Below are 55,320 nucleotides of genomic sequence, written 5' to 3' on the forward strand. Positions count from 1 at the left end.
CGGGTGCTGACCACGACCCCGGTCCTGCCCCTGCCACCAGCGCCACCACCACCGCCACCGGCACCCGAACCGGTCCCGGACCCCTGGGCCGGACCCATCCCCTTCTGACCACGCGGCCGCCCGCCGCGACGGGTGGTCGGCGTGCGCGACGGTCGGCCACGGGTGCAGTCGACGACCGTCGGCCGGGGGTGGCTGCACCACGTCACCGCCGGAGGGGGCTGTGGTGCTGGAACGCCGTCAGACCTGTGGTTCCGGGCCGTCCGCGGCGACCGCGGGCTCGACCGGCACCTCCTCGACGAGGTCCGGACCGTTGTTCGCGACGGCGTTGACCCGCGTCGAGACCGGGGTCGCGACGAGTGCCGGCGGTTCGACCTCGAGCAGCTCGCGGGCCTCGTCGGCGCCGACGGCGGGGTCGAGCCACGCGGCCCAGCGGTCGGGGGCGAGAGCCAGCGGCTGCCGGTCGTGCACGGCGGCGAGGGCCTCCGTCGCCGGGCGCGTGATGACGGTGGCGCTGACCAGCCAGCGGTCGGGGTCGTCGTCCGCCCGCGACGGGTCGCGCCAGAACTCGTACAACCCCGCCAGCGCGAGGACCGCCCCGTCCTCCGGGTGGATGTACCAGGGCTGCTTGCGGGCCCCGCGCGGCGCCCCCTGCGGCGGCTTCTGCCACTCGTAGTAGCCGTCCGCGGGCAGGAGCGCCCGCCGGACGGCGAAGGGCTTGGCGAAGGCGGGCTTGGTGAGCAGCGTCTCGACCCGGGCGTTGATCATGCGGCTCCCGACGGACGGGTCCTTGGCCCACGAGGGCACGAGACCCCACCGTGCCGGCCGCAGCTGCCGCGTCACCTCGCCCGTCCCGCGGTCCGCGCGCTCCACCACCATGCGGACGCCGTCCGTCGGCGCGACGTCCCACGACGGCGGCAGGAGCCGGACGTCGTCGGCCACCACGGCGACGGCGAACTCGTCGGCGAGCTGCTGGTCCTCCCGGAACGAGGCGTAGCGACCGCACATGCTCCGAGCGTGCCACGAGCGTGCCACGAGCGAGGCTGCACGCCCGTTCGGCACCACCAGTCGAATCGATTCGTCGGGCGCGCCCTCCGGTGCGACCATGGATCACGATGAGTCCCGAGCCCGCCCCCGCAGTCCCCGTCCGGGTCGATGCCGCCGAGCGCGTCCCCGACTCCTCGGCCGGTCCGGCCGACACCACCGAGCACACCGCCCGACGCACCGCTCAGCACACCGTGGAGACTGCCGTCGAGCACGTCCCGGACTCGCCGGCCGCCCTCGCGGCCGACGTCCCCTCCGACGTCGTCCGCGACCCGTCGGACGACGGCACCGCGGTCACGGGGACGCCACCGGCCCCGCCGGTGTCCGCCCGGTCCGGCAAGGCGTCTGTCGGCGACGTCGTCCTCCTCGGGTCGATGTGCGCCCTGCCGGCGATGGCGACCGACCTCTACCTGCCGTCGCTGCCCGACGTCGCCCGCGAGCTCGGCACGTCCGTGGCCGGCGCCCAGCTGACCATGACGGGCATGCTCATCGGCGGCGCCATGGGTCAGCTGGTCATGGGGCCGCTGTCCGACCGCTTCGGCCGGCGCCGGCCGGTGCTCGTCGGCATCGCCGGGCACGTGCTGACCTCGCTGCTCTGCACGGTCGTGCCCAGCATCGGCGTGCTCGTCGCGCTGCGCGTGTCCCAGGGCTTCCTGGCCGCCGCCGCGACGGTCGGCGCCATCGCGGTCATCCGGGACCGCTGGGTCGGGGCCGAGGCCTCGCGCATGATGTCCCGGCTCATGCTCGTCATCGGCGCCGCGCCGCTCCTGGCGCCCTCGCTCGGCGGGGGCATCGCCTCCCAGGTGGGGTGGCGGGGCGTGTTCGGCGCCCTGGCCGTCATGGGGGTGGCGCTCGCGATCTTCGTGCACCTGCGGCTCGAGGAGACGTTGCCGCCCGAGCGCCGACGGCAGGGCGGTGTGGGGACGGCCCTGCACGGGTACGGCCAGCTCCTGCACGACCGCGGCTTCGTCGCCCTCGCCGTGCTGCCCGGCCTCGGGATGGCGGTGCTCATGAGCTACGTCATCTCCTCGCCGTTCGTGCTGCAGGAGCAGTACGGCCTGTCGTCGCAGGCGTTCGCGCTGGTGTTCGCGCTCAACGGGATAGGGCTCGTGCTGGGTGCCCAGGCCAACGCGGCGATCGTCACGCGGGTCGGACCCCTGGGGGTGCTGCGCGTGGCGCCGGTCGTGACCCTCGTGCTGTCGGGCGCGCTGCTGGCGTTGGCGCTCACCGGAGCGGGCGGGCTCGTGCCGCTGCTGGTCGTGCTGTTCTGCATCCTCACGGCGGCGAACTTCACGCCTCCGAACGCCTCCGCGCTGGCGCTGTCCCGCCACGGCGAGGTCGCGGGGAGCGGCGCCGCTGTCGTCGGGTGCTTCCAGGCGGGCGTCGCGGGGGTCGTCTCGCCCCTCACGGGTGTGCTCGGCGGCGACGCCGTGGCCATGGCCGCCGTGATGCTCGGTGCGGCGGCGCTCTGCCTCACCGTCCTGGTCGTCGCCACGCCCGCGTACCGCAGGCGGTCCGCGGACCCGGCGGTCGCGGACGCGGTCGCGGGGGTCGGCGGGCACTGACCGGGGCCGGCCTGCGCCTCGCCGGGTCGGAGCGGCCCGCGCGTCGCCGGGTCGCTGTGGCCCATGTCGCGTCGGGCTCGCGCGGCGCGCGTCGCGTCGGGTCCGCGTGGCCCGCGTCGCGCTGGATCGGTGGGGCGAGTCGCACCCGGTGGGCGGTGCCCTGCCGGGTCAGCGGGGCATCGCGCGCAGCCGGGCCACCGCCTCGTGCAGGACGTCCTCGCGCTTCGTGAAGGTGAACCGCACCCACGAGCGCAGCTCGCGGTCGGTCGCGGACCCCTCGTGCGTGAAGGCCGTGACCGGCACCCCCGCGACCCCGGCCCGGCCCGGCAGCTCCCGGCAGAACGCGGCGCCGTCCTCGACGCCGAGCGGCGCGGCGTCGGCCAGGACGAAGTAGGTGCCCTGCGGCACGACCGCCGCGAACCCCGCGTCCCGCAGCCCGTCGACGAGCAGGTCCCGGCGCACGGTGAGCGAGGCGACGAGGTCGTCCACCCACCGCGCCACCCCGGGGTCGCCGAGCGCGAAGGCGATCGCCGGCTGCAGCGGCGCCCCGGACACGTAGGTGAGGTACTGCTTGACCGTCCGCACCGCGTCCACCAGCGCGGCGGGCCCGGTGACCCAGCCGATCTTCCAGCCCGTGAGGCTCAGGGTCTTGCCCGACGACGAGACCGTCAGCGTCCGCTCGGCCATCCCCGGCAGGGACGCGATCGGCACGTGCCGGGCCGCAGGGTCCAGGACGAGGTGCTCGTAGACCTCGTCGGTGAGCACGACGAGGTCGTGCCGCCCCGCGAGGTCCGCGACGACCGCGAGCTCGTCGGGCGTGAGCACCGTGCCCGTCGGGTTGTGGGGCGTGTTGAGCAGCAGCACGCGCGTGCGGGAGGTGACCGCCTCGACGAGGGCGTCGAGGTCCGGGCGCAGGCCGTCCGGCCCCGGTCGCAGCGGCGCGGTGGTGTGCCGGGCGCCGCTCATGGCGACGACCGCGGCGTAGGCGTCGTAGAAGGGCTCGAGGGTGAGCACCTCGTCGCCGGGCCCGGCGAGGGCCAGGACCGCCGCCGCCAGCGCCTCGGTGGCCCCGGCGGTCACGAGCACCTCGCGGTCCGGGTCGACGCGCAGCCCGTAGTGCCGCTCCTGGTGCGCGGCCACCGCCTGCCGCAGCGCGGGGATGCCGGGGCCCGGCGGGTACTGGTTGTGGCCCTCGACGAGCGCCCGGGCCGCCGCGGCGACGACCTCGGCCGGCCCGTCCGTGTCCGGGAAGCCCTGACCGAGGTTGACGGCGCCCGTGGCCGTGGCGAGCGCCGACATCTCCGCGAAGACCGTCGCCCGCAGCGTGCCGCCGCGCATGAGGCCCGCGGCCCGCGCGACCTCCTGCCAGCGGGCGGGTGCGGCGGCGGTGCCCGACGGGCGCGTGGTCGGCGTGGTGCTGGTCACCCCGCGAGGATAGGCGTGGGCTCGTCCGCCGGCGCCGGAGGGTCAGGCGGGACCGAGGCCTGCGGCCGCCGCGAGGCCCGCGCCCAGCACGAGCACGAGCGAGCCCCACGCCGAGACGACCCACCACTCCGGGTGGGTGCGGCGCAGGCTGCGCTGCGGGGTGCGGGCGGACATGCCTCCACCATCGGCCCCGGCGCCGCCCGTCGTGAGGGTGCCGCGCCCGGGACGGACGGATTCATCCGGGTGCTGTCACGGACGGCCGGGCGGGCGACCCGGTCGGGTCAGCCCTGGGTGGCCGCGAGCTCCTCCGACAGGCCCTGCAGGCGCTGCGCCAGGTCCGCGAGCGCCGTCGCGGCGTCCCCGCCGGCCGAGCCCGCGAGGGCCTCGAGCTCGGCGCGAGCCTCCTCGAGGCGCGTGCGGGCCTGCTCGACGGCCTCCGCCGGGGCGGTGCTGCCCGCGGCGGTCGCGTCGTCGAGCACGCGCTGGGCGTCGTCGACGGCGGTCTGCGCGTCGGCCAGCGCGTCCTGGCCGCCCTGCGCGGCGTCGGCCCCGAGCCCCTCGACCTGGGCGCGGGCGGCGTCGATCGCGTCCTGCGCGCCGGTCACCTGCGCCCGGGCCTCCTCGACCGCGGTGCGCGCGCGGTCGACGGCGTCCCCGGCCTGGGCCGAGATGCTGGCGGCCGCGCCCTGCGCCTGGTCGATGGCCTCCTGCGCCTCGGCGCACCCGGCGAGGGCGGGCAGCAGCGCGCCGGCGACGAGCAGCGCGGTGGCGGCCGGCCGCAGGGGGTGGCGCCGTCGTCGGGGGAGGGCCGTGGTGCTCGACATGACCACAGTCTGCACCGGGGGGCGGGGCCGCACGGTCCCGGCGGGCGGCTGCCGAGGGCGTAGGACCGACCCTCGTCGTGCGCGTGCGCCCCGGACGCGACGGTGCCCCGCCCGGCGCAGGCCGGACGGGGCACCTCGTGGCGGCGGTCCGGGGTGGCGGCGGCGGCACGACCCACCGCCCCCCGGACCGGGCCGGCTCAGGCGACGCCCGCGCCGACCCCCTCCGCCGTGCGACCCCGGACGTCCTCCAGCGACGTGCCGTAGTAGGCCGCGGTCATGATCGCCTTCATGTCCTCGATCATCGGCATGCGCGGGTTCGCCGGGGCGCACTGGTCCTCGTAGGCGCCCATGGCGACCTCGTCGAGCCGGCCGAGGAAGTCGGCCTCGACGACGCCCTGCGCCTGGAAGGAGCCGGGGATGCCGACCTTGGCGCGCAGGGACTCGACGGCCAGCGCGTAGGACTCGACGCCCTCCGCGGGGGTCGCCGCCGGCAGGCCGAGCATCGCCGCGACCTGCTGGAAGCGCTCGGGGGCCACGTAGTGCTCGTACTTGGGCCACGAGGTGAGCTTCGTCGGGACGGTGCCGTTGTAGCGGATCACGTGCGGCAGCAGCGTGGCGTTCGTCCGGCCGTGGACCAGGTGGAAGGTCGAGCCGACGACGTGCGCCATCGCGTGCACGATGCCCAGGAACGCGTTCCCGAACGCCATGCCGGCGATCGTGCCCGCGTTGTGCATCTTCTCGCGGGCGTCCTTCGTCGCCGGGTCGGCCGGGTCGCCGTTCACCGACAGCGCGAGGTTGTCGAAGATGAGGCGGATCGCCTGCAGCGCCATGCCGTCCGTGAAGTCGTTGGCGTAGACGGACACGAACGCCTCCGTGGCGTGCGTGAGGGCGTCGAAGCCGGAGTCGGCGGCGAGCGACCGCGGCATCTTGGAGGTCAGGACCGGGTCGATGATCGCCACGGTGGGCGTGAGCGCGTAGTCGGCCAGCGGGTACTTCTTGCCCGCGTCGGGGTCGGAGATGACCGCGAACGGCGTGACCTCCGCGCCGGTGCCCGAGGTGGTCGGGATGCAGACGAGCTTGGCCAGGTCGCCCAGCGTCGGGAACTTGAAGGCGCGCTTGCGCACGTCGAAGAACTTCTGCTTGAGGTCGGAGAACACGATCTCCGGGTGCTCGTACAGCAGCCACATGACCTTGGCGGCGTCCATGGGGGAGCCGCCGCCCAGCGCGATGATCGTGTCGGGGCGGAAGTGGCGCATCTGCGCGGCGCCGGCCTGGACCGTGCGCACCGAGGGCTCCGGCTCGACCTGGTCGATGATCTGCAGCGCGACCTTCGTGTGGCGCCGGTTGAGCACGTCGATGACCTTGTCGACGAACCCGAGGGTGGTCATCGTGGCGTCGGTGACGATGGTGACGCGCTCGACGTCGGGCATGTCCGCGAGGTAGCGGATGGCGTTCGGCTCGAAGTACGTCTTGGCCGGCACCTTGAACCACTGCAGGTTGTTGTTGCGGCGGCCCACGCGCTTGATGTTCACCAGGTTCACCGCCGAGACGTTGTTCGACACCGAGTTGTGGCCGTAGGACCCGCAGCCGAGGGTGAGCGAGGGGATGAAGGCGTTGTAGATGTCGCCGATGCCGCCGAGCGAGGAGGGCGCATTGGTGATGATGCGGACGGCCTTGACCCGGCTGCCGAACTCCTCCATGAGCGCCTCGTCCTGCGTGTGGATGGCGCCCGAGTGGCCGAGGCCGTCGAACTCCACCATCTGCTCGGCCAGGGTGATGCCCTGCTCGGTGGTGCTCGCGCGCAGGACGGCGAGGACCGGGCACAGCTTCTCGCGCGTCAGCGGCTCCGACGGCCCGACCTGCGACACCTCGGCGAGGATGATCGACGTGTCGGCCGGGACGCGGAAGCCCGCCTGCTCGGCGATCCACGCCGGGGACTTCCCGACGACCGCCGGGTTCAGCTTCGCGCCGGCGCAGTTCTCGCCGCCGGCCTCGACGCCGAAGATGAACCGCTCGAGCATCGCCTTCTCGGCGGGCGTCGTGCGGTAGGCGTGCAGGACCGCGAACTCCGCGAGGGCCTCGTCGTAGATCGCCTCGTCGAGGATGACGGCCTGCTCGGAGGCGCAGATCATGCCGTTGTCGAAGGCCTTGGACAGGACGACGTCGTTGACGGCCCGCTTGAGCTTCGCCGTCTTCTCGATGTAGGCGGGCACGTTGCCGGCGCCGACGCCGAGCGCGGGCTTGCCGCAGGAGTAGGCGGCGCGGACCATCGCGTTGCCGCCGGTGGCCAGGATGAGGGCCACGCCCGGGTGGTTCATGAGCAGGCCGGTGGCCGCCATCGACGGCGTCTCGACCCACTGGATGCAGTGCTCGGGGGCACCGGCCGCGACCGCCGCGTCGCGCACCACGCGGGCCGCGGCGACCGACGACTGCTGGGCGTTGGGGTGGAACGCGAAGACGATGGGGTTGCGGGTCTTGAGGGCGACGAGCGCCTTGAAGATCGCCGTCGAGGTCGGGTTGGTCACCGGCGTCATCGCGCAGACGACGCCCACGGGCTCCGCGATCTCGACGATGCCGTTGAGCTCGTCGCGGGCGACGACGCCGACCGTCTTGAGGTCCGCCATCGAGTTCGTCACGTGCTCGCACGCGAAGATGTTCTTCACGGCCTTGTCCTCGAAGACGCCGCGGCCGGTCTCGGCCACCGCGAGCTGGGCCAGGTGGCCGTGCTGGTCGAGCGCGGCGACGGCGGCCTTCTTGACGAGGCGGTCGACGTCCTCCTGCGTGAAGCGCGCGTACTCCGCGAGCGCCTTCGTGGCGTTGGCGACGAGGCCGTCGATCGCGGCGGCGACGGCCGCGTCGTCGGCGGCCGGTGCCGCGACGGTGGGGGTCGCGGCGGTGGGGGTCGCAGGCGTGGGGGTCGCGGGGGCGACGGGCGCCGTCGCTGCGGCACCGGCAGCGGCCCTGGGCGCGCGGGTGCGGGTGGCGGGGGTGCCCGTCTCGGTGGTGGTCACCGTGGTCTCCTGTCCGTGGGAGGGGGCCGGCGCGGGGCTGGAGCCCGTGCCCGCCTCGGTACGTCCACGACGCTAGGGACGGTCCGACGACGATCCCTGGGACCCACGTCCCGAAGTCGTCCCACCACCTCACGGGTGCGCGCGCGGGCGACGGGGGACCGGGACGGAGGTCCCCCTCCGCCGCCCGCCGTGCCGCCTGCCGTGCCGCCTGCCGTGCCGCCTGCCGTGCCGCCTGCCGTGCCGCCTGCCGTGCCCGCGGACGGCCGGTCAGGGACGGACGCGCTCCACCCACGAGGCCGACATCGCCTCGTCCTCCAGGTCGAGCTCCCGCAGCATCCGCCGCATGACCTCCTCGTCCAGCTCGCCGCGGTCGCGCCGCCGCACGAGCACGGCGCGCTGGGCGGCGACCAGCCGACGGCGCAGGTCCTGCACGCGCAGGCTCTGCTCCCGCGTGCTGGGGGAGGCGCCCGACGAGCGGGTCCCCGGGCGGCGCAGCCGCGCGAGGCGGGCGGCGCCGGAGCCGGCGCCGGCGCGGCGGTCGTCGTCCGGACGGCCGCGGTCGTCGCCGCCATCCCCGTCCCCGTCCCCGTGCCCGTGCCCGTCCCCGTGCTCGTCCCCGTGCTCGTCCCCGCGCTCGTCCCCGTGCTCGTCCGCCGTCAGGTCGTCGGAGTCCCCGTCGCCGCCGCCATCGGTCGCCGGTCGGCGCGACGAGCGGCCGGGGGCCTCCAGCGGCTCGGCCTCCTCGGCGAACGGGTCCGGTCCCGACCCGCCCTCGCCGGTCGGTCCGCCCGCCGAGGCGACGGCGGCCTCCGCCGCCTCCGCGGCGGCACGGGCGTCCGCCGCGGCCGTCGCGTCGAGGTGCCTGGCCGGGGCAGGGTCGTGGTCGTCGGCGAGGGCGTCCTGGTCGCGGGCGTGCTCGTCGCGGGCCTGCTCGTCGCGGGCCTGCTCGTCGCGGGGGTGCTCGTCGCCGGGGCCTTGCGCCGCGGTGGGCTCCGGGGACGCCGCGCCCGCGGGCACGGGGAGCGCGGCGACGACGACGTCCTCGTCCTCGTCGTCGGTGTGCGGGTCGAGGACCTGCGCGGCCGCCGTCGTGCGGCGTTGCCAGGCGGCGGAGATGCGGTCCAGCGCGACGTCCGCGCGCTCGCGGCCCAGCGCCTGCCGCCACACGGGCCGCTGGTCGGCGAGCACCTGCTCCACGGCCTCCTGCGCGGCGCGGCGGGCGGCCGCCTCCTGGGCCGCGTCGGCCCGCTCCTCGCGCTCCGACCCCACCCGGAGGCGGCGGATGACCGCCGGGAGCGTGAGCCCCTGCAGCAGGAGGGTCCCGATGGCCACGGCGTAGGCGGCGAGCTGCAGCGTGGCCCGTTCGGGGAAGTCGGCGTCGTCGATGGTCTGCGGGATCGCCGCGGCGGCGGCGAGGGTCACCACGCCGCGCATGCCGGCCCAGCTCACCACCGCCGACTCGCGACGGGTGAGCGCGTCGCCGGGCGGCCGGTGGCTGCCCGGCAGGCGCAGGTCGTCGAACCGCCGGGTGGCGTACACGTACAGGGGCCGGACGAGGACGACGGTCGCCGCGGTCGCCGCCGACACGAGCACGCCGTGCCCCAGCCCCTGGTCGGAGGCGACGAGGTCGCGCACGAGCCACGGCAGCTGCATGCCGATGAGCGCGAACGTGAACGCCTCGAGCAGCAGGTCGACCGTCGACCACAGCGGCCCCTGGTACAGCCGCGTCGCGTACCCCGCCCGCGGCGACTGGTGCCCCAGGTAGAGACCGGCGGCGACGACGGCCAGGACGCCGGACCCGCCGACGGCCTCCGCGGACCAGTACGCCGCGAAGGGCGTGAGCAGCCCGAACGCGGAGGCGACGACGGGGTCGTCGAGCCGCAGCCGCGCCCGGTGCAGCAGCCACCCGAGCGCGAGCCCCACGCCGACGCCGGCCACCACCGCCAGCGCGAAGGTCCCCGCCGCGTCCCCGAGCGCCCACGCACCGGTGGCGACCCCCGCGAGCGCCACCTTGTACAGCGTGAGGGAGGTCGCGTCGTTGATGAGGCTCTCGCCGGACAGCAGGGTCATGACGCGCCGCGGCAGCCCCAGCCGGCGACCGACGGCGGCGGCGGCCACCGCGTCCGGCGGCGCGACGACCGCGCCCAGCACGAGCGCCGCCGCGAACGGCAGCTGCGGCACCAGCGCCGTGACCACGGCCGCCACCGCGAACGCGGTGACCACGACGAGCCCCACGCCCAGGCGCGTGATGGAGCTCAGCGACCGGCGGAAGTCCCGGTAGGAGCTGGCCTGGGCCGCGGAGTACAGCAGCGGCGGCAGCACGAACTCCAGCAGCAGCTCCGGGTCCACCTCGTACCGCGGCACGCCGGGGACGAAGGACACGAGCAGCGCCACGGCGAGCACCACGAGCGGGGCGGACCAGCCCCGGCGCCGGCACGCGGCGGCGACGACGACCGCGCCGGCCGCGAGCAGGAAGACCTCGACGTGGTGCACACGACCTCCGGTCGGCACGGGTGCCGACGCGGGTGCGGCCGGCACGGGGGCGGGGGCGGGCGGACTACTCCCCGCGGGACAGGGCGAACGCGACGACGAAGCCCAGGCTCGCGACGAGACCGGTGAAGGTGCGGGTCCGCTCGAAGGCCTCGGGGATCATCGTGTCGGCGACCATCGTGAGGATGGCGCCGGCCGCGACGGCGGTGATGACCGCCACCGTGGTGGGGGAGGCCGTGCCGAGGACGGCGTACCCCAGGGCGGCGGCGATGCCGACGACCACGGCGATCGTCGTCCACACGCCGAAGACGTACCGCGCGGACCGGCCCGCCGCCTTCATCCCCGCCGCGCTCGACAGGCCCTCCGGGACGTTGGAGATGACGACCGCCGCGACCATGGCGGTGCTGACGCCCCCGCCGCCGAGCAGGCTCAGCCCGAGCACCACCGACTCGGGGATGCCGTCGAGCAGCGAGCCCACGGCGATCGCCAGGCCCGACCCCGCCTGCTGCCCCTCCGACGGCTGCGGGTGCGACGAGCGCTTGCGGTGCCGGGCGCCCCAGCGGTCGAGCGCGAGGTTCGCCCCGACGTAGGCCACGGCGCCCGCCAGCAGCCCGACCGCCGCCGCGGCGATCCCGCCCGTGTCCGCGGCATCGGCCGCGAGGTCGAAGGCGAGCGCGGAGATGAGGACGCCGGACCCGAAGGCCATCACCCCGGCGGTGACCGCGGCGGGCACCTTGACGAACCAGGCCACGAGCGCCCCGAGCACCAGGGCGAGCCCGCCCACGAGGCCCCAGCCCCCGGCGACCAGCCATCCCGTCATGTGCGACCTCCCGGCGCCCGCCCGCGACCGGGCACCGGGCCGGTGCTCGACCACGGGCCGCCCGTCGGACCGACGCACAGCCTCACCCCGGTGGGGAGGACCCGCCACCGCTGCCCGGCCCTGCCCGTCATGGGGAGGCCTCCTGTGGCACCCTCGTCGGGCACGGGAGGGGACGGCCGATGGCGGCGGGACGCCGGTACCACGAGGCGGTGTGGGACGACGAGGAGGAGCTCGCCGCCCCGCCCGTCGACGCGGCCGGGCCGGCGCGGCGACCGGCACCGCGGCCGTCACGGCGGCTGCTCGTCGGTGCGGCGGTCGTGGTCGCGCTCGCGGGCGGCGGCGCGCTCGTCGTCGACCGCGTGCGGGAGGCGCGGGTGGACGAGCGCCTGGCGCGGACGGACGGGCTCAGCGCCGACCTCGGCCGGCCGCTCGTCGCCGCGTGGTCGGTGCCGGGCGAGGACCCGCGGTTCCTCGACGACCTCGTGATCGTCCAGCGCGAGCGCACCACCGTGGCCGTGAGGCTCGACGACGGCACCGTCCGCTACGAGGCGGAGGGCCGGTGCGCACCGACCACCCCGACGGGGGCGGTGCCGCCCGACGAGGCCCTCGTCGTCTGCGAGCGCTACGAGGGCGACGGCGAGGGGCCCGGCTTCGCGCGGGTCGTCGTGCTGGCCGCCGCGACGGGTGAGCGGCTGCAGGCCTTCACCGTGCCCGCGGCGGGCGGTGGGTCGAGCGTCGTCGCCCGGCACCTCGTCCGGCACCAGGTCGACCTCGGCGGACGGTTCGAGGTGACGGCGCTGTCCCTCCGCACCGGCGAGGAGGCGTGGACCCACGAGGGCCGCGAGGGCGGCGGCTTCCCCGGCGTGTTCGCCTGGTCCTCGCGGCTCGACGAGGTGGTCCTCGACGTGTCGGGCGAGCGGGTGCGGTTCGACGCCGCGACCGGCGAGGTCCGCGCCGGGGAGACCCTCGTCGGCTGGGAGCCGGGCGGCACGGCCCAGCGCGGCGCCGGCTGGGAGGCGCGGCAGGTGCTCGACGGCAGCGGCAGGCCGGCGGTGCGCGTGGGGGCGGAGGACGGCGACGGGACCGGCGGCGAGGACGACGTGCGCGGCGACGGCCCGCTCCTGCCGGGCGTGCTCGCCGTGACGGCCGTCGACGACGGGACGGCGCCGGGGCTCGTCGTCCTCCTGGAGGACGTCGACGGCGGGCAGGACCTCGTCGCCCACGACCCGGGGTCCGGCGACGAGGTGTGGCGGACGGGCGTGCCGCGCGGCGCGCTGCGGGCGGACCTGCTCGAGGGGCTGCTGGTCGTCGCGACCTCGGAGGGCGTGCGGGCCCTCGACGCGGCGACGGGCGAGGAGCGGTGGCGGACGGCGGCCGGGGCGGCGGTCGGCCGCGGGCAGCTGACCGACGGCCGACGGGTGCTCGCGCCGGAGACGGCGGACGGCGTGCCCGCCCTCGTCGCGCGCGCGCTCGGGGACGGGCGGCTGCTGTGGCGCACGCCCGTCACCGATGTCCTGCCCGCGTCGGCGGGTGACGGGCAGGACGGCAGGGACCGCGGCGGGGACGGCGGCACGGACGACCTCGAGCTGCGGCGCGGCCCCGACGGCGCGGTCGTGGCCGCCGACGGCCGCACGGTCGCGCGGCTGGTGCCGCCGGGCGACGGGTAGGCCCCGCCCCCGGACCGTCAGGCGATCGTGGTGAGCAGCTGCCGGCACAGCTCCTCGCACGTGCGGCACTCCTCTGCGCAGATCCGGCAGTGCTCGTGCATGCCCGCGTGCTCCTCGCAGTGCGCGCCGCACGACCGGCAGGCCGTCACGCACGCCTGGAGCTGCGCCCGGGTGATCGCGGCGTCGTACGCCGTGTGCCGGGACAGCACCCGCACGGTGGTGGCGCAGATGTCGGCGCAGTCGAGGTCCGCGCGGATGCACGCGCGCAGGTCCGCCACGGCGTCCTCGGACAGGCAGGCGTCGGCGCAGGCCGTGCAGGCCTGCGCGCACGCCGCCGCGGCCTCGACCACCTGCGCCAGGAGGTCGTGGTCGAGGTCGACCTGGGCGGGGGTGGTGCGGATCATCTCGGCGACCTTCACGGCGGACCTCCTGCTCGACGGGGCGTCCCGGTGGGCGGCCGGGGCACCTCGTCGCGACCCGGCCGGTGGCACCGACGCTAGGGGCGGTGCCGGGGTCCCGCACCCGAGCCCGTCCCGCCCCCGAGGTGCCGACGCCTGCCCCGGGTCGTCCCGCCGGACCCTGCGGTGGCCGCGGTGCCCGTCGACGGGCAGCCTGGTCCCCGGGCGCAGGGCGCCGCCGGGGACGACCGACGGGACGGGGAGGCGCGTGACGCGCATCGAGGACTACGCCCTCATCGGCGACACGGAGACGGCGGCGCTCGTCGGGCGGGACGGCTCGGTCGACTGGCTGTGCCTGCCGCGGTTCGACTCCCCGGCGTGCTTCGCCGCCCTGCTCGACGACGAGCGCGCCGGCCACTGGCGGATCGCGCCGGTGGGCGCCGGTCACGCCACGCGGCGGCGCTACCGCGGCGACACCCTCGTCCTCGAGCAGGAGTGGGACACGCCCGACGGCACCGTCCGCGTCGTCGACCTCATGCCGCCGCGCGACGGCCTGCCGGACGTGGTGCGCCTCGTCGAGGGCGTGTCCGGGCGCGTCCGCGTGCGCAGCGCCCTGCGCCTGCGCCACGACTACGGGAGCGTGGTCCCGTGGGTGCGCCGCACCCCGACCGGCGTGCGCGCGGTGGCCGGCCCGGACGCGGTCCACCTCGACACCCCCGTCCCGCTGCACGGCGAGGACCTCGCGACGATCGGCGAGGTGGAGGTCGGGCCGGGCGACCGCGTGCCCTTCGTGCTCACGCACGCACCCTCGTGGCATCCCCACCCCCGGCACGTCGACGCGTTCCGCGCCCTCGACGAGACGGTCCGCTTCTGGGAGGGCTGGCTCGAGGACTTCACGTTCACGGTCGACCCGACGAGCCCCGCCGGGCGCGTGCCGGGCCGGTCGGAGCGGTGGACGGCCGCCGTGCGCCGGTCCCTCGTGCTGCTCAAGGCGCTCACGTACGGCCCGACGGGCGGGATCGTCGCGGCCGCGACGACGTCGCTGCCCGAGTGGATCGGGGGCGTGCGCAACTGGGACTACCGGTACTGCTGGCTGCGCGACGCCACGTTCACGCTCCAGGCGCTGCTCGGCACGGGCTTCGTCGAGGAGGCCGCCGCCTGGCGCGAGTGGCTGCTGCGGGCCGTCGCGGGGGACCCGGCCCGGCTGCAGATCATGTACGGGCTCGACGGCACGCGGCGGCTGCAGGAGTACGAGCTGCCGTGGTTGCGCGGCTACGAGGGGTCGTCGCCGGTCCGGGTGGGCAACGCCGCCGCGGACCAGTTCCAGCTCGACACCTGGGGCGAGGTGCTCGACGGCCTGCACCTGGGCCGCAGCGCCGGCCTCGAGACCGACGACACGGCCTGGGACCTGCAGAAGGCGCTGCTGGACCACCTGGAGGGGCACTGGCGGGACCCGGACAACAGCCTGTGGGAGGTGCGCGGGGAGCGCCGGCACTTCGTGCACTCGAAGGTGCTCGCGTGGACCGGCCTGGACCGGGCCGTGCAGGCCGTCGAGCAGTTCGGCCTCGACGGCCCGGTGGACCGCTGGCGGCGCACCCGGGACGAGATCCACGCGGAGGTGTGCGCGCGGGGGTTCGACGCGGACCGGGGCACCTTCACGCAGTCCTACGGCTCCCGCGGCCTGGACTCGGCGACCCTGCTGATCCCGCAGGTGGGGTTCCTGCCCTGGGACGACGAGCGCGTGGTCGGAACGGTCGACGCCGTGCAGCGCGAGCTGCTGCGCGACGGCTTCCTCCTGCGGTACGACACCGGCGCCGAGGGCGTCGACGGCCTGCCCGGCGACGAGGGCGCTTTCCTCGCCTGCACCTTCTGGCTGGCCGACGCCCTGCACGGCATCAGCCGGACCGACGAGGCCGTCGACGCCTTCGAGCGACTTCTCGGGCTGTGCAACGACGTGGGGATGCTTAGCGAGGAGTGGGACCCGCGCGCCGGCCGGCAGCTCGGCAACACGCCGCAGGCGTTCAGCCACGTCGGCCTCGTCAACACCGCCCGCCACCTGTCCGGCAGCCACCCGGCCGACCTGGACCCGCACCTCACCGCCGCGCACCGCGCCCGGCGCCGCGGCCTACCCGGCGGCGGCAGCGCGGAGCGAGGGCCCGTCTGAGCAGCACCCCCCGTCCGGCGTCCAGACCTGGGCGTCCCCGTCCGTCGCCGTCCGGCGCGGGCGGCCCGCACCCCAGGAGATCCCGATGCGCGCCCTCACCGTCGCCCCCGGCCAGGCCGGGTCCCTGCAGCTCACCGACCTGCCCGAGCCGGAGCCGGGTCCCGACGAGGTCCTCGTCGAGGGCCTCGCGCTCGGGGTCTGCGGCACGGACCGGGAGATCGCCGACGGCCTGTACGGCTGGGCGCCGCTGGGCCGCGACCGCCTCGTGCTCGGTCACGAGTCGCTCGGCCGGGTCCTGCGGGCGCCGGACGGCGGCGACCTGGCGCCCGGCGACCTCGTCGTCGGCATCGTGCGGCGGCCGGACCCCGTGCCGTGCGGCGCGTGCGCCCACGGGGAGTTCGACATGTGCCGCAACGGGGGCTACGTCGAGCGGGGCATCAAGCAGGTGGACGGCTACGGCAGCGAGCGGTGGGTCGTCGAGGCGGACTACGCCGTCCGGCTGGACCACGGCCTGGCCGAGGTGGGCGTGCTCATGGAGCCGACCACGGTCGTCGCCAAGGCGTGGGACCAGCTACGTCGGGTGGGGGAGCGCGCCTGGTTCGAGCCCCGGACCGCGGTCGTCACCGGCGCCGGGCCGATCGGCCTGCTCGCCGCGATGATCGGCGTGCAGCAGGGCCTGGAGGTGCACGTGCTGGACCGGGTCACCGACGGGGTCAAGCCCGAGCTCGTGCGCGACCTCGGGGCGACGTACCACCACGAGGGGCTGGAGGCGCTCGTGGAGCACGTGACGCCGGACGTCGTCATCGAGGCGACCGGCGTCGGGTCCCTGGTCCTCGGCGCGATCGGCGCGACCGCCTCGTACGGCATCACCTGCCTGACGGGCGTCTCGCCGGCCGGGCGCCGGCTGCAGGTGGACGCGGGCGCGCTCAACCGGGAGCTCGTGCTCGAGAACGACGCCGTCATCGGGTCGGTGAACGCCAACCACGGGCACTACCGGCTGGCCGCCCAGGCCCTCGCGCAGGCCGACGAGGAGTGGCTGCGGCGGCTCGTCACGCGGACCGTGCCCCTCGACCGGTACGCCGAGGCGTTCGAGGCGCAGGACGACGACGTCAAGGTCGTCGTCGACCTGACTTCCTGAGGTGCCCGCGAAAGGACTCGAACCTTCGACCTTCTGCTCCGGAGGCAGACGCTCTATCCACTGAGCTACGCGGGCGGGCGCCGGCGGACCGGCACGGGCAGGGAGCCTATCAGCCCTGCCGGTACGTGACCGTCAGCGTGTGCTGCTCGCCCGGCTCGAGCCGGACCGCGTCGGGGGCCACGGCGGCCGTCTCGACGCAGACGAACCCCCTGTGCTCGCCCGGTCCCACGTCCGCCATCCCGGCGGCGACCTCCGCGCCCGGGTTCCACACCACGGTCGCGGAGGCGCCGGCGGGCAGCACCTCCGTCGTCCCGTCGGCCGTGTCCAGCACGGTGCGCCCGCCGTGCGCGTAGGTCCGGTCGACCTGCCCGGGGAAGGTCACCGGCGTCCCGGCGGGTGCGTGCCGCCCGCCGTCGACGCGGTCGTCCCAGGGCGCGTCCTCCAGGCCGAGCACGCGGGTCCCGTCGAGGCCCGGCACCCGCAGGTAGGTGTGCAGCGCGGCCTCGTACGTCCAGGCCTCGTCGTCCGTGTTGGTGACGGTGAGCGCGAGGCCGAGCTCGCGTCCGACCGCCACCGCCAGGCGCGCGGAGAAGCGGTGGGGCCAGGCGCTCGCGCGCGTCGCCTCGTCGTCCTCGAGCCCGAGCACGACGCGGACGACGTCGCCGTCCACCTCGGACCCGACGAGGGACCACGGCACGCGCCGCGCGAACCCGTGCGCCGGGGCGGACCGGTCGTGCCCGTGCGGGCCGAACCACGGGAAGCAGACCGGGACGCCGCCGCGCACCGGCACGCCCGGCTCCCAGCGCGTCGCGGAGCTCAGCCACAGCCCGGGCCGGCCGCCCGCCGGCTGCCAGGACAGCACGTGCGCACCCTGCAGCAGCACGCGCGCCGTCGCCGCGGGACCTGTCACGTCGAGCGCCGGCATCCCGGGCGCGACCTCGACCGGGACGACCGCACCGCTCACCGCACCCCCGCTCACCGCGCCTCCGCTCACCGCGCCTCCGCTCACCGCGCCCCCGCTCACCGCGCCACCGCCGTGGGCCGCGCCTCGTCGTGCTGGGAGAGGAACTCCGACAGGTACGTGTTCGTCTCCTCCACGGCGCGCTCGACGTCCCCGGCGACGATGGCCTCGATGAGGCCGTCGTGCGCGTGGGGGCCGTGCGTGTCGCCGACGAAGTTGAACCGGATGTTCTCGCCGATGGCGTCGATGAGGTTGTCGTAGAGCGTCAGCAGCACCGGGTTGGCCGCGGCCAGCAGCACCGCGCGGTGCAGGGCGAGGTCCGTGGCGACCATGCGGTCCATGTCGCCGGCCTCGTAGGCGGCGGACCGCTCGTCGCGGCAGCGCAGGAGCGTGCTCGCGTCCGTGGCGGAGCGCCGCCGGGCTGCCAGGCGTCCTGCCTCGACCTCGAGCGCGCGGCGCACCTCGATGACGTCGCGCTGGCGGGCGTCGACCATGTGCCGACCCATGGACACCGCGAGCTCGGAGGTCGACAGCACGTAGGTGCCGGACCCCTGCCGCCGCTCGACGAGGCCGGAGTGCGCGAGGGACTGCACCGCCTCGCGCACGGTGTTGCGGCCCACGCCCAGCAGCTCGACGAGCGCCGGCTCCGGGGGGATGCGGGTGCCGACCGGCCACTCGCCGGAGACGATCCGTGCGCGCAGGGCCTCGACCGCGCCGTCGATGAGTCCGGTCCGTCGTGTCATCCCCGGAGGGCTCCCCGCTGCGGCATGGCGTGCAGTCAACACCGCGAGGTCGTCCCAGGGCCAGCGAGGTCGCCCCGGCGGACGACCGCCGGGCCGTGCCCACGGCCTCGGTACCCTGGCCCGGTGACCCCCCTCCAGCTGGCGCAGGCCGTCCGCGCCGCCCTCGTGCAGGCCGTCGAGGACGGCACCCTCGCGCTCGACCCGGCGCTGCTGCCCGACGAGGTGCGCATGGAGCGGCCGCGCCAGCGCGAGCACGGGGACTGGGCGACGAACGTCGCGCTGCAGCTGGGCAAGAAGGCCGGCACGAACCCCCGGGACCTGGCGGCCGACCTGGCGGCCCGGCTCGGCGCGACGCCGGGCGTCGCATCCGTCGAGGTGGCCGGCCCCGGCTTCCTCAACGTGCGCCTCGACGCAGCCGCCGCGGGCGAGCTCGCCCGCACCGTCGTCGAGCAGGGGGAGGCGTACGGCCGCAACGACACCCTCGCGGGGGTCGCGCTCAACCTCGAGTTCGTCTCGGCCAACCCGACCGGTCCGCTGCACATCGGCGGCGTGCGCTGGGCGGCGGTGGGGGACAGCCTCGCGCGCGTCCTGCAGGCCTCCGGCGCCTCGGTGACCCGGGAGTACTACTTCAACGACCACGGCGCGCAGATCGACCGCTTCGCCCGCTCGCTGCTGGCACGCGCCCTCGGTCAGGACGCGCCCGAGGACGGCTACGGCGGGCAGTACATCGCCGACATCGCCGACCGCGTCGTGGCCGACGCGCTCGCGGCGGGGGAGCCGGACCCGCGCACGCTGCCCGCTGCCGAGGCGACGGAGGCGTTCCGCGCCCGCGGCGTGGAGCTCATGTTCGGCGAGATCAAGGCCTCGCTGCACGCGTTCCGCGTCGACTTCGACGTGTACTTCCACGAGGACTCGCTGCACGAGAGCGGTGCGGTGGAGCGCGCGGTGGCCCGCCTGCGGGAGCTCGGCCACGTGTACGACGCCGACGGCGCCGTGTGGCTGCGCACCACGGACTTCGGCGACGACAAGGACCGTGTCGTCATCAAGTCCGACGGCGAGGCCGCGTACATCGCCGGTGACATCGCCTACTACCTCGACAAGCGCGAGCGCGGCGCCGACCGCGTCGTCATCATGCTCGGCGCCGACCACCACGGGTACATCGGCCGCATGATGGCCGTCTGCGCGGCCTTCGGGGACACCCCGCACGTCAACCTCGAGATCCTCATCGGGCAGATGGTGAACCTCGTGCGCGAGGGGCAGCCGATGCGCATGAGCAAGCGCGCGGGGACGGTCGTGACGATCGACGACCTCGTCGACGCGGTCGGCGTCGATGCCGCGCGGTACTCGCTGGCGCGCTCGTCGGCGGACTCGAGCATCGACCTCGACCTGGACCTGCTGTCCCGGGCGACGAACGAGAACCCGGTCTTCTACGTGCAGTACGCCCACGCCCGCACGGTCAACGTCGGGCGCAACGCGGCCGACGCCGGCGTGCGCCGCGAGGACGGCTTCGACGCCTCCCTGCTGGACCACGAGTCGGAGGCGGTGCTGCTTGGGCAGCTCGCGGAGCTGCCGCGGATCGTCGCGCAGGCCGCCGAGCTGCGCGAGCCGCACCGCGTCGCCCGCTACCTCGAGGAGCTGGCCGGCGCGTACCACAAGTGGTACGACCAGCGCCGCGTCACCCCCTTCGGCGACGAGACCGTCTCCGACACCCACCGCACGCGGCTGTGGCTCAACGACGCGACGCGGCAGGTCCTCGCCAACGGGCTGGGGCTGCTCGGGGTGAGCGCGCCGGAGCGGATGTGACCGGCGCCGCGGACGAGGCAGCCGGCGACGCAGCCGGCGACGGCCGTCCCGACGTCGCGGCCGGTCCCGCGCCGACGACGACCGGCACCCCCGTCCCCACCTCCGTGCCCGGCGAGCCGTGGTCGGCCGGCGTCACCCGGGGGCCCGACGGCGCCCTCCGGGTGGCCGGCGCCGACCTGCGCGAGCTCGTCGCCGCGCACGGCACGCCCGCCTACCTGCTCGACGAGGCCGACCTGCGTGCGCGGGCCCGCGCCTACCGGGACGCGTTCACCGAGGCCTTCGCCGCCGTGGGCGCCGGCGTGGACGTGTACTACGCCGGCAAGGCGCTGCTGACGGTCGCGGTGGCGCGGTGGGTGCACGACGAGGGGCTGCGCATCGACACCGCCACCGGCGGGGAGCTGGCCGTGGCGCTGCGAGCCGGCGTGCCCGGCGCCCACATCGGCCTGCACGGCAACAACAAGTCCGACGCGGAGCTCGAGGCCGCGGTGGCCGCCGGCGTCGGTCGGGTCGTGCTCGACTCGCTCGTCGAGATCGGGCGGGTGGCGGCCGTCGCGCAGCGGCACGGCGTGCGGGTGCCGGTCATGGTGCGCGTGACCACCGGCGTGCACGCGGGCGGCCACGAGTACATCTCGACCGCCCACGAGGACCAGAAGTTCGGGCTGTCCGTCGCCGTCCCGGCCGGGGCGCAGGACAGCCCGGCGATGACGGCGCTGCTCGCGGTGCTGGACCACCCGGGGCTCGAGCTCGTCGGGATCCACAGCCACATCGGCTCGCAGATCCTCGACGCGGAGGGCTTCGTCGTGGCCGCACGGGCCGTGCTCACGCTGCGCGGCGAGCTGGCCCGGCGCACGGGCGTGCTCGTGCCCGAGGTCGACCTCGGCGGCGGCTACGGCATCGCCTACCTGCCGGGCGAGCGCGCGCTGGACCCGGTGGTCGTCGCCGGGCGGCTCGCGCAGGGGGTCGCCGCGGTGGCGGCCGAGCTGGACCAGCCGCTGCCGCGGTTCTCCATCGAACCGGGCCGTGCGATCGCGGGGCCGGCGGGGCTGACGGTCTACGAGGTCGGCACGGTCAAGCCCGTGCGCACCGAGGACGGGACCGTACGGACGTACGTCTCCGTCGACGGCGGCATGAGCGACAACCTGCGCACCGCGCTGTACGGCGCGAGCTACCACGCCGAGCTCGGCGACCGGGTGTCGGACGCCCCGGGGGTGCCGGCGCGCGTGGTCGGCAAGCACTGCGAGAGCGGTGACGTGGTCGTGCGCGACGTGGTGCTGCCCGGCGACGTGCGCGCGGGCGACCTGCTCGTCGTCCCGGCCACCGGCGCCTACGGACGGTCGATGGCGTCCAACTACAACCAGGTGCCGCGCCCGCCCGTCGTCGCGGTCCGCGACGGGGCCGCCCGCGTCCTCGTGCGCCGCGAGACCGTCGAGGACCTGCTCGCGCTCGACCTGGGATAGCGCGTCCCGCGGACGGGCGCTCGCGGACGGACGCCCGGTCCCCGGCACCGCCACCCCTATCCTGTGACCCGCCCGCCCCGGACCACGCGGGTGCCGTCCTCGTCCTCCGGACGAGCCGCCGTACCGACCCATCGCCAGGAGGCAGCCCCCGTGAGCGCACCGAACCCGCGGCCGACGACGACCGGGGGCGCGCCGCTGCGGGTCGCCCTGCTCGGCTGCGGCGTCGTCGGGACGGAGGTCGTGCGGCTGCTCACGACGCAGGCGGCGGAACTCGCCTCCCGCGTGGGCGCGCCGCTCGAGCTCGTCGGCGTCGCGGTCCGCGACGTGTCGGCACCCCGCGACGCCGTCGTCGACCGGGCCCTGCTGACGACGGACGCCGAGGCGCTGGTGGACCGCGCGGACGTCGTCGTGGAGGTCATGGGCGGCATCGAGCCGGCCCGCGGGCTGCTCCTGCGCGCGCTGCGCGGCGGCGCGTCGGTCGTCACCGCCAACAAGGCGCTCCTGGCGCAGGACGGGCCCACCCTCTACGCCGCGGCGGACGCCGCGGGCGTCGACCTGTACTTCGAGGCCGCGGTCGCGGGTGCCATCCCCATCGTCCGGCCGGTGCGGGAGTCGCTCGTCGGGGACCGGGTGCGCCGGGTGCTCGGCATCGTCAACGGCACGACGAACTACGTCCTCGACCGGATGGCCACCGACGGCCTCGACCTGGCCGCCGCCGTCGCCGAGGCGCAGGCGCTGGGCTACGCGGAGGCCGACCCGACGGCCGACGTCGAGGGCCACGACGCCGCCGCGAAGGCCGCCATCCTCGCCTCCCTCGCGTTCCACACCCGGGTGCGGCTCGACGACGTCGACCGCACCGGGATCACCGGGCTCACGGCGCAGGACGTCGCGTGGGCGGCGCGCACAGGCCACGTCCTGAAGCTGCTCGCGGTCGCCGAGCAAGTGGACGGGCCGGACGGCGGCGCCCTGGACGTGCACGTCCGCCCGGCGCTCGTCCCCGCCGGGCACCCCCTGGCCGGTGTGCGCGGCGCCTTCAACGCGGTCTTCGTCGAGGCGGAGGCCGCGGGGGAGCTCATGTTCTACGGGCGCGGCGCCGGCGGGGCGCCGACGTCGTCGGCCGTGCTGGGCGACGTCGTGTCGGTGGCCCGGCACCGCGTGCTGGGCGGTCGCGGCCCGGTCGAGTCCTCCTACGCCGAGCTGCCCGTGCAGGACCCCGGGCTCGCGCGCAGCCGCTTCCAGCTCCGCCTCGAGGTCGACGACCGGCCCGGCGTGCTCGCCCAGGTCGCCTCCGAGCTCGCCGAGCGCGGGATCTCCATCGAGGCGGTGCAGCAGACCGTCGAGCCCGACGGCGCGGCGGGTGCAGCCGTGCTCGTCCTCACCACCCACACCGCCACCGCCGCGGCCCTGCACGCGACGGTCGAGGCGCTGCGGGACCTCGACGCCGTCCGCGACGTGGTCTCCGTGCTGTCCGTCCTGCGAGTCGAGGAGCCCTGATGGCCCACCAGTGGCGTGGCGTGATCGCCGAGTACGCCGACCGCCTGCCGGCGCACGTGCAGCGCACCGTCGTCACCCTGGCCGAGGGCGGCACACCGCTCGTGCCGCTGCCGGTGCTCTCCGAGCGCATCGGGGCCGAGGTGTTCGCGAAGGTCGAGGGCATGAACCCGACCGGGTCCTTCAAGGACCGCGGGATGACGACGGCGATGTCGGCGGCGGCGGACCGCGGCGCGAAGGCCGTCGTGTGCGCGAGCACGGGCAACACCTCCGCGGCGGCCGCCGCCTACGCGACGCGCGCCGGCATGGTCTGCGCGGTCCTCGTGCCCGACGGCAAGATCGCCATGGGCAAGCTGTCCCAGGCGATCGCGCACGGCGCCCGCCTCCTGCAGGTCGACGGCAACTTCGACGACTGCCTCGTCGCCGCCCGCAAGCTGGCCGAGGCGTACCCCGTCGAGCTCGTCAACTCGGTCAACCCGGACCGCATCGAGGGGCAGAAGACCGCCGCGTTCGAGGTCGTCGACGCCCTCGGCGACGCGCCGGACATCCACGTCCTGCCGGTCGGCAACGCGGGCAACATCACCGCCTACTGGAAGGGCTACCGCGAGTACGCGGGGCTCGACGCCGGCGCGGACCTGCCGGCGCTCGCCACCCGGACCCCCGCCATGTGGGGCTTCCAGGCCGCCGGCGCCGCGCCGATCGTGCTCGGCCACCCCGTCACGCACCCCGAGACGGTCGCCACGGCGATCCGGATCGGCAACCCGGCCTCCTGGCCCCAGGCGCAGGAGGCGCGGGACACGTCGGGGGGCCTGGTCGAGGCCGTGACCGACGAGCAGATCCTCGCCGCGCACCGGTTCCTGTCCGCCGAGAACGGGGTCTTCGTCGAGCCGGCGTCGGCCGCAGGGATCGCGGGCCTGCTGGCGCTGCACGAGCAGGGGCGCGTCCCGGCCGGCGCCCGGATCGTCGTGACGGTCACCGGCCACGGCCTCAAGGACCCGCAGTGGGCCCTGCGCGCCGCCGACGGCAGCGACGTCGTCCCCGAGCGCGTGGGCGCCGACGTCGTGTCGGTCGCCGCCGCGCTCGGCCTCTGACCGCCGTGCGCCTGCGCACGGAGCACGTGCGGGTGCGGGTGCCCGCGACCAGCGCGAACCTCGGCCCCGGCTACGACGCCCTCGGCCTCGCCCTCGACCTGCAGGACGAGGTCGAGGTGTGGGCGCACCCGCGGGCGGCGGTCACGGTGGAGGTCGTCGGCGAGGGGGCCGGGGAGGTGGCCGACGACGAGCGGCACCTCGTCGCCCGCGCGCTGCTCGAGACGCTCGACGAGGTGGGGGCGCCGCGGACGGGCCTGCACCTGCGGTGCACCAACCGGATCCCGCACGGGCGCGGGCTCGGGTCGTCCGCCGCCGCGGTCGTCGGCGGCATCCTCGCCGCCCGCGCGCTGCTGGGGGAGCCCGACGAGCTCGACGCGGCCGCGGTGCTGACCCTCGCCACCCGGCTCGAGGGGCACCCCGACAACGCGGCGCCCGCGGTGCTCGGCGGGCTCACCCTCGCCTGGACGCCCGGGCCGCACGCGGTCGGGCTGCCGCTGCACCCGTCCGTGGTGCCGCTCGTCGCGGTGCCGCCGGTCCGCCTGGCCACCGCACGGGCGCGCTCGGTCCTGCCCGCGCAGGTGCCGCACGCCGACGCCGCGTTCGCGCTGGCGCGGGCGGCACTGCTCGTCGAGGCGCTGGGCCGCCGGCCGGAGCTGCTGCTCGCGGCGACCGCCGACCGGCTCCACCAGGAGTACCGGCGCGAGGTCATGCCCGACTCGCTCGCGCTCGTGGACGTCCTGCGGCGGGCGGGGGTGCCGGCCGTGGTGTCGGGGGCGGGGCCGACCGTCCTCGTGCTCGGCGTCCGCGACGCCGACGGGCGGGTGCCGGCGGCGGAGGCGCTCGACGCCGCCTTCGGCGGGGCGATGGTGGGCTGGCGCGTCCTGAGCCCGGGCGTCGCGACGCGGGGAGGGCACGCCGTCGGGGCGTGACCCGGGGCGGCCGGCTGGTCCACCGGCCGGTCGATCGGCAGGTCGATCGGCAGGTCGATCCGAGGGGCGCGGCGCTGCGCCGTGCGGGTGGTCCTCGACGTGATCTGCGTCGCCGTCCAGGGCCGCGAGGGGCCCGGGTGCTATTGTCCTCCCGTCCCCCCGAGACCGGCGCTGCCCTACCGGTGCCGTCGGCGCACCTCCGCCGCACGGCCCCGCCCGAGCCCGCCGGCCCCGACGAGCCCCGCTCCATGGCGGAGTCGAGGCGGAGTCCGGCGGGGGACGATCCCAGCCGCTGCTCGCACCGACACCGGTGACCGCGGCGCTCCAACCCCGTGCCGGCACGCGCCCGCACGGACCGGCCGTCCCGCAGCGGCGGCCGCCGACGAGGGGGAAGGGTCCTTCGTGACAGACACCATCCAGCCTGCCGTGAGCACCTCCGGCGGGTCCGCCCCTGACGCCGCCATCGCGGCGATGCGCCTGCCGGAGCTGCAGGCGCTGGCCGCCCAGCTGGGCGTGCGGGGCACGAGCAAGATGCGCAAGGGGGACCTGGTGCAGGCGATCCGCGGGGCGAGCGGCGGGCAGCGCCCGCAGCCGCTCGAGACGTCCCGCACCGCGACGACCGTCACGGCCGACGGCACCGACGCCGCGCCGGCCACGCGCGCGCCGCGCCGCCGCGCCACGCGCGCCACGGCCCCGGCCGACGCGACGGCGGCGTCGGCCGAGGTCACCGCGACGACGACCCCGACGACGGCCCCCACGACGACCCCGAGCACGACCCCGAGCACGACGGCGGGCGCCGCTGCTCCGGGTGCCGACGAGCGTCCCGGCGCGACGGCGGTCGCCACGACGGCAGCGACGACGACGAGCGTGCCGGCGCTGGAGCTGCCGGCCGCCCGTCCCGAGGTGGCGGCCCGGCGCACCGCGCCCGACGCGACGGGGGCGCGCGGCGACGAGCGCCGTCGCCCCGTCCGTGACGAGCGGGGCGAGTCGCCGCGCACGGACGACCGGCGCCCGGACGCCCGCGGCACCGAGCCCGACGGCGACGCCGCGGACGCCCCGACCGGGGCCCGCGCCCGTCGCCCGCGGCGCGAGGACGCGCTCGCCGGGCTCGAGGCGGCCCTCGACGCCCGCCTCGGCGGCGAGGCGGACGACCGCGGCGGCGACCGTCGCACCCGCCGGGGCCCCCGCGGCACCGAGGGCGACGCGGTCGGCCAGCCGGCGCGCGGCCGCGACACCGCGGGGCGCGACGCCCTCGGGACCGGTGCCCGTGAGGGCCAGCCCCGCGAGGGCCAGGTCCGCGAGCTCCCGACCGGGGACGGCCTGACCGGCGACGGCCAGGGCTTGCGCCAGGTCGGCGGCGACGGCTACGAGGACGACGAGCGCGGCGGACGTCGCCGGCGCTCACGCGACCGGTTCCGCGACCGCGACACCCGCAAGCGGGGCCGCGGGCGCGTGCCCGGCGACCTCGTCGGCGACGTCGAGGTCGACGTGGCGGACGACGACGTGCTGCTGCCCATCGCGGGCATCCTCGACGTCCTCGACTCCTACGCGTTCGTCCGCACCACCGGGTACCTGCCGGGGCCGAACGACGTCTACGTCTCCCTCGGCCAGGTGAAGAAGGCCGGCCTGCGCCGGGGCGACGCCATCACCGGTGCGGTGCGCCAGCCGCGCGAGGGCGAGAGCACGGCGCCCGGCGCCCGGACGAACAAGTTCAACGCGCTCGTCCGCCTCGACACGGTCAACGGCCTGACGCCGGAGGAGGCGCGCCAGCGGCCCGAGTTCACCAAGCTGACGCCGCTCTACCCGCAGGAGCGCCTGCGCCTGGAGTCCGAGCCGAACCGGCTGACCCCGCGCGTCATCGACATCGTCGCCCCGATCGGCAAGGGGCAGCGCGGCCTCATCGTCGCGCCCCCCAAGGCCGGCAAGACGATCATCATGCAGCAGATCGCCAACGCGATCACCACGAACAACCCCGAGGTCCACCTCATGGTCGTGCTCGTCGACGAGCGCCCCGAGGAGGTCACGGACATGGAGCGGACGGTCAAGGGCGAGGTCATCGCCTCGACCTTCGACCGCCCCGCCTCCGACCACACGGTCGTCGCCGAGCTGGCCATCGAGCGGGCCAAGCGCCTCGTCGAGCTGGGCCAGGACGTCGTGGTGCTGCTGGACTCGCTCACGCGCCTGTCCCGGGCCTACAACCTCGCCGCGCCGGCGTCGGGCCGCATCCTGTCCGGCGGCGTGGACGCCGCGGCGCTGTACCCGCCGAAGCGCTTCTTCGGTGCGGCGCGCAACATCGAGCACGGCGGGTCGCTGACGATCCTCGCGTCGGCCCTCGTCGAGACGGGCTCGAAGATGGACGAGGTCATCTTCGAGGAGTTCAAGGGCACGGGGAACATGGAGCTGCGGCTGTCCCGCTCGCTGGCGGACAAGCGCATCTTCCCGGCGGTGGACGTCAACGCCTCCGGCACCCGCCGCGAGGAGATCCTCATCGCGCCCGACGAGCTCAAGATCGTCTGGAAGCTCCGCCGGGTCATGGGCGGGCTCGACCAGCAGCAGGCCGTCGAGCTGCTCATCGGCAAGCTGCGCGAGACGCGGTCGAACGTCGAGTTCCTCCTGCAGGTGCAGAAGACGACGCCCGCGGGTGCCGGCGCCGGCGACGACACGCTGGGCCGCACGGTCTGACGCCCTCGTCGCCCCCGCCCACGGCCCGTCCCGCACCTCGGGGCGGGCCGTCGGCGTCCGGGGCGCGCCTCAGGACACGTCCCAGAGCAGCCGGTAGAAGGCGTTGCGGCGCGGGTCGGGCGTGACGCCGTACGCGGCGACGACGAGGTGCTCGTACCCCGGCCCGTGGTTCCAGGTGAACGACCACGCCGCCACGGCGAGGTCCGCCCACCGGTCGGCCACCCCGAGCCGGCCGAGGTCGACGTGACCGGTCGCGGCGCCGTCGTCGCCGAGCAGCGCGTTGGGCGTGCAGGCGTCCCCCTGGCAGACGACGGGGTCGACGGGCGGCGGGTCCGCGAGCCGCGCGAGGACCTCCGCGGGTCCGAGCGCGGCGTGCTCCGGTGCCCAGGCGGCGGGCCCGTCGCCGGCGGCGAGCCGGGCGCGGGCGGCCGCGACGCGGTCCTCGAGCGACCACGTGAACGGGCAGCCGGCGACGGGGAGGGCGTCGTGCAGGGCCCGCAGGCCGGCGCCCACCCCGGCCGCGGCCCGTGCCGGGTCGCGGCGCCAGCGCGCGTCGACGGCCGACGTGCCGGTCAGCGCGGCGGTGCGCAGCCAGGTGCCGTCCGCGTCCTCGCCACGGGCCAGGACCTCGGGGACCGCGGCGTGGGGCCGCGCCCACGCCAGCCGCGCGGCCTCGGCCGCGAGGTCGAGGCCGGACCCGTGCGGGGCCCACTTCAGGAAGCCCGTCGTCCCGGTGCCCGCGGGTGCGGTCTCCTGCACGCGGTAGGTCAGGCCCCCGCGCTCGTTGCGCCACACGGGCGTGGCGGTGGCGCCCGCGGCGACGAGCCGGCGCACGACCGCCGGCGTCGGTGTACCGGGCGGGGGCGGGCCGGCGAGGGGCGGGCGCCGGTCGGCCCCGGAGTCCGTGACGAGGGGCGGCGACGGGCGCCGGCCCGGGCGTGGGGTCACCGACGGCGGGCCGCCCGGGCGGCGGGGGTCGCCGGGGCCCTGGGGGCCGACCGCGCGGCGAGGGCACGGGCGTAGGCCGCCTCGACGCCGTCGAGCACCGCGTCGCGCTCGTGGCGCCGGGCGACGGCCCGCTGCCCGGCGACGGCCACGCGACGAGCGGGCGGGTCGTCGACCCAGCGCGCGAGCGCCGCGGCGAAGGCGCGCACGTCCCGGGCCTCGACGAGCTGGTCCTCGAGGCCCTCCATCGTCGCCCGGTAGCCGGGGTTGTCCCCGGCCAGGACGACCCCGCGCGCGCACGCGAGCGCCTCCACCACGGAGATGCCGAAGCTCTCCCCGCCGGTGGACGGCAGCACGACGACGTCGGCGCCGGCCAGCAGCGCGGGCTTGTCCGCCTCCGCGACGAACCCCGGCAGCGTGACCCGGTCGGCCAGACCCGCCGCGGCCAGCGCGCGCCGGAGCTCGGCCTCCAGGGGACCGCGGCCGGCGAGCACGAGGTGCCACGGCCGGCGCGTGAGCCGGTGCCGGGCGAGGTGGTCCAGCGCGGCGACGAGCTCGCGCGCGCCCTTGCGCTCGACGAGCCGGCCGAGGAAGACGAGGCGCACGGGCCGGTCGGGGTCGTCCTCGTCGCCGACGGAGGTGCCGGGGGCGCCCGGGACGGGAGCGCCCGGGCCGGGGGCGTCCGCACCGACCCCGGCGCCGGCGGCCTGCAGCCCGGCGAGGTCCAGCGGCATGCCGAGCACCGTGGTGCGCAGCCCGAAGGCACGCCGCGCCAGGTCGGCGGCGGGCGTGGACAGGGCGAGGACCTCGTCGAACCGGCGCAGCGTCGGGCGTGCGACCACGGCCAGGGCGCGCGCGCCGGCCTCGACCACCGGCGACTCCGTCGCGATGAGGAAGGTGCCGACGACGCCGACGTGCGCCGGCACCCGCGCCACCACCCGCCCGGCGAGGAGGGGGGAGTACGGCATGGCGACGTGCAGCACGTCGACGGGCACCTCCGCCAGCAGGCGGCGCACCGCGGTGGCCGGCGCGGGCAGGGGGGTGCGCAGCAGGTTGCCGTTGAAGCTGACGCCGGTGTGCCGTCCGAGGACGTGCAGCCCGGGCAGGTCGGTGCGCTCGGTGGTCGAGGCGACGAGGTGCACGTCGTGACCGCGTCCCCGCAGGCCGGCGGCCACCGCCAGCACGTACTGCTGGACGCCGTCGGGGCGGTCCAGGCCGTCGTCGAGGACGAGGGCCACCGTGAGGCGACGGGGGGTGCCGGCGGCCGCGGCGGTGCGGTCGTCGGGCGGCACCCCGACAGCATAGGGACCGAGAGCATGGGGACCGAGAGCATGGGGACCGAGGCGGACCGGCAGGAGGACGGGTGCCAGGACCGGGCGGGGAGCCGGGACGACGGCGGGCACCTGGTTCGGGAAGGTGGAGGGGGTCCGCGGTGTTGTGGCAGACTGTCCGGTCGGTCTGCGGTTCACCTGTGCGAGCCCGCGCGGGACCCGGAGACGCAACCCCCTGAGGAGAACCCCCCGTGAAGGCTGACATCCACCCGCAGTACGTGCCCACCCAGGTGGTCTGCACGTGCGGCGCCACGTTCGTGACGCGCTCGACGGTGACCTCCGGCGAGATCCGCGCCGACGTGTGCAGCGCCTGCCACCCGTTCTACACGGGCAAGCAGAAGATCCTCGACACCGGCGGCCGCGTGGCCCGCTTCGAGGCCCGCTACGGCAAGCGGTCCGCCAAGTAGCACCCCCGCAGCGCCGGCACCGGCGCGGTCGACGGCCCTCCATGGTCGTGACCGCGTCCGGTGCCGGCGCTGTGTCGTTCCCGGACCGTGCCGCCCTGCCAGGCGCCGCGCGGTCCTGACCCCCCCCTCTGCCGAAGGGCCCTCATGTCCGTCCCCGCCGCTGACGCCTTCGCCGCCGCCGGCCCCCTGCTGGCCGAGCACGCCGACATCGAGCGCCGGCTGGCGGACCCCGCCGTCCACGCCGACGCCGGCCTGGCGCGCCGCCTCGGCCGCCGGTACGCCGAGCTCGGCCGCGTGGTCGCCGCCCACGTCGCGTGGCGCCAGGCCCGGGACGACGCCGACGCGGCGGCGGAGCTCGCCGACCTCGACGAGGGCTTCGCGGCCGAGCTGCCCGGCCTGCTCGCGGCGGCGGACGCCGCGGCGGAGCGGCTGCGGCGCGTGCTGGTGCCGCGCGACCCCGACGACGGGCGCGACGTCATCCTCGAGATCAAGGCGGGGGAGGGCGGCGAGGAGTCGGCCCTGTTCGCGGGCGACCTGCTGCGCATGTACCAGCGCTACGCCGAGCGTGAGGGCTGGGCCACCCAGGTGCTGGAGGCGACGCAGTCGGACCTCGGCGGGTTCAAGGACGTGCAGCTCGCGGTCAAGGCCCGCGGCGCGGTGGCGCCCGAGGACGGCGTCTGGGCGCACCTGAAGTACGAGGGCGGCGTCCACCGGGTGCAGCGCGTCCCGGTCACGGAGTCGCAGGGCCGGATCCACACCTCGGCGGCGGGCGTGCTCGTCCTGCCCGAGGCGGACGACGAGGCCGAGGTCGCCGTGGACCCGAACGACCTGCGCATCGACGTGTTCCGGTCCTCCGGCCCCGGCGGGCAGTCCGTCAACACGACCGACTCCGCCGTGCGCATCACGCACCTGCCGACGGGCATCGTCGTGTCGATGCAGAACGAGAAGTCCCAGCTGCAGAACCGCGAGCAGGCGCTGCGGGTGCTGCGCGCACGGCTGCTGGCCGCCCGGCAGGAGGAGGCGGCCGCCGCGGCGAGCGCCGCGCGCCGGTCCCAGGTCCGCACGGTGGACCGCTCCGAACGCATCCGCACGTACAACTTCCCGGAGAACCGGATCGCCGACCACCGCACGGGGTACAAGGCGTACAACCTCGACGCCGTGCTCGACGGCGACCTCGGTCCCGTCGTCCGGTCCGCCGTCGAGGCGGACGAGGCGGCGCGACTGGCCGGGCTGGCCGAGGCGTGAGCGGCGACGCTCCCGTGGACGGGCGGGCGGCCGAGAACCTGGCAGGGCCGTCGGCAGGGCCGTCGGCAGGGCCATCGGAAGGGACCCTGTCGGTGCGCGCGGCCGTGCAGGGCGCCGCGCGGCTGCTCGCGGAGGCCGGGGTCCCCTCGCCGCGACCCGACGCCGCCGCGCTGGCGGCGCACGTGCTGGGGGTGGACCACGTCCTGCTCGCGCCCGACGAGGCGCCGCCCGGGTTCGCCGCGCGCTACGCGGGGCTCGTCGAGCGGCGGGCGCGCCGGGAGCCGCTGCAGCACCTCGTCGGCCGGACGGGCTTCCGCCGGGTGGTGCTGCTCGTCGAGCCCGGCGTGTTCGTGCCGCGGCCCGAGACGGAGACGGTCGCGGAGCCCGCGGTGGCCGAGGCGCGGCGCGTGGCCGCGTCCGGGCGGCCGCCGCTCGTCGTCGACCTGTGCTGCGGCGCGGGACCCCTCGCGGTCTCCCTGGCCGTGGAGGTGCCGGGCGCGCGGGTCGTCGCGGTCGACGCCTCGCCCGCCGCCGTCGACCTCACCGCGCGCAACGCCGCCGCGCAGGGCGTCACGGTCGAGGCCCTCGTCGGGGACGTGCGGGAGCGGGCCCTGCTCGCGGAGCTGGACGGCATGGTCGACGTGCTCGTCTCGAACCCGCCCTACATCCCGCCCGACGCGGAGCCGGTCGACCCCGAGGTGCGCGACCACGACCCCGCCCTCGCCCTGTGGGGCGGCGGGATGGACGGCCTCGACGTGCCGCGCGCGGTGCTCGCGGCCGGCGCCCGCCTGCTGGCCCCCGGCGGCCTGCTCGTCGTCGAGCACGCCGAGGTGCAGGACACCGCGCTCCGTGCGGCCGCCGCCGCGGAGGGCTTCATGGACGTCGCGACGTTGCCCGACCTCACGGGCCGGCCCCGCACGCTCGTCGCGCGGCGGCCCCGGGGCGCACGGGCGCGCGTGACAGACTCGGCCCCGTGACCGCGCGCCTCCACGACGTCAGCGACCCGACCACCTGGGGTCCGGCCCTCGACGACGCCGTGCAGACGCTCGCCCGCGGCGAGCTCGTGGTGCTGCCGACGGACACCGTCTACGGCATCGCCGCCGACGCGTTCACGCCGCCCGCGGTGCAGGCCCTGCTCGACGCGAAGGGCCGAGGCCGGCAGATGCCGCCGCCGGTGCTCGTCGGGTCGCTGCCGGTGCTGGACGGCCTGGCCACCGCGGTGCCCGACGGCGCACGCGCCCTCGCCGAGGCGTTCTGGCCGGGCGGGCTCACGCTCATCCTCGCGGCGCAGCCGTCCCTCGCGTGGGACCTGGGGGAGACGCACGGGACCGTCGCGCTGCGGATGCCGGACCACCCCGCGGCGCTCGCGCTGCTGCGGCGCACGGGGCCGCTGGCCGTCTCCAGCGCCAACCGGACCGGGCAGCCCGCGGGGACGACGGCCGCGGAGGCGCGCGAGCAGCTCGGCGACTCCGTGCGGGTCTACCTGGAGGCGGGCGCGGCCCCCGGCGGCGTCGCCTCGACCATCGTCGACGCGACCGGTCCCGTGCTGCGGGTCGTGCGCGAGGGTGCGCTGGGTCTGGAGGCCCTGCGCGCGGTGACGCCGGTCGAGGGGCGGGACGAGGCGGTGCCGTGAGGGTCTACCTCCTCGTCCTGCTCGTCGCGGCGGTCGTGACGTACCTGGCCACGCCCGTCGCGCGCCTGTGCGCGCTGCGGTGGCGCGCCGTCACGGCCCTGCGGGAGCGGGACGTGCACACCGTGCCGACGCCGCGCCTGGGCGGGCTGGCGATGTACGCAGGGATCCTCGCGGCGGTGCTCGTGGCCAGCCGGCTGCCGTTCCTCGAGCGGGTCTACGACGACCCGCGCCCCCTCGTCGGGATCCTCGGCGGCGCGGGGCTCGTGTGCCTGCTGGGCGTCGCCGACGACGTCTGGGACCTGGACTGGATGACGAAGCTGACCGGTCAGGTGCTGGCGGCCGGCTTCCTGGCGTGGCAGGGAGTGCAGCTCTACCAGCTCCCGCTCGGCGGGGTCACGGTCGCCTCCAGCCGGATGTGGCTGGCCCTGACGGTGCTGACGGTGGTCGTCGCGATGAACGCGGTGAACTTCGTCGACGGGCTCGACGGCCTCGCCGCCGGCGTCATCGCCATCGGCGGCACGGCGTACTTCCTGTACACGTACCGGCTCACGCAGGACGCCAGCCCCACCGACTACTCCAGCCTGGCGACCCTCGTCGTCGCGGTGCTCGTCGGGGCGTGCCTGGGGTTCCTGCCGCACAACTTCAGCCCCGCGCGCATCTTCATGGGCGACTCCGGCTCCATGGTGCTCGGCTTCGTCATCGCGGCCGCCGCGGTGGTCGTCACCGGGCAGATCGACCCCGAGGCCGTGACGGACCGGCAGTCCTTCCCGGCGTACGTGCCCATGCTCCTGCCGCTCGCGGTGCTGGTCCTGCCGCTCCTGGACATGGTGCTGGCGGTCGTCCGCCGCGTCGGCGCCGGCCGCTCGCCGTTCCACCCCGACCGCATGCACCTGCACCACCGGCTCCTGGCCCTCGGGCACACGCACCGGCGGGCCGTGCTCATCATGTACATCTGGACGGCCGTCGTGTCGTTCGGCACCGGCTCGCTGGTCGTGCTGCCGACGGCGCCGGCGCTCGCGCTGCTCGGCGTCGGGGTGCTCGTCGCGACGGGGCTGACCCTCGGGCCGCTGCGGCCCCGCGGGGAGGCGCCGCTGCCCGTGGCGACGCTGCGGGGGCTGTCGACCGCGCCGCCGGTGCCCCCTCGTCCCGACGATCGCTCCGACGGACCCTCCGACGAGCGGCCCGACGACAGGCCGGCCGACGGGCCCGACGAGCGGTCCTCCGTCCTCCCGACGCCCCCCGGCGCCGTGCGCGCCCCCACCCCGGAGAAGACCCGATGAGCGCACCCGACCCCCGTCCCGCCCCCCCTGCCGGCAGCACGTCCGGCAGCACGTCAAGCAGCGCGTCCGGTACCGCGCGCGAGGTGGAGGCCGTCTTCCGGCTCGCCCTGCGCGACGTCCTCGTCCTCCTCGGCGTCCTGGCCGTGGTGGGGCTCGCGGTGGGCTGGTTCGCCGCCGGCACCGCCGGGGTGTGGGGGGCGCTCCTCGGGGTGGGCCTGGCCCTCGTGTTCTCCGGCACGACGATCGTGTCGATGCTGCGGACGGCCCACGCGACGCCGCAGGCGATGGCAGGCGTCGTCATGGGGGCCTGGCTGGTGAAGGTCGTCGTCGTCGTGGCGGCGCTGGCGGTGCTGCGCGGCATGGACTTCTACAGCCGGCCGGTGCTCGCGGGCGTGCTCGCGGTGGGTGTCATCGGCTCGGCGCTCCTGGACTACCGCGCGGTGCAGCGGGCCCGGATCCCGTACGTCGGCGCCTGACGCCGGGCGGAGGCGGCCGCCGTCGTCGAGCCGGTCGTCGTGCCCGTCGTCGAGCCGGTCGTCGAGCCCGTCGTCGAGCCCGTCCTCGTACCCGTCACCGGGTCAGTGGTGGGTGCCCGGTAGTTCCCGTTCGTCCCGGTCGGCAAGGTCACACCGCACGGCCGCGGCGGGCGCCCGGCGGGGCCCGGAGGGCGGGTGAGGATGGGTTAGGCTCTCCCCGTCCTCGACGGCCCGGGTGCCGACCGGCGTGGCCTGCGCTGATGCTCGCCCGCCCACCCCAGACCCCAGGAGTGCGACCTGTCCAGCACCGCGACCGCCGCCCTGACGCTCGCCGCCGAGGAGGGTGGGGGCTTCCACGCGCCCACCCTCGCCGACTTCTTCCCCGGCGCGATCGCCTTCGACGGCACGTTCGTCGAGTTCAACCGGATCATGATGGTCCGGGTCATCGCGACCGTCCTCCTGCTCACGATCATGGTCCTGGCGGCGCGGCGCGCGACGCTCGTCCCGGGGCGCGGGCAGAACGTCGTCGAGGTGCTCCTCGACTTCGTCCGGGTCAACGTCGCGGAGGAGATCCTCGGCAAGAAGGAGGCGCGGCGCTACGTGCCGCTCCTGACCGCGGTGTTCTTCGCGATCCTCGCCTTCAACATCACCGGTGTCATCCCCGGCCTGAACATCGCCGGCACGTCGGTGATCGGCCTGCCGATCGTGTTCGCCCTCATCATGTACGTGGTCTACCTGCACGCGGGCATCCAGCGGCAGGGCCTCGGCGGGTTCCTCAAGACGAACCTGTTCCCGGCCGGCGTGCCTGCGCCCATGTACGTGCTGCTGACGCCGATCGAGTTCCTCACGGTCTTCGTCCTGCGGCCGGCGACGCTCGCCATCCGGCTCGTGGCCAACATGATCGCCGGGCACCTCATGCTCGTCCTGTGCTTCGCGGCGACGAACTACTTCATCCTGGAGGCGGCGCCCGCCCTCAAGGCCTTCGGCGCGGTGACCTTCGTCGCCGGTCTGGCGATCACGCTCTTCGAGGTCTTCATCGCGGCGCTGCAGGCCTACATCTTCGTCGTGCTGAGCGCGGTGTACATCAACCTGTCGATCGAGACCGAGCACTGAGCCCAGCACGGGGCCGGGCACGGGGCCCAGCACCGGGCCCAGCACCGAGCCCAGCACGGGGCCTGGTCCCGACGGACCGCACGACCCAGCTCCACACCCTGTACAGCACCCCGCACCACCGGGGGGTCCCGGACCCCCACCACGCACGAGTGCCCGTCCACCCGGTCGGGCACCCAACGGAAGGAACGGACTCACCGTGGCAGACACCAGCATGATCCTCGCGGCGGCCGACGCGGTCTCCGGCAACATCGCCACCGTCGGCTACGGCCTCGCGGTGATCGGCCCGGGTATCGGCCTGGGCATCCTCATCGGCAAGACCATCGAGGGCATGGCCCGCCAGCCCGAGGTCGCCGGTCAGCTCCGCACCACGATGTTCATCGGCATCGGCTTCGTCGAGGTCCTCGGCCTCCTCGGCCTCATCACCGGGTTCCTCTTCCAGTGAGCGCGGCCGCGATCCCCGCGGCCCTCGTGACGGCCGCAGCGGAGACTCACGAGGAGCAGAGCGTCCTCATCCCCGCCGGCTACGACCTCTTCTGGTCGGCGGTCGTCACGCTCGTCATCCTCGTCGTCTTCATCCGCTACGTGATGCCGCGCTTCACCACGGTGCTCGACGAGCGGACCCGCCGCATCGAGGGCGGCCTGGCCCAGGCGGAGACCGCCCAGGCCGAGGCCGACGCGAAGCTCGCCGAGCTCAACCGCCAGCTGGCGGACGCGCGCACGGAGGCCGGCCGCATCCGCGAGGAGGCGCGTGCCGACGGCGCCGCCATCGTCGCGGAGGCCCGGACGAAGGCGCAGGAGGAGGCGGCCCGCGTCGTCGAGACGGCGCACCGCCAGATCGAGGCCGAGCGCCGCCAGGCGGCCGTGTCCCTGCGGCACGACGTCGGCGCCCTGGCCACCCAGCTGGCCGAGAAGATCGTCGGCGAGGCGCTGACGGACGAGGGGCTCCGCTCCCGCGTCGTCGACCGCTTCCTCGACGAGCTGGACGCCACCCAGCCCACCACCGCCGGCGCGGCGGACACGAAGGGGTACTGATGCGCGGCACGAGCCGGGTCTCGTTCGAGGCGGCGGAGCAGGCCTTCGAGCCGGTGCTCGCCGCCGCGGGCGCGGAGGCGACGTCGCTGGGGCAGGAGCTGTTCGCCCTGGTCGACGCGCTCGACGGGTCCGGTTCGCTGCGGCGCACGCTGACGGACCCGGCCCTCGGCGGCGACGCCAAGGCCGGGCTCGTCGGGCGGCTCCTGGGCGGGGCGGACCCGCGGACGGTCGCGGCCGTCCAGGACCTCGTGCGTCGCCGCTGGTCGGCGCAGGAGGACCTGGCCGAGGCGGTCGAGGGGCTGGCGTTCCACGCCGTCCTGGCCTCCGCCCAGGCGCGGGGCGAGCTCGACCGCGTCGAGGACGAGCTGTTCCGGTTCTCGCGCGTGCTCGTCGCCCAGCGGGAGGTGCGGCAGACGCTCGTCGAGCCGCGCATCGCCCCGGAGGCGCGGGCGGGGCTCGTCGAGCAGATCCTCGGTGGGCGCGCGACCCCGGAGACGCTGCAGCTCGCACGCCGGGCCGCCGCGGCCCCGCGCGGCCGCCGCTACGCGGCCACGCTCGGCCGCCTGTCCGACGTGGCCGCGCAGCGCCGCAGCCGTTCGGTCGCCACGGTGACGACGGTGGCGCCGCTGCGGCCGGAGCAGGAGCGGCGGCTGTCGGACCTGCTGCGTCGCGCCTCCGGCCGGGCCGTGCAGCTGCACGTCGTGGTCGACCCCACCGTGATCGGCGGCCTGCGCGTGCAGCTCGGTCCGCAGGTGATGGACGCCACGACGCTGTCGCGCCTGGCCGACGCGCGTCGGCGGCTCGCCGGCTGACGCCCCGCCGCCCCGGCCGCGTGCCGGGGCGGCACCCCCCGAACGAAGCGTTACCCCGCCCCGTGACCCGGGCGCCACGACAGGAGATGAGCAATGGCTGAGCTGACGATCCGGCCGGAGGAGATCCGCGCCGCGCTGGACAGCTTCGTGCAGACCTACGAGCCGGCCGCCGCGGCGTCCGAGGAGGTCGGCCGCGTGGTCCTCGCGGGCGACGGCATCGCGCAGGTCGAGGGCCTCCCCGGCGCGATGGCCAACGAGCTGCTGCGCTTCGAGGACGGCACGCTCGGCCTCGCTCTGAACCTCGACGTCCGCGAGATCGGCGTCGTCGTCCTGGGCGAGTTCACGGGCATCGAGGAGGGCCAGGAGGTCCGCCGGACGGGCGAGGTCCTGTCCGTGGCCGTCGGCGACGGTTACCTCGGCCGCGTGGTCGACCCGCTCGGCAACCCGATCGACGGCCTGGGCGAGATCGTGACCGAGGGCCGCCGTGCCCTGGAGCTGCAGGCCCCCGGCGTCATGGCCCGCAAGTCGGTGCACGAGCCGCTGCAGACCGGCATCAAGGCCATCGACTCGATGATCCCGGTCGGTCGCGGCCAGCGGCAGCTCATCATCGGCGACCGTCAGACCGGCAAGACGGCGATCGCGATCGACACGATCATCAACCAGAAGGCCAACTGGGAGACGGGCGACCCGTCCCAGCAGGTGCGCTGCATCTACGTCGCCGTCGGCCAGAAGGGCTCGACGATCGCGGCCGTGCGCGGCGCCCTCGAGGAGGCCGGCGCGCTGGAGTACACGACCATCGTCGCGGCGCCCGCGTCCGACCCGGCGGGCTTCAAGTACCTCGCTCCCTACACCGGCTCGGCCATCGGCCAGCACTGGATGTACGGCGGCAAGCACGTCCTCATCGTCTTCGACGACCTGTCCAAGCAGGCCGAGGCGTACCGCGCCGTGTCCCTGCTGCTGCGCCGCCCGCCGGGCCGCGAGGCCTACCCCGGCGACGTCTTCTACCTGCACTCCCGCCTGCTGGAGCGCTGCGCGAAGCTGTCCGACGAGCTGGGCGCGGGCTCGATGACGGGCCTGCCGATGATCGAGACGAAGGCCAACGACGTGTCGGCCTACATCCCGACCAACGTCATCTCCATCACCGACGGGCAGATCTTCCTCCAGTCGGACCTCTTCAACGCCGACCAGCGGCCGGCCGTCGACGTGGGCATCTCGGTGTCCCGCGTCGGTGGTGCCGCGCAGGTCAAGGCGATGAAGCAGGTCTCGGGCACGCTGAAGCTCGAGCTCGCGCAGTACCGCTCGCTCGAGGCGTTCGCGATGTTCGCCTCCGACCTCGACGCCGCGTCCCGGGCGCAGCTCACCCGCGGCGCCCGGCTCATGGAGCTGCTCAAGCAGCCCCAGTACTCGCCGTACCCGGTCGAGGAGCAGGTCGCCTCGGTCTGGGCGGGCACGAAGGGCAAGCTCGACGACGTGCCCGTCGCCGACGTCCGCCGCTTCGAGTCCGAGATGCTCGACCACCTGCGTCGCAGCACGGACGTCCTGACGACGATCGCCTCGACCGGCAAGCTGGACGACGCGACGGAGCAGGCGCTCGAGGCCGGCATCGACCAGTTCCGCGCGGGCTTCCTGCGCGGGGACGGCCGGGGCCTGGGCGCGGAGGAGGGCGACGCCGAGGCCACGCCCGAGCAGGAGCAGATCGTCCGGCAGAAGAAGGGCTGACGATGGCCGGCCAGCAGCGCGTCTACAAGGCGCGCATCCGTTCGACGCAGTCGCTGAAGAAGATGTTCCGGGCGCAGGAGCTCATCGCCGCGTCCCGCATCGGGCGCGCCCGCGACCGCGTCAGCCGGGCCGTGCCGTACTCGCGGGCGATCACGCGGGCGGTGTCCGCCGTGGCCACGCACACGGACGTCCGGCACCGCTACCTCGTCGAGCGCACGGACACCCGCCGGGTGGCCGTGCTGCTCGTCGCCTCGGACCGCGGCATGGCCGGCGCCTACTCGGCGTCGGTCATCCGCGAGACGGAGCGCCTCGTCGAGAAGCTGCAGGCGGAGGGCAAGGAGGTCGAGCTGTACGTCGCCGGGCGGCGTGCGGTCTCGTACTACACCTTCCGCCGCCGGCAGCTGGCCGGTGTCTGGACCGGGCAGTCGGACGCGCCCCAGGTGGAGACGGCCGACGAGATCGCCGCCACGCTGCTCGACGCGTTCAAGCGCCCGGGGGCCGAGGGCGTCGGGGAGCTGCACATCGTCTTCACGCAGTTCGTCAACATGGTGACGCAGCGCCCGCGGGTCATCCGGATGCTCCCGCTGGAGATCGTCGACGGGGTCGAGGGGACGTCCGCCCACACGGCCTTCCCGCTCTACGAGTTCGAGCCCGACCCCGCCACGGTGCTCGACGACCTGCTCCCGCGCTACGTGCGCAGCCGGATCTACGCGTGCCTCCTGCAGGCCGCCGCGTCCGAGCTGGCCGCGCGGCAGCGGGCCATGCACACCGCCACGGACAACGCCGAGGACCTCATCCGCACCTACACGCGGCTGGCCAACCAGGCGCGCCAGGGCGAGATCACCCAGGAGATCAGCGAGATCGTGTCGGGCGCCGACGCGCTCGCCTCCTGACGCCGCGCACCAGACGCCGAGCACCAGAAGCACTGCACCATCCAGCCGGAGCGCCGCTCCGGACGAGCGAAGCGAGGCCTTCAGATGACCGCCACCATCGAGGAGACGCCGAGCACGGCCGGCACGCCGGCCGTCGGGCGCGTCGCCCGCGTGATCGGCCCCGTCGTGGACATCGAGTTCCCGGCGGACCAGATCCCCGAGATCTACAACGCGCTCACGGTCGACATCGACCTGTCGGGCCAGGGCGAGGGCGAGGGGCAGGGTCCCCAGCGCATGACGCTCGAGGTCGCGCAGCACCTGGGCGACTCGCTCATCCGCGCGATCGCGCTCAAGCCGACCGACGGCCTCGTCCGCGGCGCCGTGGTCACCGACACGGGCGCGCCCATCTCGGTGCCCGTCGGCGACATCACCAAGGGCCACGTGTTCAACGTGACCGGCGAGGTGCTCAACCTCCAGCCGGGTGAGCGATTCGAGGTCACCGAGCGCTGGCCGATCCACCGCCGCCCGCCGGCGTTCGACCAGCTCGAGTCGAAGACCACGATGTTCGAGACCGGCATCAAGGTCATCGACCTGCTCACGCCCTACGTCCAGGGCGGGAAGATCGGCCTGTTCGGCGGCGCCGGCGTCGGCAAGACCGTCCTCATCCAGGAGATGATCCAGCGCGTCGCACAGAACCACGGCGGTGTGTCGGTGTTCGCCGGCGTGGGGGAGCGGACCCGTGAGGGCAACGACCTCATCGTCGAGATGGACGAGGCCGGCGTCTTCGACAAGACGGCCCTCGTGTTCGGCCAGATGGACGAGCCGCCGGGCACGCGTCTGCGCGTCGCCCTGTCCGCGCTCACGATGGCGGAGTACTTCCGCGACGTGCAGAAGCAGGACGTGCTGCTGTTCATCGACAACATCTTCCGGTTCACGCAGGCCGGCTCCGAGGTGTCGACGCTGCTCGGCCGCATGCCGTCCGCGGTGGGCTACCAGCCGAACCTCGCCGACGAGATGGGCCTCCTCCAGGAGCGCATCACCTCCACGCGCGGCCACTCGATCACCTCGCTGCAGGCGATCTACGTGCCGGCCGACGACTACACCGACCCGGCGCCCGCGACGACGTTCGCGCACCTGGACGCCACCACGGAGCTCTCCCGCGAGATCGCCTCCCGTGGTCTGTACCCCGCCGTCGACCCGCTGGCCTCCACCAGCCGGATCCTCGACCCGCGGTACGTCGGCCAGGCGCACTACGACACGGCCACGCGCGTGAAGTCCATCCTCCAGCGCAACAAGGAGCTCCAGGACATCATCGCGATCCTCGGCGTCGACGAGCTGTCGGAGGAGGACAAGACGGTCGTCGCGCGCGCCCGCCGCATCCAGCAGTTCCTCTCGCAGAACACCTACATGGCGACGAAGTTCACCGGTGTCGAGGGCTCGACCGTCCCGCTGGCGGAGACCGTCGAGGCCTTCAGCCGGATCGCCGACGGCGAGTTCGACCACATCGCCGAGCAGGCCTTCTTCAACATCGGTGGCCTCGAGGACCTCGAGCGCAACTGGGCCCGCATCCAGAAGGAGTACGGGGTCTGACGTCCCGCACGGGGACGGCCGTCGTCGCGACGGACCGGCCCCGTGCGACGTCCCGCCCCCACCGCCGTCCGGCGCCGCCGGTCGACGGCCCGCACGCATCAGGAGGTCAGGTGGCAGAGCTCGAGGTCGACATCGTCGCGGCGGACGGCAAGGTGTGGTCCGGCTCGGCGCGCCAGGTGTCGGCGCCCGCGGCGGACGGCGAGATCGGGATCCTCGCGGGGCACACGCCGGTCCTCTCGGTGCTGCGCCCCGGCGAGGTGCGCGTCATCCCCGGCGGCGGCGGGTCGCCGCAGCGCTGGACGGTCGAGGGCGGGTTCCTGTCCGTCGACTCGGACCAGGTCACGGTCGTCGTGGACGCGGCGCGCCCGGTCGCACCGGCCGGGCGCTGAGGTCGTCACGGGCGTGAGCGGCTGGGACGTGGTGCTGACGGCGCTCGTCGTCGTGGTCGTGCTCGTCCTGCCCGCCCTCGCCTGGTGGCGCAGCGGCGTCCGTGCGCGCCGCACCGGCGCGTTCTCGTGCGCGCTCGGGCGGTCGGCGGACGGTCCCTGGCGCGCCGGGACGGCGACCTACGGCGCCAGCCGCCTCACGTGGACGCCGGGGCCGCTGACGCGTGCCCGTGGGCGCGTGGAGCTGGCGCGCCGCAGGCTCGCCGTCACCGACCGGGTGCCGGTGCACGCGCACGGGGTGCAGCTCCTCGTCGTGACGTGCCGCGCGGCGGACCGGACGGTGCACCTGCGCATGTCCCCGGAGGCCTACGCCGGGCTCACGTCCTGGCTCGAGGCCACCCCCACCGGAGTCGACGCGTACGTCTGACACGCCGCGCGCCGACCTGCTCGTCGGTGTCGCCGCCGGCCGACGTCCGCTCATCGACGTCCTTGCTCATCGACGTCCTTGCTCATCGACGTCCTTGCTCATCGACGTCCTTGCTCATCGACGTCCCTGCTCGTCGACGTCCCTGCTCCCCGAGGTCCCTGCCGTGCGACTCGTCGTCGCGGAGTGCGCCGCCCGGTACACGGGCCGCCTCTCCGCCCAGCTCCCGCGTGCGCCGCGGCTGCTCGTCGTCAAGGCCGACGGCAGCGTGCTGCTGCACTCCGACGGCGGCTCCTACAAGCCCTTGAACTGGATGAGCCCGCCGTGCGCGCTCGTCGTGGGCGAGCCGGACGCGGCGCAGGCGGCGGCCGGCGTCACCGAGGTGTGGACGGTGCAGCACGCCAAGTCCGACGACCGGCTCGAGATCGAGCTCTACGCGGTGCAGCACGACTCCGCCCACGAGCTCGGGGTGGACCCCGGGCTCGTCAAGGACGGCGTGGAGGCGCACCTGCAGCGGCTGCTGGCCGAGCAGGTCGCGCTGCTCGGTCCCGGCCACGTCCTCGTCCGCCGGGAGTACCCCACGGCGATCGGTCCCGTCGACCTGCTCGTCAAGGACCCCGCGGGCGGGACGGTCGCGGTCGAGATCAAGCGCCGCGGCGACATCGACGGCGTCGAGCAGCTCACCCGCTACCTCGAGCTCCTCAACCGCGACCCGCTGCTGGCCCCCGTGCGGGGCGTGCTCGCCGCCCAGGAGATCAGGCTCCAGGCGCGGGTGCTGGCCGTCGACCGCGGCATCCGGCCGCTCGTGCTCGACTACGAGGCCATGAAGGGCGTCGACGACGTGGACGCCCGGCTCTTCTAGGCGCCGACGCGGTCGTCGGCGGCGGCCCTGGTGACGGTGACCGGCGGGGCGGCCAGGCTCTCGTCGCCGAGCAGCGCCGGCGTCACCAGCCGCGTCTCCGGCACGGCGTCGCCGCCCAGGCGGGCCATGACCATCTCGACCGCCGTGCGGCCGATGCGCATGCCGGGCACCTCGATCGTCGAGACCGGCACCGGGAGCGCCGCCGCGATGTCGACGGGGGACACCGCGACGAGCGAGACGTCCTCGGGGACGCGCAGGCCGCGCCGCTCGAGCCCGGCCAGCACCCCCCCGAGGGCAGCCTCGTTGTGCACGACGAGCCCGGTGGTGCCCGGCTGCTGCGCCAGGACCTTGTCGACGGCGTCCACGCCACCGGCGAAACCGGGCGCCGCGGGGACGAGGAGCGCGTCGACGCCCTCCGCCCCGGCCTGCGCGCGGACGCCGTCGCGCATCCGCAGCGCGTAGTTCGCGTGCTGGGCGATCTCCTCCTGCGAGGCGCCGACGAGCGCGATCCGCCGGTGGCCGCGCCGCGCCAGCTCGCGGACGGCCAGCCGGCCGGCGGCCCCGAAGTCGAGGTCGACGCACGCGAGGCCCGTCGTGTCGTCGGGCACGCCGATGAGCACGCAGGGGACGGTGAGCGCCCGCAGCGCGGGCAGCCGCGGGTCGTCGGAGCCGATGTCCATCACCACGATCGCGTCGGCGGTCGAGCTGCCCGCGACCCGGGCCATGCCGGTCGGGTCGTCCTGCGTGAGGAGCAGGACGTCGTGGTCGTGCTCGCGGGCGGCGGTCACCACGCCGCCGACGAACTGCATGATGATCTGCACGTTGATGCCGGGCCGGAACGGCACGACGAGGGCGATGACGTCGCTGCGGCTGGACGCCAGGGCCCGGGCGCCGGCGTGCGCGTGGTAGTCGAGCTCGCGCACGGCGCGCTCCACGCGGGCGCGGGTGGCCGCCGAGATCGGCCGCTTGCCCGAGAGGGCGTAGGACACCGTGGAGACCGACACCCCCGCCGCGCGTGCCACGTCGTCGATCGTCGCCACGCCAGCCTCCGTCCGGACTGGCGCGCCTGCGCGCGCCTGCGGTCACTCTAGGGCGTCGAGGCGTTGCTCGAAACGCTTCGACCTGCAGAGGGCGACGTTCTGGTCCTGGTACTTGCGGGAGCGCTCCCACGTCACCTAGCGTGACGACCCGACACCGCTGTCCCACCCACCGGAGGACCTCATGCCGACCACCCGCCCGTCGGGCCGCACGTTCCCGACCGACTTCCTCTGGGGATCGGCCACCGCGTCGTACCAGATCGAGGGCGCCGCGGCCAAGGGGGGCCGCACGGCCTCCATCTGGGACACCTTCTCCCGCACGCCCGGCAAGGTCCTCGACGGGGACACCGGCGACGTCGCGTCGGACCACTACCACCACGTGGCCGAGGACGTCGCGCTCATGCAGGCGATCGGCCTGCAGGCCTACCGGCTGTCCATCGCGTGGCCGCGCGTGCAGCCGGGCGGCTCCGGCGAGTTCAACGAGGAGGGCATCGCCTTCTACCGGGACCTGCTCGACCGGCTGCGCGCCGCGGGCATCGCCCCGGTCGTGACGCTCTACCACTGGGACCTGCCGCAGGAGCTCGAGGACGCGGGCGGCTGGACCAACCGCGAGACCGCGGTCGCCTTCGGCGAGTACGCCCGCCGCATGGCGCTCGAGCTGGGCGACCGCGTCTCGCTCTGGACGACGCTCAACGAGCCGTGGTGCTCCGCGTACCTCGGCTACGCCTCCGGCGTGCACGCCCCCGGGGTCACCGACGGCGCCGCCGCGCTGGCCGCCGTGCACCACCTCAACCTCGCGCACGGCCTGGCGGCGCGGGCGATCCGTGAGGTCCTCGGCGAGGACGCGCCCGTCTCGGTGACGCTCAACCTGCACGTCACACGTGCGGCGAGCGACGACCCCGCCGACGTGGACGCCAAGGCGCAGATCGACACCATCGCCAACGAGGTCTTCCTCGGCCCGATGCTCGAGGGCGCCTACCCGGAGCGCGTCTTCACGGACACCGCCGCGGTCAGCGACTGGTCCTTCGTCCAGGACGGCGACCTCGAGACCATCCGCGTGCCGCTGACGCAGCTCGGCGTCAACTACTACTCCACCGGCCGCGTGCGGGCCGGTGTGCCGGCCGTCGGCGACGGCGGGCCCGGCCCGGACGGGCACAAGTCCTCCGGCCACAGCCCCTGGGTCGGCGCCACGGAGGTGGAGTTCCTGCCCCAGCCCGGCCCGCACACCGCGATGGGCTGGAACATCGAGCCGCAGGGCCTCGTCGACCTGCTCCTCGAGCTGCGGGACCGCTACCCGGCGCTGCCGCTGGTCATCACGGAGAACGGCGCGGCCTTCGAGGACGTGGTCGAGGACGGCCGCGTCCACGACCCGGAGCGCATCGCCTACGTCCACGACCACGTCGACGCCGTCGGCGAGGCCATGGCGGCGGGTGCCGACGTGCGCGGGTACTTCGTCTGGTCGCTCATGGACAACTTCGAGTGGGCCTACGGCTACTCCAAGCGCTTCGGCATCGTGCACATCGACTACACCACGGGCACGCGCACCCCGAAGGACTCGGCGGCGTGGTACGCCGAGCTCATCCGGACGCGGACGGTGCCGGCGCCCGACGCGCTGGCCGAGCTCGTCGTGCCGGGTGCGGCGGAGACGGTCACCGTCGCCTGACGCGCACGGCGCGGGTCGGCCAGGTCGACCAGCAGGTCGACCAGCAGGGCCGGCGGGGACGTCCACGGACGTCGCCGCCGGCCCTCGTGCGTCACCGGACCGTCCGGCCACGACGACCGGTCCAGGGAACGGCCGCCGTGCGTGCCGCCGGCCGCGGGACGGGGGAGACTGGCGCCGTGCCCTCCTCCCGCCGCAGCCGCAAGCGCCCGTGGACGGAGCCGGTCCCGGAGCTCGACGTCCTGCGGGCCACCGGGGGCCGGACGGTCGAGGACGCCGGCGACGGCTCGTGGGTGGTCCAGCGCGTGCGCGGCTCGGACCGGTCCTACCGGTGCCCGGGGTGCGACCAGCTCGTCCCGCCCGGGACGCCGCACGTCGTCGCCTGGAGCGCCGAGGGCCTCTTCGGCGCGGACCGGGCCGTCGAGGACCGGCGCCACTGGCACAGCGCGTGCTGGTCCGCCCGCGGCCGACGCGGGCCGTCCCGTCGTCGCTAGGCTCGACGACCGTGAGCAGCGACGACCCGGTGACGCCGGTCCTCCACGTCCTCGCCGGTCCGGCCCCGGCGACGTCCGCCGGGCCCGGCGACCCCGACGGGGGCCCGGCCCTCCTCCTGCTGCACGCGTTCCCGCTCGACCACCGGATGTGGACCGACGTCGCCCCTCGCGTGCACGGCGCCGGGCGGGTGCTGGCCGTCGACCTCCCGGAGGCGGGCACCGAGGCCGCGGCCGCCCCGGCCGGGCCGCCGTCGCTCGAGGCCGCGGCCGACGGCATCGCGGCGGCGGTGCGCGCCGCCGGCGTGGACCGGGTGGTGGTCGCGGGGCTGTCGATGGGCGGCTACGTCGCACTGGCGCTCCTCGAGCGGCACGCCGACCTCGTCGCCGGGCTGGCGCTCGTGGACACCAAGGCGGCGGCCGACACCGGGGCGGCCCGGGCGAAACGGCTGCGGGTCGCGGAGGAGGCCGAGCGGACCGGGGGCACCGAGCACGTCCTCGCGGGGGTCGACGACCTGCTGGCGGAGGGGACCCGGCAGGCGCGGCCGGCCGTCGTCGAGCAGGTGCGGGCGTGGGCACGCGACCAGTCGCCGCGGTCGATCGCCTGGGCCCAGCGGGCGATGGCGGCCCGGCCGGACCGCACGGCCGTCCTGGCGGCGTGGCCGGGTCCGGTCCTCGTGGCGGTGGGCGACGAGGACGCCGTGACCCCGCCCGCCGGCGCCGGGGAGCTGGCCGCGGCGGCCCGGGACGCGGTGCTCGTCGTCGTCGAGGGGGCGGGACACCTGTCCGCCGTGGAGCGCCCCGACACGGTCGCGGACGCGCTGTCGGACCTGCTCGCGCGCTGCCGCTGACCGCGCGCGCCCCGACCCTGCTGCCGGGCCCTGCTGCCGGGCCCTGCTGCCGGGCCTGCTGCCGGGCCCTGCTGCCCGGCCCCGCCGGGGTCAGCCCTCCCGCAGGGCGCGCTCGAGCGCGTCGGCCAGGTCGATGGAGTCGCCGTCACGGCCGCCGGCGCCGATGACGAGCGGCGGGTCCGTCGGCACCGGGTCGACGCCCCGCAGCAGCGCGCCCAGGCCGGCCGGCGCGGTGAGGACGTAGAACCGGCCCTCGGTGTCGATGCCGACCGTGCCGTCGCGTCGCAGCGTCCAGCCCGACAGCGGGGTGCGGTAGGTGCGGCGGCCGTCGTAGGACCGCACGCGCAACGGGCTCGGGGCCGGGCCCTCGTCGCGGACGCGGACGAGGAACGCGTCGATGAGCACCTGAGCCTGCGCGCTCTCCGCGCGGCGCCGTGCCGCGAGCGCCTCGTCGTGGACGCGCGCGGCCTCGCTGCGACGATCGGCCCACGAGGTCAGGTCGCGGCCGTCCCCGCCCTCCTCGTGCGGCCCGCCGTCGGCCGGGGACGACGTGCTCACGCCGGCAACCCCGCTCAGCGCGCGCCCGCGGCCTGCTCGGCGCGGGTGCCGTCCTCGTCGTGCCCGTCGCCGTACCCGTTCCCGTACCCGTTCCCGTACCCGTCCGCCTGCCCGTCACCCGCGCGCTGGAACTCCTCCTCCAGCCGGCGGGCGCGGTCGAGGGCGGCGCGGTCCGGCTGCGAGCCGAGCATGCCCCGCAGCTCGTCGAGGTAGCCCGTGATCGACTCCCGCTGCCGGTTGAGGTCGTCCACCTGGCGCTGGGCGGTGCTGCGCTCGCGCTCGGCCTGGGCGGTCGCGTCGGCCACCTGCTTCTCCGCGTGCTCGCGGGCCTCGGCGACCACGCGGTCGGCGGTGCGGCGCGCGGAGGTGAGCAGCTCCTTCGCCTGGCGCTCGGCGTCCGCACGGACGCGGTCGGCCTGCTCCAGGGCCCGCGTGACCCGCACCTCGGCGTCCGCAGCGTGGGTCTCGGCGTCGGCGACGAGCCGCTCGACCTCGGCCCGCGCCGCCGCGTGGCGCTCGGCGTCGGCGCGCTCGGCCGCCTCGCGCCGGGCCGCGACCTCGAGGTCGGCGTCCTCGCGGGCCGTCGCGGCCGCCCGCAGGAGGTCGTCGGCCTCCGCCTTCGCGCGGGCGAGGGCGTCGGCGGCGGCGCGCTGCGCGTCGGTGACCATCCGGTCGACCTCGAGCCTCGTGCGCTCGCGCAGGTCGGACAGCTCCCGCTCTGCCGAGGCGCGCAGGTCGGCCACCTCGAGCCGGGCGGCGTCCCGCAGGCCGCCCACCTCCTGGTCGGCCACCGCCCGCAGGTGCGCGATCTCGGCGAGGACGCGCTCGCGCTGCTCGGACGTCTCCCGGTCGGCGCGCGCCCGCAGCTCGGCGTCGTACTGCTCGGCCTCGGCCCGCTGAGCGGCGATGGCCTGCGCCGCCTCGGTCGCCGCGCCGGCGATCTCGTCGGCGGTCGCGGCCCGCAGCTCACCCGTCTCGCGGTCGGCGGTGGCGCGGACGTACGCCGCGTACTGGTCGGCCTCGGCCCGCAGCGCGGCGACCTCCGCCGCGACGCGCTGCCGTTGGGCCGCCGCGTCCCGCTCGGCGGCCGCGCGGGTGGCGTCCGCCCACGCCTGCACCTCGCCGCGCAGGGACGCGACCTCGTCGCCGAGGGCCTGCCGCGTCTGCGCCACCTCGGCCGCCGCCTCGGACCGGAGGAGCGCGACCTCCCGCTCCGCGTCCGCCCGGAGCGCGGCCACGGCGGCCTCGGTCTCGCCGCGCAGGGCGGAGGTCTCGGCGTCGACGCGCTGCCGCAGGTCCACGGCGTAGCGCTCGGCGGAGGCGCGGACGGCGGCCGCCTCGTGCTCCGAGCCCTGCCGCAGCCCCGCCGCCGCCCGCTCCGTCGCCACGCGCAGCTGCGTCGTCTCGTTCTCCACCGTCGCGCGCAGCGTGGCCAGCTCCCGCTCGAGCGTCGTGCGGCGCTCGGCCTCCTCCGTCGTCACGGCGGCGGTGATCCGCGCGGCCTCGCGCTCGGCGGAGGCGACGAGCTCCTCGGCACGTCGCTGCGCCGACTCGAACGTGCTCGCCGACTCCGACCCCGCCGTGGTGCGCAGCTCCTCGGCCTCGCGACGCGCGGTCGCGAGCAGCTCGGCCACCTCGTGCTCGGCCCGGGCCCGGATCTGCTCGGCCGCCGTGCGTGCCCGCGCCAGCGTCTCCGCCGCCTGCCCGTTGGCCTGGGCGACGACGTCGCTCGACTGCTCCTCGGCGAGCCGCATGAGCTGCTCGATCCGTGAGCCCAGGCCGGAGTAGGTGGGCCGCTCGGCCTCCTGGGCCTGCCGCTGCGCCTCCGACAGCTCGCCCGCCACCTGCAGCACGCGCGCGTCGAGCTGCTCGACCTGGGCACGGGCGTCGTCGAGCTGCTGCTCGAGCTGCCGCACGCGGGCGTCCACCGACTCCCGGTCGTAGCCGCGGAAGCTCACGGTGGGGAAGGACGAGCGGGGGTCGGACACGGGCGATCCTCCAGCGGGGCGACGGGGGCGGCGGCCCGTGCGACGGTCGGTTCGGTCGGCCGCGCGGCCGACCGGGTCGGACCGCCGGCGTCGGACCACCGGCGGGTCGGCACGGGTCGGCGCGGGCACGGCCGGGCCCCGGCCGGGTCCGGCGCCAGGATACGCGCCGTCCCGGCATCGGACCCGGCCCTCGCCCGGTCCTGCGCGGCCCGCGTCCACACCCGGTTCGCCGCCCGGACCGGGCGATTGGCCGTCGTCGGGGCCCGCGGGGGAGGATGACGCGTGCTCACCCGCCTCATCCATGCCGCCGTCGGCGTCGTGGGCGTGGTCCTCGTGCTGCTGGGCGTGGCCTCCGCCACGCTGTGGCGCGCCGACGACGTCCTGCGCGCGACGGCCACCGCCCGGACCCCGCTGGTGGTCACGGACCTCGGCGTCCTCGAGCTCGGCGGCGACCCGGTGACGGTCCGGGTCACGGCGCCCGGCGGGGCCCCGGTGGTGCTCGCGGTCGGGCGGGACACGGACGTCGCCGGCTGGGTGGGGACGGACGCGGTCACCCGCGTGACCGGGCTGTCGGACTGGGACACGCTGGCGACGACGACGACCTCGACCGCGACGCCCACGCCCACCGCCGAGGGCTCGGCGTCCCCGGCGCCGTCGGAGTCCGCCGAGGCGCCCGCCGAGGGGGAGGCCGCCGCCGTTGCCGACCCGGCCGGCTCCGACCTCTGGGTCGTCCAGGCCACGGGCGAGGGCTCGGCCGAGCTCGTCTGGCCCGCGCAGGAGGGTCGCTGGACGCTGCTGGCCGCCGCCCCGGGCGGTGAGCGGCCGACGATCAGCCTGGCGTGGCCGCGCGTGGTGACGACGCCGTGGCTGTGGCCGCTCGTCGTCTCGGGGGCGGTCCTCGTCCTGCTCTCGGCCGTCCTGCTGGCGCGCGGGGTTGCCCGTGCGCGGCGCCGTGAGGAGCCGTTGCCCGTCACCACCGGGTCGCTGCCCGTCGTCACCGACCCGGACGGCGTGCCGCTCACGCCGACCCGGCGCCGCCTGCGCGAGGCCGAGGAGGCCGCCCGCCGCGAGGCCGGGACGCGACGCCCGCGCACGGGCGAGGTCCCCATCGCCTCCGCCGGCGCGGTCGCGACCGCCGCCGCCGCGGCCGCGTCACTCCCCGACGAGGCGGGCCCCGACGAGGTGACGCGCTCCACGGTGGCACCGGGCGGTCCCGTGGCCGAGGGCGCGCAGCGCGACGAGGAGGTCGCCCTGCCGGAGCTGGCCCCCGACGAGGTCGCCCTGCCGGAGCTGGCCGCCGACGAGGTCGCCGCCGACGAGGTCGCCCCCGACGAGGTCGCCGCCGACGAGGCGCCGGGCGGGGTGACGCCCGCCGAGCAGGCCCCTGCGAATGGGGCCGACGAGGGGACCACCGAGGAGGTGCCTGCCGAGGAGGGACCGGCCGACGAGCGGGCGGCCGACCAGGCGCTGCTGGAGGAGCGCGGCGTCGACGAGCGGCCCGCCGGCGGGGCGACGACCGACGGTCCGGCCATCGAGGCCGCTGGAGAGGAGCCGACCGAGCCGGCTGCTCCTGGCGACGCGCTCGTCGCCGGGGCCGGGCCGGCGGACGCAGGCTCGTCGCCGGGCGGGGCGACCGCTGCCCCCGTCGCCGCAGCCGCTGCCCGACCCTGGTGGCGTCGCCTGCTCGGCGCCCCTGCCGCGGCCGTAGGCGCCACCGACGACGGCGGGGCGGGCTCGTCGGGCACGCCGGCAGCGGGGCCGGAGGACCACGGGCCGGGCTCGAGCGCTGACGGCCCCGGCCCCGACGAGGAGCACGACCCGACCCTGCTGCCGGTGCCGGCCTGGCCCGCGACGGGGTCGTCGGCCCCGAGCACGCGAGGGGACGCGTGGCGCCGGACGTGGGGTCTGGCGGACGGCTCGACGTCCACCCGCACGGCAGGACCCGCAGCCGACGACCAGGGCGACGAGGACGCGGACGCCGCACGCACCGGCACGTCCGCCGAGGACGTCGCGGTCGCGGGCGACGGGCACGACGACGCCCCGTCGGACGATGCCACGTCCGACGCCGAGCCCGACGACGCCCAGCCCGACGACGCACAGCCCGACGACGCCCCGTCCGCCGACGACGAGAGGGACGACCGATGAGCCGCCTCCCCGCCCGTTCCCGGCGCCGTGGCGCGCGTGCCGCGGCGGTGCTGCTGCCCGGCCTGCTCGTCGTCGCCGGGTGCGCGACGCCGCTGCCGGAGCCCGTGCCGGCCCCCGCGCCGGCGGTGGCACCCGCGACGCTCGCCCAGACCCAGCTCGACCGCGTCCTGGGCGACCTCGGAGCCGTGCTCGCCGACGCCGACGCCACCTCCGACGCGGCACGGCTGGCGCCGCGCGTGGAGGGTCCGGCGCTGCGGACGCGCACGGCGGAGTACGTCCGCGCGACGGCCACCTCGGGCCAGCGGGGCCCGACCCCGCTGCCCGTGACCCCGGCGTCGGTGCTCGTGCCCGCGACGACGCAGTGGCCGCGGTCGACCCTCGTCGTGACGGAGCAGCCCGCCGATCTGCAGGCGCCCCGCATCCTCGTCCTGCGGCAGGACGACGCCAGGTCCCCGTACCGGCTCTGGGGGTGGGCCCGCCTGCTCCCCGGCGTGCAGCTGCCGGCCACGGCCGGCGCGGGCACGGGCGTGCCGGTGCTGGACGCGGGCTCGGAGGCCCTGCGCCTGGCGCCCGAGGCGGTCCTCGACCAGTACGCCGACGTCCTCACCAACGGTGACGCCTCCGCCGCCGCGCCGACGTTCGCGTCGGACGCCTTCCGCGAGGGCCTCGTCGCGGCGCGCACGCAGGCCGCCGCCAACGTCCAGGCCGTGGGCAGCGTGACAGAGACGTCGGCGGCCGTGCCCGACAGCGTCGTCGCTCTCGGCACCCTGGACGGCGGCGCGCTGGTGGTCGGGCAGCTCACCACGACCACCACCTTCACGGTCTCGCAGGGCAGCCTCACGCTGGACGCGACGGACGCCGCCCTCAGCGGGAAGACCAGCGTGTCCCGCACGCTCGTCTACACCTATGACGACGTGCTGGCCTTCTACGTGCCGCCCGCCGGCTCCACCGACCAGGTGCGGCTCCTCGCCGCAGAGCACGCGCGCGTGGGTGTGACGGGGGAGTGAGCGACGAGTGACCAGCAGCGACGGGCGGTGACGCGGCGTGGGCCGCTCAGCCGACCGTGACGGCGCGGCGCCCCCGGCGCCTGGCCGCCGCAGGACCAGGACCGCCGCCCCGGGCAGGGGCACCAGCGAGGGGACACGATGACCCAGCAGACACCCGGACCGCGACCGCGCCTCGACGTGCGGGGGGCGGTCGACCTCTCGAGCCTCGCGCGGCCGGCCACGCCGCCGCCCGGCAGCCCGGGCGGCGTACCGGTCGCCGGGACGTACGTCGTCGACGTCGACACCGCGTCGTTCCCGGCCCTCGTGCAGGGCTCGACGCAGCACCCCGTGGTGGTCCTGCTGTGGGCGTCGTGGAGCGAGGTGTCCACGGCGCTCGCGGCCGAGCTGTCGTCCCTGGCCGACGAGGACGCCGGCGCCTGGCTGCTCGCGCGCGTCGACGCGGAGGCCAACCCGCAGGTGGCCGCCGCGTTCCAGGCGCAGTCCGTGCCGACCGTCGTGGCCGTCCTGGCGGGCCAGCCGCTGCCGCTGTTCCAGGGCGGGCTGCCGCGCGACCAGGTGCGCTCGGTGCTGGACCAGGTCCTCGCGGCCGCGCAGGCCAACGGCATCACCGGGCGCGTCGCGCCGCAGGCCGCCCCCGAGGAGGCCGCGCCGGAGCCGGCGGAGCCCCCGTTGCCCCCGCTGCACCAGGCCGCCTACGACGCCATCGACGAGGGCGACTACGCCCGTGCGGCCGCCTCCTACGAGCAGGCGCTCAAGGAGAACCCGCGCGACGACCTCGCCCGCGCCGGCCTCGCCCAGGTCGGCCTGCTGCTGCGCACGCAGGACGTCGACCTCCGCACGGCCCGCACCGCGGCCGCCGACGCCCCGGCGGACGTCGCCGCCGCCCTGGTGGTGGCGGACCTCGACGTCCTCGGCGGCCAGGTGGCGGACGCGTTCGACCGGCTGCTCGACCTCGTCCGGACGACGCGCGGCGACGACCGCGAGACCTTGCGGAAGCGGCTGCTCGACCTCTTCGAGGTCGTGGGCGGCGACGACCCGCGGGTCCAGGACGCGCGGCGCCGGCTGGCAGCCGCCCTTTACTGACGCCGGCCGTCCCGACGGTCCCGGCCCGGTGGCGGACGGTGACGCGGGTCACCGGGCAGGGAGTTGCTCGGCGGCCCTGCGACGTCCTACTGTTCTCGACGGCCGCCCGGCAGGGAGGAACGGTCACCGCGAGAGCGGTGACGGTCACCGCGGGCCGGCTCACCCCCACCACAACCCGGCGGACGTGTCCGCCGACGTCGGTGTGCGGTGATCCCGACCGCCTGGTCACCACGACATCCGCCAGAACAGCGGGTTGACGGAGGCCCAGCAGGACGGATAAGTTAGAGCGGTTGCCCCGGAGCGGGTCTGGAGACGGACCAGCAGGTGTGCGTCTGTTCCTTGAGAACTCAACAGTGTGTCAAGTAGTCGATGCCAAATCGCCTGCCTGTGCTGGTGCTGGTCCCTGTTGTGGGGGTTGGTGCCCGTGGGGGTGGGTTGTTGTTTGGTTGATCTGGACAGGCCAGATGGCTTGTTCTGTCAGCTGGAGTTTTTCTCTGTGTTTGTCGACTGCCAGGCTGCTGCGCTCTCGGGTGTGGTGGTGTGGTTGTTGTCTATCATTGACGGAGAGTTTGATTCTGGCTCAGGACGAACGCTGGCGGCGTGCTTAACACATGCAAGTCGAACGGTGATCTCCAGCTTGCTGGGGTGATCAGTGGCGAACGGGTGAGTAACA

Annotated in this window: 47 protein-coding genes, 1 tRNA gene and 1 rRNA gene; 33 read left to right on the forward strand and 16 right to left on the reverse strand. The window is 76.1% G+C overall.

Annotated elements, in window-relative coordinates:
* Positions 1-237: 237 nt before the first annotated feature.
* Complete coding sequence (locus BM048_RS16855) at positions 238-1,005, reverse strand: SOS response-associated peptidase (protein WP_090035098.1); 768 nt, start codon at positions 1,003-1,005, stop codon at positions 238-240.
* 107 nt (positions 1,006-1,112) lie between these two features.
* Here BM048_RS16855 and BM048_RS16860 point away from each other — a divergent pair, with 107 nt between their 5' ends.
* On the forward strand, positions 1,113-2,606 hold the full coding sequence (locus tag BM048_RS16860; RefSeq protein WP_090034994.1) for a multidrug effflux MFS transporter: 1,494 nt from the start codon (positions 1,113-1,115) through the stop codon (positions 2,604-2,606).
* Between the two features lie 168 nt (positions 2,607-2,774).
* Here the strand turns inward: BM048_RS16860 and BM048_RS16865 are convergent, their stop codons facing one another.
* From BM048_RS16865 to BM048_RS16890, 6 genes are all read right to left on the reverse strand, one after another.
* Positions 2,775-3,944, reverse strand: coding sequence for a pyridoxal phosphate-dependent aminotransferase (locus BM048_RS16865; protein ID WP_090035101.1), 1,170 nt, complete (start codon positions 3,942-3,944; stop codon positions 2,775-2,777).
* Positions 3,945-4,073: 129 nt separating this feature from the next.
* Positions 4,074-4,205 (reverse strand): molybdopterin oxidoreductase, encoded by a 132-nt coding sequence (locus tag BM048_RS16870; protein ID WP_090034996.1) that lies wholly within the window; start codon positions 4,203-4,205, stop codon positions 4,074-4,076.
* Between the two features lie 107 nt (positions 4,206-4,312).
* On the reverse strand, positions 4,313-4,855 hold the full coding sequence (locus BM048_RS16875) for a hypothetical protein (protein ID WP_139224527.1): 543 nt from the start codon (positions 4,853-4,855) through the stop codon (positions 4,313-4,315).
* A 197-nt stretch (positions 4,856-5,052) separates the two neighbouring features.
* Entirely contained in the window at positions 5,053-7,866 is a 2,814-nt protein-coding gene (gene adhE / locus BM048_RS16880) for a bifunctional acetaldehyde-CoA/alcohol dehydrogenase (protein ID WP_090035001.1), read from the reverse strand.
* A gap of 267 nt (positions 7,867-8,133) precedes the next feature.
* Positions 8,134-10,359 carry a cation:proton antiporter gene (locus BM048_RS16885; protein WP_175499611.1) on the reverse strand — a complete coding sequence of 742 codons (2,226 nt, stop codon included), beginning with the start codon at positions 10,357-10,359 and terminating at the stop codon, positions 8,134-8,136.
* Between the two features lie 64 nt (positions 10,360-10,423).
* Complete coding sequence (locus BM048_RS16890) at positions 10,424-11,176, reverse strand: ZIP family metal transporter (protein WP_090035006.1); 753 nt, start codon at positions 11,174-11,176, stop codon at positions 10,424-10,426.
* Positions 11,177-11,355: 179 nt separating this feature from the next.
* Here BM048_RS16890 and BM048_RS16895 point away from each other — a divergent pair, with 179 nt between their 5' ends.
* Positions 11,356-12,843, forward strand: coding sequence for an outer membrane protein assembly factor BamB family protein (locus BM048_RS16895; protein ID WP_090035008.1), 1,488 nt, complete (start codon positions 11,356-11,358; stop codon positions 12,841-12,843).
* Between the two features lie 17 nt (positions 12,844-12,860).
* On the opposite strand, the gene BM048_RS16900 is transcribed toward BM048_RS16895, so the two are convergent.
* The gene (locus tag BM048_RS16900; RefSeq protein ID WP_090035104.1) at positions 12,861-13,247 is read right to left on the reverse strand and encodes a four-helix bundle copper-binding protein; all 387 of its coding nucleotides are present in this window, start codon (positions 13,245-13,247) and stop codon (positions 12,861-12,863) included.
* Positions 13,248-13,509: 262 nt separating this feature from the next.
* Here BM048_RS16900 and BM048_RS16905 point away from each other — a divergent pair, with 262 nt between their 5' ends.
* Positions 13,510-15,405: a glycoside hydrolase family 15 protein gene (locus tag BM048_RS16905; RefSeq protein ID WP_090035011.1), complete on the forward strand. Its 1,896-nt coding sequence runs from the start codon at positions 13,510-13,512 to the stop codon at positions 15,403-15,405.
* 85 nt (positions 15,406-15,490) lie between these two features.
* A complete protein-coding gene (locus BM048_RS16910) occupies positions 15,491-16,543 on the forward strand; it encodes a glucose 1-dehydrogenase (RefSeq protein WP_090035014.1) in 1,053 nt (350 codons plus the stop codon).
* Positions 16,544-16,545: 2 nt separating this feature from the next.
* Here BM048_RS16910 and BM048_RS16915 read toward each other — a convergent pair.
* The 3 genes from BM048_RS16915 to BM048_RS16925 all read right to left on the reverse strand — a co-directional run bounded on the left by BM048_RS16915 (position 16,546) and on the right by BM048_RS16925 (position 18,247).
* Positions 16,546-16,618 (reverse strand) — tRNA-Arg (locus BM048_RS16915).
* Between the two features lie 34 nt (positions 16,619-16,652).
* Positions 16,653-17,522, reverse strand: coding sequence for a D-hexose-6-phosphate mutarotase (locus BM048_RS16920; RefSeq protein WP_090035017.1), 870 nt, complete (start codon positions 17,520-17,522; stop codon positions 16,653-16,655).
* Between the two features lie 41 nt (positions 17,523-17,563).
* The gene (locus BM048_RS16925; protein ID WP_090035019.1) at positions 17,564-18,247 is read right to left on the reverse strand and encodes a FadR/GntR family transcriptional regulator; all 684 of its coding nucleotides are present in this window, start codon (positions 18,245-18,247) and stop codon (positions 17,564-17,566) included.
* A 123-nt stretch (positions 18,248-18,370) separates the two neighbouring features.
* Here BM048_RS16925 and argS point away from each other — a divergent pair, with 123 nt between their 5' ends.
* From argS to rho, 6 genes are all read left to right on the forward strand, one after another.
* Positions 18,371-20,050, forward strand: a complete 1,680-nt coding sequence (gene argS / locus BM048_RS16930) for an arginine--tRNA ligase (RefSeq protein WP_090035020.1) — start codon at positions 18,371-18,373, stop codon at positions 20,048-20,050.
* A gap of 104 nt (positions 20,051-20,154) precedes the next feature.
* Entirely contained in the window at positions 20,155-21,507 is a 1,353-nt protein-coding gene (gene lysA, locus BM048_RS16935) for a diaminopimelate decarboxylase (RefSeq protein WP_090035107.1), read from the forward strand.
* Positions 21,508-21,657: 150 nt separating this feature from the next.
* Positions 21,658-23,001: a homoserine dehydrogenase gene (locus tag BM048_RS16940; protein ID WP_090035023.1), complete on the forward strand. Its 1,344-nt coding sequence runs from the start codon at positions 21,658-21,660 to the stop codon at positions 22,999-23,001.
* A complete protein-coding gene (gene thrC / locus BM048_RS16945; RefSeq protein ID WP_090035025.1) occupies positions 23,001-24,089 on the forward strand; it encodes a threonine synthase in 1,089 nt (362 codons plus the stop codon). The genes BM048_RS16940 and thrC overlap by 1 nt, the downstream gene beginning before the upstream one ends.
* A 5-nt stretch (positions 24,090-24,094) precedes the next feature.
* Positions 24,095-25,018: a homoserine kinase gene (gene thrB / locus BM048_RS16950; protein ID WP_090035027.1), complete on the forward strand. Its 924-nt coding sequence runs from the start codon at positions 24,095-24,097 to the stop codon at positions 25,016-25,018.
* A gap of 402 nt (positions 25,019-25,420) precedes the next feature.
* Positions 25,421-27,700: a transcription termination factor Rho gene (rho, locus tag BM048_RS16955; protein WP_090035029.1), complete on the forward strand. Its 2,280-nt coding sequence runs from the start codon at positions 25,421-25,423 to the stop codon at positions 27,698-27,700.
* Between the two features lie 69 nt (positions 27,701-27,769).
* Here the strand turns inward: rho and BM048_RS16960 are convergent, their stop codons facing one another.
* Entirely contained in the window at positions 27,770-28,534 is a 765-nt protein-coding gene (locus BM048_RS16960) for a phosphotransferase (RefSeq protein WP_090035110.1), read from the reverse strand.
* A gap of 110 nt (positions 28,535-28,644) precedes the next feature.
* Positions 28,645-29,937 (reverse strand): glycosyltransferase family 4 protein, encoded by a 1,293-nt coding sequence (locus tag BM048_RS16965; protein WP_175499612.1) that lies wholly within the window; start codon positions 29,935-29,937, stop codon positions 28,645-28,647.
* Between the two features lie 230 nt (positions 29,938-30,167).
* Between BM048_RS16965 and rpmE the strand changes: the two genes are divergently transcribed.
* The 16 genes from rpmE (at position 30,168) to nucS (ending at position 43,827) form a co-directional block, all read left to right on the forward strand.
* Entirely contained in the window at positions 30,168-30,383 is a 216-nt protein-coding gene (rpmE, locus tag BM048_RS16970; protein WP_090035034.1) for a 50S ribosomal protein L31, read from the forward strand.
* 144 nt (positions 30,384-30,527) lie between these two features.
* A complete protein-coding gene (gene prfA, locus BM048_RS16975) occupies positions 30,528-31,628 on the forward strand; it encodes a peptide chain release factor 1 (RefSeq protein ID WP_090035037.1) in 1,101 nt (366 codons plus the stop codon).
* A 92-nt stretch (positions 31,629-31,720) separates the two neighbouring features.
* Positions 31,721-32,605, forward strand: coding sequence for a peptide chain release factor N(5)-glutamine methyltransferase (gene prmC, locus BM048_RS16980; RefSeq protein ID WP_239078995.1), 885 nt, complete (start codon positions 31,721-31,723; stop codon positions 32,603-32,605).
* On the forward strand, positions 32,602-33,261 hold the full coding sequence (locus BM048_RS16985) for an L-threonylcarbamoyladenylate synthase (RefSeq protein ID WP_090035040.1): 660 nt from the start codon (positions 32,602-32,604) through the stop codon (positions 33,259-33,261). The genes prmC and BM048_RS16985 overlap by 4 nt, the downstream gene beginning before the upstream one ends.
* Positions 33,258-34,541 (forward strand): MraY family glycosyltransferase, encoded by a 1,284-nt coding sequence (locus tag BM048_RS16990; RefSeq protein ID WP_090035042.1) that lies wholly within the window; start codon positions 33,258-33,260, stop codon positions 34,539-34,541. The genes BM048_RS16985 and BM048_RS16990 overlap by 4 nt, the downstream gene beginning before the upstream one ends.
* Positions 34,538-35,017, forward strand: coding sequence for a Cg1360 family ATP-synthase-associated protein (locus BM048_RS16995; RefSeq protein WP_239078994.1), 480 nt, complete (start codon positions 34,538-34,540; stop codon positions 35,015-35,017). Before BM048_RS16990 ends, BM048_RS16995 begins: the two co-directional genes overlap by 4 nt.
* Positions 35,018-35,338: 321 nt before the next feature.
* Positions 35,339-36,130 carry a F0F1 ATP synthase subunit A gene (gene atpB / locus BM048_RS17000; RefSeq protein WP_090035048.1) on the forward strand — a complete coding sequence of 264 codons (792 nt, stop codon included), beginning with the start codon at positions 35,339-35,341 and terminating at the stop codon, positions 36,128-36,130.
* Between the two features lie 211 nt (positions 36,131-36,341).
* Positions 36,342-36,572, forward strand: coding sequence for an ATP synthase F0 subunit C (gene atpE / locus BM048_RS17005; protein WP_090035051.1), 231 nt, complete (start codon positions 36,342-36,344; stop codon positions 36,570-36,572).
* Positions 36,569-37,162, forward strand: coding sequence for a F0F1 ATP synthase subunit B (locus BM048_RS17010; RefSeq protein WP_090035054.1), 594 nt, complete (start codon positions 36,569-36,571; stop codon positions 37,160-37,162). Before atpE ends, BM048_RS17010 begins: the two co-directional genes overlap by 4 nt.
* Complete coding sequence (locus BM048_RS17015; protein WP_090035057.1) at positions 37,162-37,974, forward strand: F0F1 ATP synthase subunit delta; 813 nt, start codon at positions 37,162-37,164, stop codon at positions 37,972-37,974. The genes BM048_RS17010 and BM048_RS17015 overlap by 1 nt, the downstream gene beginning before the upstream one ends.
* 93 nt (positions 37,975-38,067) lie before the next feature.
* The gene (gene atpA / locus BM048_RS17020; RefSeq protein ID WP_090035059.1) at positions 38,068-39,693 is read left to right on the forward strand and encodes a F0F1 ATP synthase subunit alpha; all 1,626 of its coding nucleotides are present in this window, start codon (positions 38,068-38,070) and stop codon (positions 39,691-39,693) included.
* 2 nt (positions 39,694-39,695) lie between these two features.
* Complete coding sequence (locus tag BM048_RS17025) at positions 39,696-40,586, forward strand: F0F1 ATP synthase subunit gamma (RefSeq protein WP_090035062.1); 891 nt, start codon at positions 39,696-39,698, stop codon at positions 40,584-40,586.
* 84 nt (positions 40,587-40,670) lie between these two features.
* Entirely contained in the window at positions 40,671-42,155 is a 1,485-nt protein-coding gene (atpD, locus tag BM048_RS17030; RefSeq protein ID WP_090035065.1) for a F0F1 ATP synthase subunit beta, read from the forward strand.
* A 110-nt stretch (positions 42,156-42,265) separates the two neighbouring features.
* Positions 42,266-42,544, forward strand: coding sequence for a F0F1 ATP synthase subunit epsilon (locus BM048_RS17035; protein WP_090035076.1), 279 nt, complete (start codon positions 42,266-42,268; stop codon positions 42,542-42,544).
* 13 nt (positions 42,545-42,557) lie between these two features.
* Positions 42,558-42,968: a DUF2550 family protein gene (locus BM048_RS17040; RefSeq protein ID WP_090035077.1), complete on the forward strand. Its 411-nt coding sequence runs from the start codon at positions 42,558-42,560 to the stop codon at positions 42,966-42,968.
* A 163-nt stretch (positions 42,969-43,131) separates the two neighbouring features.
* Positions 43,132-43,827: an endonuclease NucS gene (gene nucS, locus BM048_RS17045; RefSeq protein ID WP_090035080.1), complete on the forward strand. Its 696-nt coding sequence runs from the start codon at positions 43,132-43,134 to the stop codon at positions 43,825-43,827.
* Here nucS and BM048_RS17050 read toward each other — a convergent pair.
* Positions 43,824-44,867 (reverse strand): LacI family DNA-binding transcriptional regulator, encoded by a 1,044-nt coding sequence (locus BM048_RS17050; RefSeq protein ID WP_090035082.1) that lies wholly within the window; start codon positions 44,865-44,867, stop codon positions 43,824-43,826. The two genes, nucS and BM048_RS17050, sit on opposite strands and share 4 nt — an antisense overlap.
* 181 nt (positions 44,868-45,048) lie before the next feature.
* Here BM048_RS17050 and BM048_RS17055 point away from each other — a divergent pair, with 181 nt between their 5' ends.
* The 3 genes from BM048_RS17055 (at position 45,049) to BM048_RS17065 (ending at position 47,866) form a co-directional block, all read left to right on the forward strand.
* Positions 45,049-46,527 carry a glycoside hydrolase family 1 protein gene (locus BM048_RS17055; RefSeq protein ID WP_090035085.1) on the forward strand — a complete coding sequence of 493 codons (1,479 nt, stop codon included), beginning with the start codon at positions 45,049-45,051 and terminating at the stop codon, positions 46,525-46,527.
* 176 nt (positions 46,528-46,703) lie between these two features.
* On the forward strand, positions 46,704-47,018 hold the full coding sequence (locus BM048_RS17060; protein WP_090035115.1) for a hypothetical protein: 315 nt from the start codon (positions 46,704-46,706) through the stop codon (positions 47,016-47,018).
* An 11-nt stretch (positions 47,019-47,029) separates the two neighbouring features.
* Complete coding sequence (locus BM048_RS17065; RefSeq protein WP_239078993.1) at positions 47,030-47,866, forward strand: alpha/beta fold hydrolase; 837 nt, start codon at positions 47,030-47,032, stop codon at positions 47,864-47,866.
* 90 nt (positions 47,867-47,956) lie between these two features.
* On the opposite strand, the gene BM048_RS17070 is transcribed toward BM048_RS17065, so the two are convergent.
* Complete coding sequence (locus BM048_RS17070; RefSeq protein ID WP_239078992.1) at positions 47,957-48,424, reverse strand: hypothetical protein; 468 nt, start codon at positions 48,422-48,424, stop codon at positions 47,957-47,959.
* A 14-nt stretch (positions 48,425-48,438) separates the two neighbouring features.
* A complete protein-coding gene (locus tag BM048_RS17075; RefSeq protein WP_090035088.1) occupies positions 48,439-50,412 on the reverse strand; it encodes a coiled-coil domain-containing protein in 1,974 nt (657 codons plus the stop codon).
* A gap of 282 nt (positions 50,413-50,694) precedes the next feature.
* Between BM048_RS17075 and BM048_RS17080 the strand changes: the two genes are divergently transcribed.
* The 4 genes from BM048_RS17080 to BM048_RS17095 all read left to right on the forward strand — a co-directional run.
* The gene (locus BM048_RS17080; protein WP_090035090.1) at positions 50,695-52,557 is read left to right on the forward strand and encodes a hypothetical protein; all 1,863 of its coding nucleotides are present in this window, start codon (positions 50,695-50,697) and stop codon (positions 52,555-52,557) included.
* Entirely contained in the window at positions 52,554-53,564 is a 1,011-nt protein-coding gene (locus BM048_RS17085; protein ID WP_090035093.1) for a DUF8094 domain-containing protein, read from the forward strand. Before BM048_RS17080 ends, BM048_RS17085 begins: the two co-directional genes overlap by 4 nt.
* A gap of 138 nt (positions 53,565-53,702) precedes the next feature.
* Positions 53,703-54,647 carry a tetratricopeptide repeat protein gene (locus tag BM048_RS17090; RefSeq protein ID WP_090035095.1) on the forward strand — a complete coding sequence of 315 codons (945 nt, stop codon included), beginning with the start codon at positions 53,703-53,705 and terminating at the stop codon, positions 54,645-54,647.
* Between the two features lie 557 nt (positions 54,648-55,204).
* A 16S ribosomal RNA gene (locus tag BM048_RS17095) occupies positions 55,205-55,320 on the forward strand; the annotation flags it as partial.

The organism is Cellulomonas marina (assembly GCF_900111925.1).
Lineage (GTDB): Bacteria > Actinomycetota > Actinomycetes > Actinomycetales > Cellulomonadaceae > Cellulomonas > Cellulomonas marina.

Bases quoted from the DNA above. Each gene is read 5' to 3' on its own strand.
- BM048_RS16910 (WP_090035014.1), top strand. From the start codon at position 15,491: ATGCGCGCCCTCACCGTCGCCCCCGGCCAGGCCGGGTCCCTGCAGCTC.
- BM048_RS17025 (WP_090035062.1), top strand. From the start codon at position 39,696: ATGGCCGGCCAGCAGCGCGTCTACAAGGCGCGCATCCGTTCGACGCAG.
- BM048_RS17085 (WP_090035093.1), top strand. From the start codon at position 52,554: ATGAGCCGCCTCCCCGCCCGTTCCCGGCGCCGTGGCGCGCGTGCCGCG.
- BM048_RS16890 (WP_090035006.1), bottom strand. From the start codon at position 11,176: ATGACGGGATGGCTGGTCGCCGGGGGCTGGGGCCTCGTGGGCGGGCTC.
- BM048_RS16895 (WP_090035008.1), top strand. From the start codon at position 11,356: ATGGCGGCGGGACGCCGGTACCACGAGGCGGTGTGGGACGACGAGGAG.
- atpA (WP_090035059.1), top strand. From the start codon at position 38,068: ATGGCTGAGCTGACGATCCGGCCGGAGGAGATCCGCGCCGCGCTGGAC.
- BM048_RS16865 (WP_090035101.1), bottom strand. From the start codon at position 3,944: ATGCGCGGCGGCACGCTGCGGGCGACGGTCTTCGCGGAGATGTCGGCG.
- BM048_RS17090 (WP_090035095.1), top strand. From the start codon at position 53,703: ATGACCCAGCAGACACCCGGACCGCGACCGCGCCTCGACGTGCGGGGG.
- BM048_RS16995 (WP_239078994.1), top strand. From the start codon at position 34,538: ATGAGCGCACCCGACCCCCGTCCCGCCCCCCCTGCCGGCAGCACGTCC.
- atpE (WP_090035051.1), top strand. From the start codon at position 36,342: ATGATCCTCGCGGCGGCCGACGCGGTCTCCGGCAACATCGCCACCGTC.
- BM048_RS16875 (WP_139224527.1), bottom strand. From the start codon at position 4,855: ATGTCGAGCACCACGGCCCTCCCCCGACGACGGCGCCACCCCCTGCGG.
- BM048_RS17015 (WP_090035057.1), top strand. From the start codon at position 37,162: ATGCGCGGCACGAGCCGGGTCTCGTTCGAGGCGGCGGAGCAGGCCTTC.
- prfA (WP_090035037.1), top strand. From the start codon at position 30,528: ATGTCCGTCCCCGCCGCTGACGCCTTCGCCGCCGCCGGCCCCCTGCTG.
- atpD (WP_090035065.1), top strand. From the start codon at position 40,671: ATGACCGCCACCATCGAGGAGACGCCGAGCACGGCCGGCACGCCGGCC.
- BM048_RS16925 (WP_090035019.1), bottom strand. From the start codon at position 18,247: ATGACACGACGGACCGGACTCATCGACGGCGCGGTCGAGGCCCTGCGC.
- BM048_RS17055 (WP_090035085.1), top strand. From the start codon at position 45,049: ATGCCGACCACCCGCCCGTCGGGCCGCACGTTCCCGACCGACTTCCTC.
- BM048_RS16900 (WP_090035104.1), bottom strand. From the start codon at position 13,247: ATGATCCGCACCACCCCCGCCCAGGTCGACCTCGACCACGACCTCCTG.
- thrC (WP_090035025.1), top strand. From the start codon at position 23,001: ATGGCCCACCAGTGGCGTGGCGTGATCGCCGAGTACGCCGACCGCCTG.
- BM048_RS16855 (WP_090035098.1), bottom strand. From the start codon at position 1,005: ATGTGCGGTCGCTACGCCTCGTTCCGGGAGGACCAGCAGCTCGCCGAC.
- BM048_RS16870 (WP_090034996.1), bottom strand. From the start codon at position 4,205: ATGTCCGCCCGCACCCCGCAGCGCAGCCTGCGCCGCACCCACCCGGAG.
- BM048_RS16860 (WP_090034994.1), top strand. From the start codon at position 1,113: ATGAGTCCCGAGCCCGCCCCCGCAGTCCCCGTCCGGGTCGATGCCGCC.